Below are 57,671 nucleotides of genomic sequence, written 5' to 3' on the forward strand. Positions count from 1 at the left end.
TACCGCACACAGAATAGAACTTATGGGTGAAAGTCTAAGAAAAAAAAGGTAAAATTGTCAGGCCTTCAGATCATAAGGCCAAAGTCATATTAAAGGGGGTCAGTATCCCCGGTACGGGGTCAGCATCTCCGGAATCTCCAGGTGAAAGCAAGTCAATGCTAGCCATCGTATTAGTTGGAGCCTTATTGACCTATGGCGGGGTCTCTCTTTTCGTCGTTGCTTTTGCCTTGTATCCATTCGCATCCGAACTTTTTAAGAAGACTAATATTCCAAAGCGCCTTATTCCGGGCACTATAGCTTTAGGAGCCTTTACCTTCACTATGGATGCATTGCCGGGTTCTCCACAGATCCAAAATATCATTCCAACAACATTTTTTAATACCAATACATGGGCTGCCCCTTGGCTGGGGCTAATCGGTGGAATTTTTGTTTTATCTGTGGGAATGCTTTATCTGGAATGGCGCAGAAAGAGTGCAAAATTAGCAGGTGAAGGTTATGGAACTGGACACATCAATGAACCGGAAGAAATATCGAGTGATAAGCTACCAAATGCTTTTACTGCAGTCCTTCCATTAATCCTTGTTGGTATTTGCAATAGAATATTCACAGAATTAATAATAAGAAATTACGGTAAAAGTTTTGATTTTTCGGCAATTGGTATCACTGGAGTATCGCCGATAGAAATCCCAAAACTTGCAGCGATCTGGGCGGTAGAAGCTGCCTTATTGATTGGTATAATAACTGTTCTAATACTTGCATACAACAGAATTAAAGTAAATTTTAATGCACGTATTAATCTATCAATTGGAGGAGCCTTGCTTGCAACCCTAAATACAGCCTCCGAATATGGCTTTGGTGGTGTAATCGCCGCCTTGCCAGGGTTTAAGGCTTTGAATGATGGTCTGGCTTCCACCATCAGCGATCCACTTGTTAATGAAGCAGTTACGATAACCACTTTAGCGGGTATTACAGGATCTGCTTCTGGAGGAATGAGTATTGCTTTGGTTTCGATGAGCGAAACCTATATAGCAGCTGCTACTAAATTAGGTATCCCAATGGAAGTTCTTCATCGGGTCGCTTCAATGGCAAGTGGCGGAATGGATACACTCCCGCATAATGGTGCCGTAATCACACTACTAGCTATCACGGGGCTAAGTCACAGGCAGTCATATATGGATATTTTTTCAATGACAATTATCAAAACGCTTGCAGTTTTTTTAATTATTGCGGTGTATTATTTAACCGGAATCGTTTAGCATTTTCCAAGGCATAAATAAAGCTCAATATTGTCATTCATAATTGTCTGTTTAAGGATTTTTCAACACCTTTAGTTATCGGGTTCGGATTAAAAAATTTTGTTTAAAAAAAGATAAAAATGAGTAAAAAACTACGGAGTCAGAATTGGTTTGGCAAAACTGGTAAGGATGGGATAATTTACAGGGCCTGGATGAAAAATCAGGGTATACCCGATTATGAGTTCAAGAGTAAACCGATTATCGGTATATGCAATACCTGGTCGGAACTAACCCCCTGCAATGCCCATTTCAGAGAACTGGCAGAGTCTGTAAAAAGAGGAATCTTTGAAGCCGGAGGTTTTCCTGTAGAATTTCCGGTAATGTCATTAGGTGAGACTCTAATCAAACCTACGGCCATGCTTTACCGGAATTTAGCCAGCATGGATGTTGAGGAATCAATTCGTGCAAATCCGATGGACGGGGTTGTTTTATTGTGCGGATGTGATAAAACTACACCCTCACTGGTTATGGGCGCCTGCAGTGTCGATATTCCTACGATCGTAGTATCCGGCGGACCGATGCTCACCGGTAAATACAATGGCCGGGATATAGGTACAAGTGATGTCTGGAGGTTCACAGATGATGTGAAATCAGGCATCATGTCTGAAGAAGAGCTCAATATCGCTGAAGCGGGTTTATGTCGCAGTCAGGGCCATTGTGCGGTTATGGGTACAGCTTCTACTATGGCCACAATGGTTGAATCTTTAGGACTTACCCTGCCTCAGAATGCAGCTATTCCGGCTGCGGATTCCAGACGGAAAGTACTGGCACAATTATCAGGCAAAAGAATAGTTGAGATGGTGAGGGAAGACCAAAAATTATCAGACATCCTGACCAGAGAAGCCTTTGAAAATGCCATTAAAGTAAATGCCGCAATCGGTGGATCTACCAATTTTGTGATTCATCTTTTAGCAATTGCCGGAAGAATCGGCGTGCCGCTTGAGATCAAAGACTTTGACCGATTATCTGCATCTATTCCACTTCTTGTTAACCTGCAACCTTCCGGAAAGTTCTTCATGGAGGATCTTTACTATGCCGGCGGTGTACCTGCATTGCTTAAAGAACTTGATTCTTTCCTCAATACGGATTGCATCACTGCGAACGGTAAAACTATTCAGGAAAATTATCAGAATGCAAAATGTTATAACAGGGAGGTCATTGCTTCAATTGATAAACCATTCAATAATACGACTGCACTGGCAGTTCTCTATGGAAATATTTGCGAAAACGGTGCGGTAATCAAACCTACTGCGGCAAGTCCGCATCTGTTCCGGCATAGCGGAAAAGCAGTAGTTTTTGAAAATATAGAGGATTATAAATTAAGAATTGACGATCCTGATTTACCCGTGGATGAAAATAGTGTCCTTGTCTTGAAGAATGTTGGTCCAAAAGGCTATCCCGGAATGCCGGAAGTCGGGAATATGACCTTACCATTGAAACTGCTTGAAAAGGGAGTTAAAGATATAGTCAGGATCTCTGACGGCCGCATGAGCGGGACAGGTTTTGGAACAGTTGTTTTGCACATATCGCCTGAGGCAACTTTGGGAGGAAATTTCAGTGTGCTTGAAACCGGCGATCTGATTATACTGGATCTGAATGCCCGTACGCTGAATGTTGACCTTAGTGCGGAAGAGCTTCAGCGCAGAAAAGATAATTGGAAACCCTCCCCTGCACTCACAGACAGAGGATATACCAGCCTGTATATCAACAATGTAGAACAGGCACATTTGGGTGCTGACCTTGGTTTCCTTAAAGGAGGCTCTGGCAGTGAAGTAACGAGAGACTCTCACTAAATAAAGAAATAGGATATGTTTATAAAGTCTTTCGACAAAAAAGTAGCGATCGTTACAGGTGCTGGCCAGGGAATTGGTTTCGAAATTTGCAGACAACTGGCAAAGGAAGGAGCTGCGGTTATATTAAACGACCTTGATTCAGAACTTTCAGAAAGTGCGGCAAAGAAGATAAGGGAGGAAGATGGTAATTGCATTTCCTTTTCGGGTGATTCGAGTGATCTGAACTTCATTCAAAGCATGGTCGATCTTGCCGTAAAACAGTTCGGAAAACTGGATATCGTGATTGCTAATGCGGGTATCACTTTATTTGGTGATTTTTTAACTTACAGTCCGGAAGCTTTTAATAGGGTACTTAATGTGAATATGGGAGGTACATTCTTCCTGACGCAGGCCGCTGCAAAGCAAATGAAGCAACAAGCTGATGGAGGTTCAATCCTGTTCACTTCATCAATTACCGGAAGACAGGCGCATAAAGATCTGGCTGCTTATGCAATGACCAAGGCAGCCCTGGATATGCTCGCAAGGAATCTGGTGATCGAACTTTCTGCTTATAAAATCAATGTAAATACCATTGCCCCGGGAGCCACCATAACAGAAAGAACCACAAATGACCCTGATTATGAAACCGTTTGGTCAAAATTGACCCCAATGGGCCGACCCGGAACAACAACAGATGTTGCCAATGCTGCCTTGTTTCTGGTTTCTGAGAAAGCAAAACAGATTACCGGGCAATGCCTGGTGATCGACGGGGGTTGGTCTTGTATCAGTCCCTCTCCTTTTTGATTTTCAGGAATCCTAATCAAATAATGAAAGCAAAAGCCCTTTATCCTGCTCAATGCCTGCTGGGCGAAGGACCGCTTTGGCAAGCCAAAAGGAATTCATGCTTTTGGGTGGATATTGAATGGGGTATGTTATTCGAATATCATTGGATCAGCAAGAAAACCAAAACCTGGAAATTTGATGGCAGGCTTACTATGGTTTGCCCCGGCACAGCAAATTGTCTCATTCTGGGTATAAATGCCGGAATTGCACGGTTTGATTTGATCACTGAAAAGCTGGAATGGCTCATGGATATTGAGTCAGAGATCAAAGAAAACCGCTGTAATGATGCTAAATGCGACAGTACTGGTAGATTATGGATCGGCACCATGGATATGACATTTAAACCGGGTGCTGCATCATTATATTGCATTGATAAAAATTTAAGTATCCAAAAAAAGTTGGACAATCTCACAATTTCCAATGGTATGGCCTGGACGGCTGATAATAAGCGAATGTATTTTATTGACAGTCCAACACAAACCGTACAATCTTATTCGTTCGACCCACTTAGCGGAGACATCCTTTTTGAGAAGAATGCAGTACATATTCCTGAAGAAATGGGTACACCCGATGGTATGTGTATTGATAAAGAAGGTATGTTATGGGTTGCCCATTGGGGAGGTTTTGGGGTTTACCGATGGAATCCGATAAATGGGGAACTTCTCGAAAAGATTGAAATACCCGCCCCTCATGTAACTTCATGTGCTTTTGCCGGAGAGAAACTAGATTTTCTGATCATTACAACCGCCAGAGGGGATTTGGATGAAGCTGAACTGAAAAAATATCCTGAAAGCGGGAATACTTTCTTTTTAAAGATGAAAGTTAGGGGAACAGAACCCAATACCTGTATTTTTTGACCAGGCCGGGCATTCAAAACGATTTCCAACGATAACTCCACATTCTGTTCATCAAGTGACAGAAAAACTCAGAACAAAAATTCTATCTTTGCGCCACTTTAAGCTGAAAGCTGAAAGCTGAAAGCTGAAACTTATAACCTATAACTTACAACTTACTACTTACTACTCAAAATGGCATTACAGTGCGGTATAGTCGGATTACCAAATGTTGGAAAATCTACACTTTTTAATTGTTTATCGAATGCAAAGGCGCAGGCGGCGAATTTTCCATTCTGCACCATCGAACCAAATATCGGTGTTATTACCGTACCTGATCCGCGTTTAACCAAACTTGCCGAACTGGTAAAACCGGTTAAGGTTCAGCCAAATACGATAGAAATCGTGGATATTGCAGGTCTTGTGAAGGGAGCCAGCAAAGGCGAAGGACTAGGAAACCAGTTTTTGGGAAATATACGTGCTACTAACGCAATCATACATGTTCTGCGTTGTTTTGATGATGATAATGTGATCCATGTGGATGGTGCAGTTGATCCAATCAGGGATAAAGAAATTATTGATACAGAACTGCAGTTAAAAGACCTTGATGCGGTTTCAAAGCGCATCCAAAAGGTTGAGAAAATGGCTAAAACAGGGAATGATAAGGACGCAAAAAAGACCTACGAGGTTTGCAATATCGTCAAAGCACACCTTGAATCAGGCAAATCTGTCCGTACTGCTCCTATCAGTTTAGAAGATAAAGAATTTATCGCCGACCTGTTTTTATTGACTGAAAAGCCGGTAATGTACGTGTGTAATGTGGATGAAAAATCGGTTGTAAGCGGAAATCAATATGTAGATAAAGTTCGAGAGGCTGTAAAAGAAGAAAATGCAGAGGTCCTGGTTATTTCAGCTCAAATTGAGGCCGAAATAGCTTCCCTTGAAAGTTTTGAAGAACGAAAGATGTTCCTTGAAGACCTCGGACTGAGCGAATCAGGAGTAACCCAATTAATACGGGCTGCTTATAAATTATTAAAGCTGGCAACCTATTTCACTGCAGGTGTGCAGGAAGTGAGAGCCTGGACTATTACACAAGGATTTACAGCTCCACAGGCAGCCGGTGTTATTCACACCGATTTTGAAAAGGGTTTTATCCGTGCAGAAGTAATCAAATACGATGATTTTGTAAATCTTGGCTCTGAAGCCGCTTGTAAGGAAGCCGGAAAGCTGGGTGTGGAAGGCAAAACTTATATCGTGCAGGATGGAGATATCATGCATTTCAGATTTAATGTTTAGAGCTTGCCGCTAATAGTGGAATAAGTATATTTGCCACAATAATTTAAAGTGCCCATAGTTCAATGGATAGAATTGCAGATTCCGGTTCTGCTGATGGGGGTTCGAATCCCTCTGGGCACACAAAATTTCCATAGTTCAATGCCCGCCCGGTTGAACTCGTTCGGACGGGCCCGCCCGGTTGAACACCGTTCTGACAAGGATAGAATTGCAGATTCCGGTTCTGCCCGCCCGGCTAAGGCCGTTCGGACGGGCTGATGGGGGTTCGAATCCCTCTGGGCACACAAACCCCGGATTTAATCCGGGGCTTTTTTTGCCTCAATATTTTCAAAATCCTTATGTCATTATTTAAGGGTCAGGAGGTTCTTCAGTATCACAATCCTTAACTTAACCTGAATTCAATATAAGGAAAGGTAAAAAATACGGTCATAATTGGTCAGATAAGGCTCTGGAGCCCTTATTATTGATTTTGAAACCAATACCTGTGTGCTATAGGTTGGTTCAGTCCTTTCCTACGGAGTATTTCCGGCAAGAAATCGCGTTCCCCTCTGGTCGGTGTTCTCCGTACCAAGCACGATCATATCATTGGTCGGTGATAACACCGACCACAGGCGGATAGCCGGAAGATACCTCCTCCGGCAAGGTTTATTTTACCTGGTTCTGTTTTTCATCGGGACCGACAGCCCGGCAAAAGGACTACCTGCCATTTGAAATAAACCCGGGTGGCAGCTGTAGCTTTTTTGCAACACGGAATTTCATGATATAGACAAAAAGCTGCAAAAAACTACAGTACAACACGGGACTTGCGTGACCGAAGAATCACAGAACTTGCTTTCCTAAACAAAAGAAAAATAGTCAATCTAATTAGTCCTGAAAGATTTTATATCAAACTCAGGTTAAATAATGAATTGATTTGAATCCCCTAGTTCAACTCCTTTATTTTAATACTTCTAAAGTATACTTCATCCCCATGATCCTGCAAAAGAATCTTGCCTTTTGGGGCTAAACCAAAGCCCCGGACTGCTTTAAACTTGCTTAGGGCTATGTTTTGCATAAAATCTGCAGAACCCCGCTGATACTGCAGAACCCTGATTCCGTTTAACCAGTGCTCCACCTTATTATCCGGATAAACTCTGATCATGCCCTGGTTCCATTCACCAACCTTTCTTAAAGAATATGGGATCTTTTGTGAAGGCAGGATATCATAGAGTGATGCTTGAGTCCGGTTACCTTTAATCCCAAGCTTTGCATCCGGATGGTTTTCATCGTCCAGTATCTGGTACTCCAATCCCAGAATTGAGCCTCCCAAATTACTGACAAAGTATTTAAGTCCGCTGTTTGCTCCTTTTGTTAGTTTAAAATCAAACTTCAGCTCATAAGCAGAGAACTCCTTTTCAGTCACAATATCCCCACCCTTAGCTTTCTCACCGGGAATATCTTTCTGAACACTTAAAATCCCATCCTGGATTTGCCAGCCTTCAGCAGGAAAAGCAGATCCATTTGCGGCAGTCCAGCCCTTTGTAGATTTTCCATCCCATAACAAGCGGTAGCCCTGCCTTTTCTCAAGTGCAGACAGATCATTACTAACCATATTCACAACAAAAATATCTTCAGAAGGCGAAGGTTTCAGGTTTTCGGTTTGAATACGAATATTTTTCCATCTAATCTGACGGCCCTGAGGTTCAGATGCAGGGATAGAATGTACCTGCATGGCAATAAAACCTTTGGTAGTCATATCATCAATAAGGTGAGATACCGGAATTCCATTTACCCAGGTACGGATGCTATTCCCGATACATTCAATACGGTATTTATTCCAGTCATTAATTTTATAAGCAGTTTTAGCCGCAGGATTCAATTCCAAATTATAAAGCCAGCCTCTTCTTCCTTCATCATAAACGCCGCCGCTCCAAGCCCTGGCAGAAGGATCAATCTCCATCTGATAACCATGTACTCTCCCGTTCTGATACTCAGACTTGCTTAAACTTCTGAACTGAATTCCAGAATTCATCAATGGATGTGCCAGTAACTCTACTTCAAGAATGAAATCGCCATACTCCTTTTCGGTTGCAAGAAAGGAATTGGGTGTATTGGATACTGTTGTTCCAATAATCTCATCCCCTTTGGCTTCATAGATTGCTTTTCCGCCCAGAAGCTTCCATCCGCTTAGATCTTTTCCATTATAAAGGTCCACCCAGCCAGAATTGGATCGCTGTGCGAATACGTTCACTGAAATAAACAGGAACAGCAGTGTAACTAACTTCAAATTCATAGAATTATTTTTATTAAATGTACAAATTCCTGCCAATCAACCTAAGCAAGACAATAATATAACTTGAGTTCGATATTAAACTATCTAAAGACTAAAATTTAACCACATAGATTGAATTTATTATGCTTTAAAGAAAACATAGATTGTAAATCAAATAGCTTGAAGCGAAGCTTGAAGGCCATCTGTGTCTAAAATGCAGGTTAGAAGCTATAAAATGCTATGTTTCTATGCGGTTTTTTAAATATTATGTCGAGTTCACGTTAATATAAGCTGCGTTCGATATACAGTAGGGTAAAAAAATACAGTTATAATTGTTCAGATAAAACTCTTGTACACAATTATTAGTTTTTGGAAAGCAATACCTGTGTATAATAGGTTGGTTCAGCCCTTTCCTCCGGGGTAGTGCCGGCAAGAATTATCCTTATTATTCAAACGCACATTAGCCGGCAGCTACCTCCTCCGGCAAGGTTTATTTTACCCGGGGCTGTATTTCATTGGGACGGAGCCCGGCAAAAGGACCATTGACACTTTGAAATAAACCCGGGTGGCAGCTCTAGATTTTTTGCAATAAGAATTTCATGATAACTATTAAATCTGTTGCAAAAAACTAGGGCAGAACACGGGCCTATCGGGACCGAAGAGAAACGGACCTTGCTTTCTAAAACAAGAGAAAATTAGTCAATCTAATTTTTTCCTAGCAAGATTTTATATCAAGCTCAGGTTAATAGATATCCTAAGTGTCAGCTGCCTGATAATTACCTTTATAAATTCTTCAAAAAATAGCTTACTTTCAGCCCGAAAAAAATAACAATGAAAATACTTCAATTTGCTTTAATTCTATTCCTTTTTTGCTCTTGCGGTGTCTCCCGGGAGAACCTTTCTGTATCCCAAAAGTCAGCAACCCATGAATTAAAAATAATGAGTTATAATATACATATCGGTAATCCACCCTCAAAACCGGGTCTCATTGATATGGAAGCTATTATTAAAGCTATCAAAGCAGAAGATCCTGATCTGATAGCCTTGCAGGAAGTAGATGTTAACACTGCCCGTTCAGGAAAGATTAATCAGGCAGATATCATTGCAAGGAAACTCGGAATGAACTTCTTCTTTGCAAAAGCAATAGACCATGATGGCGGTGATTACGGAGTTACACTACTGTCTAAATTTCCGATCAGCGAAACAAAAGTCCATCGCCTGACCACGGTGGCTGGAAGTGGTGGTGAGCCCAGGGTAATTGCAACAGCAAGAATCCAGTTAAAAAATGGTAAATACATTCGTTTTGGTGCGACACATCTCGATCATTTGAAAAATCCGGTAAACAGAGAAGTTCAGATAGAAGAGATCAACAAAATAGGTCTGGAGGAAAAACTCCCCTTCATTATCGCCGGTGATCTAAATGCAGTAACTGAATCAGCTGAGATACAAAAGCTTGATCAGGTGTTCATGCGGACCTGCAGTAAGTGTGAACCAACATTCCCGGTGGTAACACCAAACAGAACCATTGATTTCATAGCATTTAAGAAAACAGATAAGTTCAGTGTGATTTCGCATCGTGTTGTACAGGAACACTACGCATCAGATCATTTACCGGTTATAGCATTGTTACGTTACTAAGCCGGCATTTTTGACTAAGAATAAACTAGTTTTATCATCAGATTTTACATTCCAGGTTTAACAATAAATAAATACCATATTGTCAGTTAAAAACAATTTAAAAAGCATTCTGATCTTAATTTCAGTAGTATGCTCTCAATCAAATATATTTGCTCAGAATCCGTTCGCCGGACTTGAACCGCTGTTCACAGAACCAAAATCCTATACGCTCTTTAGGACTCCTGCTCCATTAAACATGGACGGAGAACTGAACGAAAAAAGCTGGCAGGATGCTCCATGGACTGAATACTTTATAGATATAGAGGGCGATTTAAAGCCTTCTCCTGCCTATAAAACGAGGGTTAAAATGTTATGGGACTCGAATTACCTCTATGTTGCTGCTGAACTGGAAGAACCCCACTTATGGGCCAATAAACAGCCGGAAAAAGATATCATATTCAGGGATAATGTATTCAAGATCTTTATTGACCCCGATAATAATGTGAATGATGATTTTGAGATTCAGATTAACCCACAGAATAAAATGCTTTTTCTGATCATGAATAAGCCCTATAGAGATGGAGGATCACCCGTAACCGGCTGGAATCCAATTGGATATAAATCGGGAGTAAAGCTTTTAGGAACAATCAATAATTCGGAGGATATTGATAAAGGATGGGTAGCTGAAATAGCAATACCGCTTGCAGCGTTAAAGTTTGATCCGTTGAACATCAAACAAAACACCAACTTGAGAATCAATTTTTTAAGAACTAACTTTGATTTTAATTTAAAAGACGGTGTTTACTCCAAGGCCATTGACAGCGATGGCAAAGCATTTCCACCACATTATTCATGTTTTACTCCGCAGGGAATAGTAAATATGCATTACCCAGAGCGATGGGCTTTTACTGTATTTTCTGACAAAGCCCCGTCTACCCATACCGAAAAATTCAATTTGCCATACTCAGAAAAACAAAGGAAGTATTTATGGCTTACCTATTACAGACAAAAGGAGTTTTTTAAACTTAATAAAAGATATGCCCAAAGCCTGCAAGATTTGAATATTCCTGAATCGGGGATTCTGATCGATGGTAAAAGCAATTTGTTAACCATGGAAGCCACCTCAAGGCAATTTCTGGTTCTGATCAGGGAAGAAGGTAGTGCAAGCAGTATTAGTGTTGATCATGACGGTCTTATCATTTATTAAAATCAAAATCTAAAATATTATGAAACTAAAAATATTCCTGGCCTCCACTATTGTGCTTAGCCAGCTTATAAGTGTATCATTTGCCCAAAAAACAGAACTTCTGATTCTGCCAACTATACATGCCGGGCATAAGAGAAATGTCAGTTATAATTTTGATCATGTTAGGAACATCATCAAAAACTTCAAACCTGATATCATTGCTCTTGAGATTCGGCCTGAGGACCTGGATCAGGACACAAGCTATCTCCATAAATTTTATAATCCTGAAATGGTCATGTTCAGGAATGAATTTCCTGAGGCAAAAAAGGCAGGAATCGATTTTATGGGTGCAGATGTCGCAGGCAAACCATTACCTGATAACTTTCTTAAAGACAGCCTTAATGAGTTTGGGAAATTCAGATTAATGAATCAGAAATTAATGCGCGATAGTGCTATTGTCAAAGCACGGATTGAAAAAGGTCTCCCCGATCTGATTAGTAAAAGAGGTAAAATGATGGCTGGTTTAGGCGCCAACCAATTGATGACTGGTGAGTATGATGCCTTAACCGAAGAATTCACTGTCTCGCAGGCCAAAATATTAAGAGGCACTCCCTACCAATACTATGATGATTTTCAGGTTATGCGGGATCAGAAAATTGCAGATAATATCAAATCTATTGCCCTAAAAAATAAAGGTAAACGCATCATCGTACTTACAGGGGCAAATCACAGGAACAGGGCAGTAAAACTACTCAGGATGGTAAGATCAGTAAAACTGGTAAATCTTGTTCAGGATAACTGATACCATTTCAATCAAATTCTCTTAAATAATCCATTCAGAATTACAATAACAGAGTACAAAAACTGTTTAATGGTTAAAATCCTTAATTTTGATTAAGGCAACCATGAATAAATTTATTGCGTTTTTTTTTATTATTCTATTCTCCTTATCTGCAGATGCACAAAAGGTTGGACTTGTTTTTAGCGGAGGTGGCGCAAAAGGACTGGCACATATTGGAGTCCTGAAGGCACTTGAGGAAAATAATATCCCAATTGACTATATCGTGGGTACATCAATGGGCGGCATTGTCGGCGGAATGTATGCATCTGGCTATAGTCCTGAAGAGATTGAAACCATTGCCCTTAGCCCCGATTTTCAAACCTGGGTAAATGGGCAGTACAAAAACGAATACCGCTATTTCTATAATAAAAAGCCTGAAAACCCTTCCTTTATAACTGCAAAACTACAGGTAGATACCGGATTTCATATCAAACTTCGCTCCAACCTGATCAATGATATCCCTTTGAATTTTGCATTACTAGAGCTTTATGGACAGGCCTCCGCAATCGCAAAAGATGATTTCAATCAACTTTTTGTGCCTTTCAGATGTATAGTTGCCGATGTGTTTTCACAGGAAATGATCCCAGTCTCGGACGGAAATCTGGCAGAAGCTATTCGGGGGACTTTCACAGTACCCCTTGTTTACCGTCCTGTTAAAGTGAATGATAAATATGTATTTGATGGAGGCTTATACAATAATTTTCCCGTGGATGTGCTGAAGAAGGATTTCGAACCTGATTATATTATTGGAACCAATGTTTCTTCCAAGACTTACAGCGATTATCCTAAGGAAAATGATGAAAAATTAATGAGTCGATTTTTTGTTTACATGTTCCTGTCAAAAACAGACCCTACTGCCATAGGCGAAAGCGGAACGTATATTCAGCCTGATTTAGAAAAATTTTCTACAACTAATTTCACACCGGTAGCAGAACTAATAAAGAAAGGTTATGAAGCAGCCCTGGCAAATATACCAGCAATAAAAAAGGCAATTTCAAGAGAAATTACTAAGGATGAATTGAATAATAAAAGATCTGAATTTAAAGGACGTTTAGGCTTTCTGGAGTTCAATAACATCATTGCAAGCGGAGTTAATGCTAAGCAAAAACATTATGTAGAGCGGGTTATTGAAAATACCATCGATGTATTTAGTAGTCTGGATGAAGTTAAAAAAGGATATTACAAATTAGTCGCGGATGATAATTTTGAGACGGTTTACCCAAGAATAAAATACGAATCTGAGAAGAATCTATATAATTTCGAAGTGCAGGTTCAACCTGAAAAAAACTTTAAAATTGATTTCGGTGGTGCAATTTCCACCAGGCCGATCAGTAATGCATATGTAGGTTTACAATATAACTATCTGAGAAAGAAGTCTTATACTTTTTCTGCTAATTTCTATGCAGGAGGTTTTTATGAATCTGCACAAACAACTGCACGGGTAGACTTCCCGAGCAAACTTCCACTATATTTAGAAGCAGAGATGACCTACAACCACTGGAACTATTTTAACAAAAGTCAGATCTTCATTCAGAATATAAAACCCGCATTTATCGAACAATCTGACCGAAAAATTGTTTTAAAACTGGGAATACCATTTAGAACAAATGGAAAACTGGAAGCACAGGCAGGAATGATTCACTTTGATGACCAATACAGTCCGAATCAGCGCTTTACCTTCGGAGATATTATGGACTTCAACAGTTTCAACGGCTTGGCAGGATCTTTGAATTATACCCGAAATTCATTAAATCGAAGACAGTATGCAAGCAGCGGCACATCTATTCAGGCCGGTATTAATTGGTATTCAGGCACCGAATCCTATTCACCCGGAAATATATTTAGAGAAGACCCGGGCTTTGCAAGAATACAAAATACAAAAACCAATCACCAGTGGTTTAAAGCAATGGTTAGTAGAGAATCTTATGTTTATAATTCACACAGCTACTCACTGGGTTTCTTAACAGAAGCAGTATTTAGCAATAAACCACTTTTCACCACATATAAGTCAACCTTATTAAGTGCCCCTACCTTCAATCCATTGCAAGATTCTAAATCATCATACATTGAAAACTTCAGAGCGAACACTTATGGTGCATTTGGTATGAAAAATGTATTTCATGTATACAAAAAACTAGATTTGAGAGCCGAAGGATATATTTTTCAGCCATTCAGGGCTTTTGAGTTAGATAAATTACAAACAGTTAGTTTTGCTGGTATATTTACAAAAACTTATTATGCAGCTACTGCCGGACTTGTTTATAATACGCTTGCAGGACCGGTGAGTTTAAGCCTCAATCATTATTCTGAGGAGCAAAAACGATTTGGACTAATGTTTCATATCGGATTTTTAATTTACAATAAACGATCATTCGAATGAGATTAATCAAACTTGCAATTTCTTCACTTTTTATACTATTGATTTGTGAATCAGCATATTCTCAAATTAATTTAACTACCGGAACAGAGATAACAATCAACAATTTTATTGTTAAGGAAAACCTCTATAAGAATAATCAGTTAGCTATAATTGCTGCCGATAAAGATGAAAAACCGATTGAAAATCTGAGTGGCACATTTAAGTTCAGCATTAACGGATTTGAGCAGGAGTTAAAATTCAATAATGGAGCTGCAGTTGTTGCTCAGCCTATAAGCAAATCAACTTTTATCTATGTAAGGCATGAAAATGAATCAGGTAATCAGGGTAAATTATATTATGTGATTAAGAAATATGATATGATTAACCCAATAAAAATCAGCTGGATGGTACTGGTGCTGGTACCTGCTCTTATTATTTTACTCGCAATGATGTTCAGAAAGTTTATCATAATTGCGGGTATATTGCTCCTGGTGTTGTTTTACTTTAATTCAAGTAACGGGCTTGAAATTTCAACATTTTTTGACACGATCTATGATGGCCTGAAGAACTTATTTAAGTAATAATCAATTAGCGGTTTCAGGTACAAAAGAATACACCGATAACTTAAAGTTTTCGTCTTATATCTAACTACTCAATACTCAATACTCAATACTCTTTCTAAAACGGCATCCCAATTCCAAAATTATATTGCAGAAGGCGATAAACATCTGGACGGTGTGTACTGGAATAATTCTCCTTGAATTCCTTCTTATTGAAAAGATATTTAATGACATATTGATCTGATCCACTAAATTGAGGATCCTTTACTTTAATTCCCGCATCCAGTCTGAAAACAAAATAATTGAGATCAAAACGTAAACCTGCCCCCATACCTACCGCCAGTTGGTTGAAAAATTTGTTAAATTTAAACTCCCCACCCGGGTTTTCGACACTTTCCCTTCTCCTCCAAATATTACCAAAATCAGTAAATGTTGCCCCCTTAACCTTGGCACCCATAAAACTATTGGCAATTTTAAACCTATATTCCAAATTTCCTTCCAGTTTGTATTCACCTAACTGATCCAGATTTCGAAGGTTTGCTCTAAGAGTATCAGCCTTCTCACCTGTTCCCAATACTTCCCTGTTATAGTTTCCGGGACCTAAAGTACGTGCCTGCCAGGCTCTAACCCCACTTGATCCTCCGGCGAAAAAGTTCTTTTCAAAGGTCAGCTGATCACTATTTCCATAAGCAAGGCCAATACCGGGATTCAAACGTGCGACGAATTGCTTATCGCCACCGAAATACCGGTAGTATCGCAAATCCAACTCAGTTTTTACATATTGCTGATAAGGTAAACCGAAAATAGTTCTAAATCCATCGCTATCCCTTTTAAATTTGATCAGTTTGTCAAGAATACCAAGAGAATTACCAGCGAAGTCTACCGAACCTCTGAAAAAGAAAAAATTATTGTAATTGTCAAGTCTGTTGGCATTATAAGTAAAAGCATATTGGCTGCCCAGATTGAAAAATTGGCGGTCATTTGTTTTAACATACAAACCAAACCCACGCTGTAATAAACTATCTCTGAACACAGGGTCAAGCACACCTCTTCTAAATTCAATATTGATTGGGGTATACGAATGAAGCTTGGATTTGGTCTCAACCCAGTCGTAAGTAATAGAATTTATAAATACCCGGCTTCTGAAAGCAGACCGCTGGTCAAATGACTGCATGCTGCTGGATATTGTAGTATGAGGCATTCCATTTCTACCGATATCCGGAATTCTGAAAGGGACGAGCAATTTCGGCAAAATCAAATTAATACCAAGCTGAAGATCCCTGCTAAAAACCCGATCCAGTATTTTCCTATCCGATGTAGCATCAAACAAAATACCATATTTTGCTTTTACCTCAAGAAGCTCGGCTCCACCGAAAAGATTTCTGTTTGTATAGGTATTACCAATGTTAAATCCATTACGACCAGAATTGAAGGTATATTCCCCTTCTATTCTATTGCTCATCCGCTTTAGTGGTGAAATATCATATTGGGGATTAAGCTTGTTCGTACTGTCACTGGCCTTACTATAATCAATTTTAAGGTTTCTGAAAACATTCAGGTCATAAAGCCTGTCATAGGTAAGTTCCTCATTTTCAATATTGTAAATATCATCTTTTTTCAAGAAGATATATTTCTTAATTGGATTGGGTTTGAACTTACCTGAATAATCAATAAAACGAAACTGCGAATCAACCTGAAGGGTATCTGCCTTTAGTCCTTCAAATTTACCTTCACTGGTCCGAATGGTTACCTGACTGTTATTAATAGTGTAAACCTGATGTGCAGATTTACCTTCGGGATTGGTAAGAAACAGCTTCAGATCTGCCTGACTGTCAGATAAATTACTATCCACATCAAATCTAACATACTGACGAACATAGTCAAAATACCCATTTTTCTTCATCATCCGGTAAATCTGTTCGCGTTCTAAAGCAAGTGAATCAGAGTCGAAGCGATTTCCTTGATGAATACGACTGAAACTCTCACGATTATTTTCATAAATCGCTAAAACTGTAGTATCTTCAATTTGATATTCTATTTTCCTGATCTTAAATTCTGGACCTTGATTGGCAGCAAATTTGATAATTGCATGTTTATTTTTTACTTCTATTTCACTTTTAACTTCGGCATTGAAAAATCCTTTGGTTGCGAGAAATTTTTCTATCTGGACCCTTGATATCTCTACCAGAGAACTATCAAGCAAGTGTGGGGCTTCCCCAATAGCCTTAATCTTTTCTGTTTTGTATTTACCATTCTTCGTATTGAAGGTATTATATAAAGCGAGATTCAATCGTGAGTTGGAGCGGATATCACTTTGTACATAAGTTAGCGCCGTTTCTTTAAATTGTTTATCTACCCCTGTTAGCTCAACTTTTTTCACAAGAGATTGATCCTCTGTAAGATATCGCGTTGCATTACACGAGCTTAGGATTAATAAAATCAAAAGCAGTATACTTGTAAGTAAAGTACCAGGGCGGATAAAATATGATCTCAAAGTCTCAAATAAGTTTTATAAAATCTTTACATCAAAAAAAAATTCGAAAAGAACAGGGCCTTTTCATTGTTGAAGGCTTAAAATCAATTCAGGAATTTATTAATTCTGATTATGTTGTTGATTCTGTCTATTACACAGAAAATTTGATGCCAAAGTTGGGCAATTTATCACGAAATATAAAGTCAGTTGAAATTAGTGAGGTAGAATTATCGAAAATAAGTACATTAAGTACTCCTCAGGCCATACTTGCAGTAGTCAGAATACCGCAACAAACTGATTTTAACTCAATAATACATACAAGATCTTTCCTTATTGCTCTTGATGGAATACAGGATCCCGGGAATTTGGGAACGATTATCCGCACTGCAGACTGGTTTGGATTGTATACTGTTCTATGCTCAAAGGATACTGCTGATGCATATAATCCTAAAGTTGTTCAGGCAAGTATGGGATCACTGTCGAGGGTAAATGTTATCTATACCGAACTCGGAGATTTTCTCGATCAGACTAATCTTCCGGTTTATGGTGCTTTACTCGATGGAAATTCTATTTATAAGACCGATTTCGGGCAGGAAGGAATAATATTACTGGGTAATGAAGGTAATGGAATTAGTGATGAACTTCAAAGTAAGATCAACTATCCGGTTACCATCCCGAGGTATGGGAAAGCTGAATCTCTGAATGTTGCCATTTCTGCAGCTATATTTTGCTCAGAATTAAGAAGAAAATCATAAAATTTGTTGGGTAGCAATAATTAATTGCTACTTTTGCATTCCTTAATACATAAGGTCGGGTGGCCGAGTGGCTAGGCAGAGGTCTGCAAAACCTTTTACAGCGGTTCGAACCCGCTCCTGACCTCAATTAAAATATTAAATTTAAAACCATGGGTGTTACACGTTTAAAGAGAAAAGACAGAAAAAATAAAACTACTTCACGTTTAGAAGTTCAGTTTTTAAAATTAGGCCGGAATATTGAAACCGGAAGCCGTTCAGCAGAATCTGCAACCGGACAAATAGCTAAAAACAATGCGGTTCTAGCTGCTATCGAAGCTGCTGCTAAGAAATAATTAGCTTTATTTGAAATATTCAATCCTGATCTTTTCAGATCAGGATTTTTTTTGTCCGGTAATTTCTAAAATCATACCGTTCGCTAATTTTTCAACGCATTATCAAGTTTTGGTATTATTTCAGGTTAAATTTAATTTAACGCTGACAGGGTTTTAAACCCTGTCAGCGTTTTGGGATTTTTGGGGATGTCTCTGTTTTGGAATTTATTTGAAATAATTAACCCTTGTCTTTTCAGATCAGGGTTTTCTTTTTCCGGTAATTTTCAAAATCATACCGTTAACTAATTTTTTCAACAATAAACAAGATTCAGTTTTTTTCCTGGTTAAATTCAAATAAACGCTGACAGGGTTTAAAACCCTGTCAGCGTTTTGGAACTAAAAACTTGGATAATCATGAAAAAAAACATTGCACCTTTAGTACCTGACACCTTTTACCACATATTTAACCGTGGTATAAATAAGGAGACACTCTTTAAAGAAAAAAGAAACTATAACTACTTCCTGAATAAATACTTAAAGTTCATAAGTCCCATCGCTCGTACTTATGCTTTTTGTCTTTTAAAAAATCATTTCCACTTCCTCATCTGTACCCGATCCGAAGAGACTTTGAAGAAATTAATACCAATAGAGAAAGAGTATGCAACTGAACAAATAATCAGTTTACAATTTAGTCACCTTTTTAATAGCTATGCTCAGGCTATCAATAAAAGATTTTCACGAACTGGTGGATTATTCGAAACCCCATTCAGGAGAATTGAAGTAAATGAAGAGGACTACCTGATTCAACTAATCGCTTATATACATCTTAATCCGGTTAAACATGGATTTACTAAAGATTATATTAACTATCTCTATTCTTCATATCATTTATTACTTGCAGGTAAAAGTAAAATTCTGGAAACAGATACTGTCATGAATTGGTTTGGTGGACAGCAACTATTCAGCAGTTTTCATAACACCTGGTCTGAAACGCTGGATTTTCAGTCTAGAATGACTTTTGATTTTGATTTGTGAAACGCTGACAGATATTTTTAGGAAACGCTGACAGGGTTATGAACCCTGTCAGCGTTATTAAAAAAATGATTTTGGTTCGATTATAAATTGACTTGATTTGTGAAACGCTGACAGGGTTTTGAACCCTGTCAGCGTTATTAAAATTTGGGAACGCAGACTGTTTAGAATCCTGTCAGCGTTAACAAGCTCTTTAATATCCTTTTAATCAGACCAGGACCTTCATAAATAAATCCAGTGTAGACTTGAATCAAAGATGCTCCTGCCCTGATTTTCTCCAATGCATCCTCAGGACTATGAATCCCACCTACTCCAATTATTACAAAGCTATTACCAGATTGCTCAGACAAGTATCTGATCACCTCTGTAGACCGTTTAGTCAAGGGTTTACCACTCAGCCCACCGCTTTCCTGCTGTAGTAATGCTGGTGCCGATAATCCTTCCCTGGATATGGTAGTATTGGTAGCAATTACACCCGCTATTTTAGTTTCCTTAACAATTTCAATAATATCATCCAGCTGAGAATTTGTAAGGTCTGGTGCAATTTTTAATAGAATCGGACGAGATATATCGTTTTTCCTGTTACGCTGCTGCAAGGTGTTCAAGATGTTTTTAAGTGGTTCCTTCTCTTGTAATTCGCGTAAACCAGGGGTATTGGGGGAACTTACATTGACAACAAAATAATCGACTACATCAAATAATCGGTCAAAACACTTAATATAATCATTTACCGCATCTTGATTTGGTGTGTTTTTATTCTTTCCAATATTCCCGCCGATAATCATTCCCTTCTTATCAATCCGCTTTAAACGGTCTGCTGCGACATCAACCCCTTGATTATTAAATCCCATTCGATTAATAAGGGCATCATCTGATGGTAACCTGAACATTCTTGGCTTTTCATTCCCGGGCTGTGGCAAAGGAGTTACCGTACCAATTTCTATAAAACCAAAACCAAATTCTGCTAAATCCTCTACCATAGAGGCATTTTTATCAAATCCGGCTGCCAAGCCAAGTGGATTTTTAAACTTCAAACCCATTACTTCTCTTTCCAGACGCTTATCTTCAAGCTGGAAAGAAAATTTCAATAATGACCTAACTCCCCATATACGATTAACTCTGCGCAATCCTCTGGTCACCAAATGATGAATATTTTCGGGGTCAAGTTGAAATAATAAGGGTTTAATGAGCTTGTACATGCAGCGAAGTTACTGGTTTGATTTATATTTTCATTTCCGGCTTCCGAATAAATAACCTCTTTGAGGAAAAATCCCAAACTGAAAATTCTTTAAAACTAAAAATCTTCGTAACAATTAAATTACTTAACAAAAAATTAAAGCATTCTTGCAATTTCATAATATATAATTTACATTAGGATTACATAAAATAATTATAAGACTATAAATGGCTTTAACTGAACAAATGCAAGGCCAGGGAACATGGCTATTCAAATACCGAGGAGTATTGCCTCTAATCATTTTTGTAATTGGAGCGGGTCTGTTTTTAAAAAATGAAGCGAGTCCGGAGAATTGGATTCTTAAAAATGATCTCCAACATTATTTATTTGAATTAAGCTGTCTGATTATATCTCTCATCGGTTTCCTGATAAGGGTATATACTGTAGGTTACAGCCGCCCGAACACTTCAGGAAGGAACACAAAGCAACAGGTTGCAGATGAACTCAACACAACAGGCATTTATTCCATAGTAAGAAATCCGCTTTATGTAGGCAATTTTTTCATGTGGCTCGGGATTGCCATGTTAACTGGAAACTTCTGGTTCATAATCGCCTTTATCCTATTTTACTTTCTCTATTATGAACGAATAATTTTCACTGAAGAGGAATTCCTGAAGCATAAATTCGGAGATGCCTATTTGAATTGGGCACAAAAAACGCCAATAATCGTTCCCAGATTCAGCTTATTCGTAAAATCAGAATATAGTTTTAACTGGAAAAAGGTCTTACGTCAGGAAAAAAATGGATTTGCGGCATTAATGATCATTTTTTGCCTGTTTGATATTGCCGGTGAGTTGATCAAAAACCAGCCGAATTTCAACGAAGCTCTTCAATCGTTTGGTATATTTTCTGTTATGACCTACCTCATCCTGAAATTTATAAAATACAGAACAAAACTGCTTCATGATCCTGCATAAAGCTGCGGAATATCATTCTCCAGCCTTGTCAGATTTTTTTCCCAGGCGGATTTTCACTTTGCCGTCCTCACCATCCTCTGCACGGAGATTAATAACAATTCCCCTAAGCGAGCGCTCCCTTTTCTCATCAATATCTGTTATTAATTCATCCCTCCGTGGATTTCGAAGTGGAATTCTCATGGCAATATCTGTACCTTTACCAAAACTATAAACCCCGGAAAGATAAATATTCAAAACACTGGATCTGATCTCCATTGGAGGAATAGACACTTTATCCTTCGAAATACTTAAGGTGTTTTTCAAATTCATGAATGTGATATTAGAAAAATCACGATTTGGAAATGCAAAATTTCCGATTTTGTACATCGGCTCGAAATTAAGCAAAGAACCGTTTCGGATATCAAAACTAACTTTACCATTTAAAGAACGTGGAACAATCTTTCCACTGGGGAGCATTGAACCGGATACTGAAGCATTGCCGAAAAATGTTCCTCTCAGATTCTTATCGGTGATAGCATCCTGTCCGAAATTATCGAATGCATAAAATAAATTCTGCACGTTGACATTATTAATCCGGGAATTTACATTGAATCGATTTACTGATCCGCTTTGATCTATTGATCCTTTAATATCCATACTTCCTCCACCCTGCTTAATACTCATCCTGTTAATCAAAATACCCGACTGTTTAAGTGTAATATTTGACCTCAGATCCCTACCCTGGAAATTTTTATAAGTCAATCGGTCAACTTCAAGTTCCATGACCATACTAGCCTCTGCAAGCATCTTGTCCAGATTACCTGTAAATCGCTTTCCGACCGGATTTGAACCTTGCTTGCGCTTACCCAGAAAAGACATAAATTCATTTAAATTAACATTCGGACTCTTAACCTTCCAGTCGATCAGTATCTTTTGCGGATCAGTGTAATAAAAGTTGGAGAAATTCTTTAGTACAGCCTCCATTGCCAGGGTGGTTGTTCCGCTTTTAACCCTCAGGTTCTCTAAAAACAGATCTTCCCCTTTGAAATTCATTAACATTTTAATATCCTTAAATTTTAAATTTCGCGGATTATATGCTGCCGCTCCACCTTTCACATTGATATTACCGTAAATATACCGCCTGCCCGAATCTAATTGATTAAAAGGGGCCTTATAAACTAAATCCAAATCTGCCGTACCTTCACTGAATTGAAAAGTATTACCCCCAAATATTTTATTGAGTTTTACAAGTTGAAACCCTGATTTGAATTTTCCGGTAAAAACAGGATTTCTAAGATCAGTTATTTGTATAGAATCAGCCTTAAATGGGATATCATAGAACTTCCCAACCATATTGTAAAATGATATGACTGAATTTGGATCTTTTCGTCCCTCTCCCTTTACCAATTCATTGGTGTAGACCCCGGTAAAACTACATTCGGTAATACTCTCTCCAAGCGAACTAAGGGTATTATCATTTGCTTTAAAATCTACCTTTATCAAAGGATCACCTTTTTGCTTAAAATTTCCGGCCAAAACAGCCCGAACATCTAATGGCTTTGCAACATCATAAGGCTTTAATTTTGAAATGATATGCGATGATAATAAACTCTTCGCATCCTTAAAAAGGATAAAAGGTGCATGTATTTCGATTCGATAATCTGATTTTTCTGATGAGAAATTGAGATTCCCGCCAATTAGAAGTTGATCTTTATTAATCCTGATTTCCTGCATTGGAATAGTCAACTGCCCGGTTTCATCGCTGTAGGTCATTTTGAAATTAAGGTCAAGCAATTTGCCTTTCAGAAAGCTTCCCCTTTTTATATTGAAAGCAAAAAAATCAACCTGGGTAAGTGCTTTAACATGTCCTTTCCAGCCCCCCATTTCATGATCAATTTCACCTTTGAGATTTATGATACTAAACTTAAATAACTTATGCTTTTGCTGATCATCAATGGTAAATTTGACATCTTTCAAATGAACCCGGTTTATCTTCTCACTCAATCCTTCCTTATTCTCCGAGGGCTTCTTCTTTTTAAAGATTTCGGTGTTACGTAATCCCGAGCTATCGGTCAATAAATAAATTTCTGCATCTTTTAGTTCAATATCTCTGATTTTTATTGATCCCGAAAGGATGGAGAATGCATTGATTGCCACATACACATTTTTTGCCTTCAGCAAGTCATGTTTATGAATTGACCATAAACTATCTCTTAGAAGAACATCTTCCAGGGCAACTGAAATTCCGGGAAAACCCCGAATCAGAGATGGCTCCATTCGGTTTATTGTAAGTTTGCCACTCAGATCTTCATTCAGCTGAGAAGTTACTGCTGTAAGAATTTCTTTCTTGTGGGTAAATACATAGGCTGCGAGGAGAATCCATGCAATCAGAAAGAGACCAATAATCAGTCCCCCCACTTTTAGAGATATTTTTAACCCTCGGGACATCAATCAGAATTTAAATTCATATAAACAATTATTTAGATATAGTCTTATCAAAAGATAAGCCAGTAATTTATTAGGCTTCAAATTCAGATTTTTGTTTAGGTATGGCCTGAGCAATAATAAATATAATCTATAAATCCGTACTTTTGCGCCAAATGATTGCAATAAACAACTTAACATTCGAGATCGGTGCAAGGGCATTATACGACGAAGCAAACTGGCACATTAAACCAGGAGAAAAAATTGGCCTGATTGGTGCAAATGGGACCGGAAAAACCACGCTGTTAAAAATAATTGTTGGCGACTACGCGCCAACCCGTGGTACAATTTCAATGGCTAAGGATATTAAAATCGGGTACCTTAATCAGGATCTGCTTTCCTATCAATCTGACAAAAGCATTTTGCACGTTGCAATGGAAGCATTTGAGCGCCAGAATCAATTGCATACTGAAATTGAAGCTATTTTAAAGAAATTAGAAACAGAATATACCGACGATCTGATCAACAAATTAAGCGATAAGCAACATGAGTTTGAGGCCCTTGACGGATATAATATTGAATATCGTGCGCATGAAATTATGGCCGGTCTGGGTTTCAGCGAAACGGATACCCAACGTACCCTCTCAGAATTTTCAGGAGGTTGGCGTATGCGTGTTATGCTTGCTCGGATACTCCTTCAAAACCCTGATATTCTTCTTCTTGATGAGCCTACCAACCACCTGGATCTCCCATCTATCAAATGGCTGGAAACCTACCTTCAGGCCTTTGAAGGAGCGATCGTAATTGTTTCTCACGACAGGTATTTTCTGGATCGCGTAGTCAAGAAAATTGTTGAATCCAGAAAAGGTAAATTAATCCCTTATGCCGGAAATTATAGTTTTTATGTAGAGGAAAAAGGACTAAGGGAAGAAATTCAGAGTGGTCAGTTCAAGAATCAGCAAGCCAAAATCAAACAGGAAGAGCGCTTAATTGAACGATTCAGAGCCAAGGCAAGTAAAGCCAAGATGGCCCAATCCCGTATTAAAGCGCTCGAGAAAATGGAACGCGTGGATGATGTTGATGACGATAACCCTTCTGTTAACTTCAGTTTCAAATTCAGCAAGCAGTCGGGCAGGCATGTAATCAGGATCGAAGATCTGACTAAATCTTATCCGGGTGTGCCCATCGTCCATAATGCAACCGCAACGATTGAAAAAGGTGATAAAATTGCATTAATCGGTGCCAATGGACGTGGTAAATCAACTGTATTGAGAATCATTGCCGGAGCTGACAAGAACTTTACCGGTATGTGCGAAACCGGGCATAATGTAACTCAAACCTTTTTTGCTCAGCATCAGTTAGAAGCATTACATCTTGAAAATTCTCTGATTCAGGAACTTCAGGCCTTTGCACCAAAACATACGGAAACGGAACTGCGTTCTATTTTGGGATGTTTTCTGTTCACCGGAGATGATGTTTTCAAAAAGATTAAAGTCTTATCAGGAGGAGAAAAATCGCGTGTAGCACTGGCTAAAGCCTTAACCGCTGATGCTAATTTCCTCATTCTGGATGAGCCTACTAACCACCTGGATATCGCATCTGTGAACATTCTTATCCAGGCATTAAAACAGTATGAAGGTACTTTCATTGTGGTTTCCCACGATCGTTATTTATTGGATAATGTTGCCAATAAAATTTGGTTCATCGAGGATCAGGAGATTAAAGAGTATCCTGGCACCTATGCTGAATACGAGGAATGGAACTCTAAAAGAGTTTATGTCCCTAAAGTGCTGACCCCGGCCCCTAAAAAAGAGGAAAAAAAGGAAGAGAAGCCAAAAATTCCAATCGAAAACAAGGGAAATGAACTAAAAAAACTGAATCAAACTCTTCAAAAGCTGGAAGAAGATATTGCTGAGCTAGAAAAATCAGTAAAAGATGCTGAAGCAGAACTATCCAAGGAAGAAATTTATAGCGATCCTGAAAAACTATCTGAAGCAAACAGGCGTTATCAGCAATTGAGTCCGCGTTTATTAAAGGCTCAGGCTGAATGGGAACGCATGGCTGAAGAAATTATGGAACTCGAGGGGAAATAAAAAACCCCTCTTCCATTTCGAGTCAGGAACATTATCAATAATCTTATGAAGAAATTATCGTTTCTGCTCTCTCTTTTACTGGTAACAACAGGCATTCAGGCACAAAAAAAGGTGCGTGTACGTCCCGCTGAAGCACCTCAGAATACAATCAGGTATGAAAATTTTACCTACGTACCTGAGATAAAATCGGTAGAGTTTTATAACCGCAATAAGGAACAATCCATCCCCGTTTATATTCTGGGAAGCCAGGATAATCTGATACTGGGTTTTGACGACCTGCGTGCAGGAAGCCGTAATATCAGCTATTCTATTGAGCATTGTGATTCCGATTGGAATAGCAGCCGCCTTTCTCCTATAGATTACGTAGATGGATTCAGTGAAGACCGGATCAATGATTACCGTAATTCATTCAATACCTTACAGAAGTTTACCCATTATGAGTTGAGTCTGCCTAACCTGACCATTAAACCCAAGATTTCGGGTAATTATTTGCTTAAAGTTTATGAGGATAATGATCCGCGTAAAATACTGATTACCAAAAGATTCTTCGTTGTTACACCCATCGTAGGTATTGCCGCAGAGCTGAACAGATCCAATACCGTGGCTAATCGTGATCAGATGCAGAAACTAAATGTTTTGGTAAACCACGGACAGGTACAGATCAATAATCCATATCTGGATGCAAAGATCAAAGTTTTACAGAACGGCAGGTTTGATACCGAACAAACTCTTAAGCGCCCTACCTTCATCAGGCCAAGCCAGTTGGTATACAATGAGCTCCGAACGCTGGATTTTAAGGGTGGCAATGAGTTCAGAAGATTCGATATCCGCAGTCTGCGTTTCCGAACCGAAGAGGTTGCCCGCATCGTTCAAGATACGGCTAATACAGTGATTCTTCAGCAGGATATTGTAGAAAACAGACTAGGTTATACCTTTAACTACGATGAAAACGGCGCCTTTTTCATTCGAAATACCGATGGCAGGGATAACCGTACCGATGGAGATTATGCCTCGGTCTATTTAAGCTTGAGTGCTCCAAAACCTCCTGGTGGGGGGAATGCCTATATAGTCGGACAGTTCAACGATTACCGCCTTAGCGACAAGCTGGATTACGACGAAGCCCGCAAGCGTTTTACGGGGATGATCTTTGTAAAGCAGGGATTGTTTGATTACCATTATATCTGGGTAAGTGAAGATGGGAAAACGAGGGATGATGTCATCTTCGATGGCTCGTATTATGAGACTGAAAACGATTATCAAATCTTTTTTTACTACCGAAAACCAGGTGGAAGATGGGAAGAACTGATCGGTTTTAGTCAGATTAACACTGTAAAACGCTAAAAACTTTGTTTTTACACTTCCTTTGATTCATAATTATCTCTCGCAAAGACGCTAAGACGCAAATTTTACGGATTAATTGTGAATTTTAGATCATACGTTTTGCGTCTCTGCGTCTTAGCGAGACCCTTCAAAACATCATCTCATACACCTGATTTTGTCCCTGATTCGCAATGTTCATCCGAATTCGATCAATTGTCATTCCGGACTCGATCCGGAAAACACTACCTTTGCCTCATGAGCACAATTACCAAAAGTCCTAAAGAGTCGTTCACCATCATGAATGAACTGGTACTTCCAAACGATACAAATCCATTGAATAATCTGATGGGAGGCCGATTATTGCATTGGATGGACATCGCAGCAGCCATCTCAGCACAGAAACATTGCAATAATATTGTGGTTACCGCATCGGTTGATAATGTATCTTTCAGGCACGCGATAAAACTGGGCGATGTAATCACCATCGAAGCGAAGGTAACCCGTGCATTCAGCACCTCAATGGAAGTACGTCTTGATGTTTGGGCAGAGAACATCCCATCAGGAACCAGAGTACGTTCAAATGATGCCTTTTATACCTTTGTTGCCTTGAACCAGGAGGGAAAACCAATTGCTGTTCCTGAAATTGAACCAGAAACTGAGATCGAGAAAAAACTATTTGAAGGTGCCTTACGCCGTCGTCAGCTCAGACTTATACTTGCAGGTAAGATGAAAGCGTATGATGCTACGGAGCTGAAAGCCTTGTTTTTGAACCAAACGGATTTGTAAGCGTAAAGCAGAAAGCTAAAAGCTGAAAGCAGGGATTTTCGTTTTCGAGTAAAATATGTTATATCGAGTACGCATTTTTCACTGTCAACTGTCAAAGTCAACTCCCCAACTCTACAATCCTGTCAAACTCCTCAACCTTCATCCCCATCACAGATAATCTCCCCTGCTTTACCAGACCGATATTTTGAAGGCGTGGATCAGCTTTAATTGTTTCAAGTGTGACCGGGTTCTTGAGACTTTCTACGGGCTCCAGATCTACTACTACCCAGTTCTTATCCTCAGTTGTTGGATCCTGATAAGATTCTTTAATTACTCTGGCGATTCCAACCACCGCTTTTCCTTCATTACTATGATAAAATAAGACCAGATCCCCTACGCGCATCTCTCTCAAATTATTCCTTGCCTGATAATTACGCACACCATCCCAGAAGGTACGGCCATCTTTGTTGAATTTATCCCAGCTGTATTTAAAAGGTTCGGATTTTACTAACCAATAATTCATATTTTTCTCTGTTTTTGTATAATTAAGAGCTGATTTCAATAATTCACCCTCAACAGGCAATAAAGATAAAGAAAACAGAAATAGGTGAAGAAAGCTTGTGAATAAATTGATAATTTGAATAGACGTTTTTAGTTCATCCTGGTATTTTCAGTTTGGTTTAGGATATTTTAACGGTATTCAGCATTTTTAATAAAGGATGATAAGACTTTCATAATTCAGCTAATTTGGGCAGATTGAAAATGTTTTATAGCTTGTATAAATAAATTAGCGGTCAGGCTGAGATAGTTATGCAAACAGACCTTTAAATTATGCCAGAAAAAAATATCTTCTAAAATGTGGACAACAGAATCACTTTGGTTTGAAATAGCTATTGTCAGTATAGTATATGCTTTAGGTAATATACTGATGGGACACTTCGAGGAAAGAACACCAAAAATTCGAAGAGTTGGTAAATATTTCCTGACGCTTTTAATGGTTTGTGGTTTTTCTGCTTTATTTGGCAGAATAGTGTCTATGATATTTCTTGCATCTTTCATTTTCCCTGCATTATATATTCACGCATATTATTTACCAAAGAAAAAGGGAATAAATGGATGGACTGGAGAGCCCAAAAGGAAATATTATGAATTTCGTAAGTGGGACAAGGACATCTTTTCTAAGGAATCAGATTAATTCAAGAGAAAGCCCAAACCGGTAAAGGCTCATTTTCAAACCTTTAGGCCTCAATTAAAGAACACCTGTAAACATATGAATTAAGTGACTGAGAACAAAAAAAATGCATTTCATTTACAACATCTTTCCCCGTTTGTTTGGGATTATCGCAAGTCTCTTAATTTAGAATATGAATAGTTTTATTAAATAAGCTATGAACAACAACACACATCATGAGCGTATGGCAAAAATGATCTTTGCCTCCGTCTATCCTTTGTATCTCACGAAAGTGGAGAAGAAAGGCAGAACTAAAGAAGAATTGCTGCAAGTTATTGAGTGGTTAACAGGCTTTGATCAGGCAAAGCTGCAGGAAATGATTGAAAAGCGGGTTACATTCGAAACTTTCTTTCAAAATGCGGCATTAAACCCAAATGCCCATCTCATCACCGGAATGATATGTGGTTATCGCATTGAAGAAATCGAAAATCCTCTAACACAAAAAGTCAGATACCTCGACAAATTGGTGGATGAATTAGCGAATGGCAGGAAAATGGAAAAGATTTTGCGAAGCGCATAGGGGTGAATTGTTTTTTGTTTGTCTCATCCCGAAACAAACAAAAAATGAACATGAAATTTCTACACATTCTATTTACTGCAGTATTGCTGCAAAGTATTAACCTCAAAGCACAAAATAAGGAAACGAACTTTGTTAACAATCAGGCGGTTAGCCAGACAATTAAAGGAACTGTCATTGATAAGAGCACCAAACTTCCCTTATCAGGTGTCACAATCAAACTTAATGTTGGGGAAAGTTCGAGGGAGTTGAGCACAGATCAATGGGGTGCTTTCCGAATTAATGGAGTTAGTATCGGCCGTTATGTACTCGAAGCAAGCCTTGTCGGCTACAAAAAGGTCACATTGTCTGAATTGCTGATTACCAGTGGAAAAGAGTCTGTGCTTGCCCTTGAAATGGAGTATCAAAGCAATGATCTGGACGAAGTGGTGGTAATTGGAGGTGCCGACAGAAAACCTCTGAATCAGATGGCGATGACAAGTGGACGTTCATTCTCTCCGGAGGAAACAAACCGATATGCCGGTGCTGCCTTTGATCCCGCAAGAATGGCTCAAAGTTTTGCAGGGGTTGTTGCTGCAGGTGATAATAATGAGATTATTGTCAGGGGCAATTCCCCTAAGAGTCTGCAATGGCGACTCGAAGGGATTGAGATCGTGAATCCTAACCATTTTGGGAATGAAGGCTCCTCGGGCGGTGGCATCAGTATGCTGAATACAACTGTATTAAGTACTTCAGATTTTTACACAGGCGGATTACCTGCTGAATATGGCAATGCATTATCAGGTGCATTTGACCTCAAATTCAGGAAAGGGAATACTGAAAAAAAGGAGTTTGCTTTAACCGCAGGCATACTTGGAGTTGGTGCTACACTCGAAGGCCCGTTCAGCAAGGGTCTTAATGCATCCTACCTGATCAGTTACCGATATTCTTCATTGAGCCTGCTCGAAAAAGCCGGATTATCTGTTGCGTCAGATGGGGTTCCAAAATATCAGGATCTGTCTTTCAACTTTGTAATACCTACCGCCAGAGCGGGTACTTTTTCACTTTTCGGGATAGGCGGACTTAGTAATATCAATGATAATGCAGAACGGGATCATACCACATGGAAAGAAAGATTCGACGGACGGGATGCGAAATTTGGCTATGATGCCGGAAGCCTAGGATTAAAGCATTTGTTCATCGCAAGTAAAAAAGTGTATTTTAATAATGTAATTTCCTATTCAGCGAGTCGCAGTTCTTTTACGGTGGACAGTTTAACAACAAGTTACAAAGCCATTTTGCGCGATAAAAGTCTGAATGATAATAATACAATTCGCTATGCAGGATCAATGAATTACAGTATTAATCCGGCAAATACAATTCGTGCAGGAATAAATGCCAGTTTCCTTGGCTTTAATGTTTTCACAGAAAATTTCGACCCTCTAAGTAATAGTTTGAGAGAACTGGTCAATCACGAAGGGAATACCAGCAGCTATGATGCCTTTATTCAGCATAGGGCACAGATCAGCAGCAAGCTTACTTTAAATACAGGCGTTCATGCGAACTATTTCAGGCTAAGTGAAAGCTTGAGCATTGAACCACGATTTGGAATTAACTGGCAGATTGCAGCAGATCAGCAATTGTCATTTGGTACCGGAGTTTACAGCCGCCTTGAGCCCCTATCCTATTATTATGCTAAAGACAGGCTTTTCCCATCGCAAAACAGTGCCCGGCTTAAACCTACAAAGTCTGCACAGGCCACTGTTGGTTATGAAAAGCAATTTAGAAACAACCTGAAGTTTAAAACGGAAGCCTATTATCAGCATTTATACGCTGTGCCTGTTTCTGTTGATCCGAATATTAATCTTTCATTACTGGATGTATCTGATCATTCTGCAATCTACTCTTCTTCTTACAGGCAATTGATTAACAAAGGAACCGGTAAGAATTATGGCATCGAATTTTCTCTCGAAAAGCCTCTGAGCAGCGGTTATTATTTTATGCTTAGCTCCTCTTTGTTCGATTCAAAATTTAAAGCACTTAGTAAACAGGAATTTAATACCGGATTTAATACGAATTATGTGGCTAATCTGATTAGCGGGAAAGAATGGAAAACCGGAAAAAATCAGAATAACCTGTTCGGGATGAATGCGAAACTGATTTATGCAGGCGGAAGAAAATACTCACCGGTTAATCTTGCTGAATCGATACGTCTTGATCAGGAAGTAATCGATGAAAGCAGAGTTAACACCCTTACTACTGATCCATACGTTCGTGTAGATTTTTCTGCAAGCTATCGCATCAATTCAAAAAAAGTTGGCCATTTTATAATTATGGATATTCAGAATGTAATTAACAGGGAAAATGTAATGGGCATGCACTATAATCCAAGTAAACGAATCATGGAAGAAAGAACATGGACTGGCATTATACCTACTTTGAATTATAGAATAGAGTTCTAGTCTGGCTTTGGCTGAATTAAGGATTTATCTTAACGTCGATAATATAATATGGTTAGAATGCTTCAGATAGGGCTATGGGCGATGATAATTTGATTTTGGAAAGCAATAGCTGTGTGTTATAGGCTGCCACAGCCCTTTCCTTCGGAGTATTTCCGGCAAGAAATCACGTTCTGTTTCAAATTACGAATAGCCGGAAGATACCTCCTGCGGCAAGGTGTATTTTACCCGGGTCTGTTTTTCATCGGAACGGACAACCCGAAAATCTGTTTAGGACAAAACACGGGACCAGCAGTACAATCGAGTAACAGACCCTGCTTTCTAAAACAAGAGAAAATTGTCCAATCTTAAATAGTCCAGCAAGATTTTACATTGAACTCACCTTATCTAAATCAATAATTATTTAGCTAGCTGGTTAAATAATTACTGAATTAATTATTATTTTAGAAAATTATACTCTTAAAAACCAGTCAATAAATAGAATGAAAAAGGTTCAACTATCCGAACTCAGTCAGGATGAGCTTAAGAATAAGGCAAAAACCTTAAAAGCAGCTAATACCATACTGGGCACCATGCTAATCATACTAGCACTGGCTTCGGGTTATTTAACATTACAGCAGGGTTTTACAGTATTTTCGGCCCTGCCGGTGGCTTTTCTGCCTATGTTTGTAATCAATATTACAAATCTGAAGAAAATACGGAATGAGATTGCTTCCAGAAATACCTGAATATCTTTTTCCGATCTGTTTTCCTGAGTCTTCCTTCAATCAAAAGCATTATATTTAGCCTTACATACTATGCTGATGATTCGCATCACTTTCATTCTTTTTGTCTTTCTGATATCGGGATGCTCAATACAGCCTGTAAATAATTCCCTCAGTGAAAGTGAACGGTGGAACAGACATGCTTCCAATACTGAGATCATCAGAGATGATTTCGGAGTACCGCATATTTATGGCAAAACAGATGCTGATGCTGTTTTCGGCTTATTATATGCCCAATGTGAAGATGATTTTAATCGGGTTGAGCAGAATTATATCTGGGCTACCGGCAGATTAGCAGAGTTGGAGGGCGAAAATGCTATTTACAGTGATCTCCGTGCAAAGTTATTCATGACGCAGAAAGAAGCCGAGATCAAGTATCAGAATAGTCCCCAATGGCTTAAAGATCTATGCCTTGCCTTTGCAGATGGCATCAATTTCTATCTGGCAAAGCATCCTGAAGTAAAACCTAAATTACTAACACGTTTTGAACCCTGGATGCCTATGTATTTCAGTGAAGGATCAATTGGCGGAGATATAGAAAAGGTTTCAACCAGAAAACTTGGAGAGTTTTACGGCAGATCGAATGCAAATATGATCCCCAAAATCATGACGGGCTCAATACTACTGAAAGACAATGAGCCGCGTGGTTCAAATGGATTTGCTGTTTCAGGTAAACTAACGGAATCCGGCAATGCCATGCTGCTGATCAATCCGCATACGTCCTTCTTCTTTCGTGGCGAAGTTCATGTACAAAGTGAACAGGGACTCAATGCTTATGGTGCGGTAACCTGGGGCCAGTTTTTTGTTTATCAGGGATTTAATGAAAAAACTGGATGGATGCATACTACATCTGATGTAGATATTATTGATGAATTTGAAGAAACTATCGTAAGGAACAAAAAGGGTATTAACTATAAATACGGCAATGAGTTAAGGCCTTTAGACTCGGTCGAAGTCGTTTTGAAATATAAAAATGCAAACAATAGCGGGTCAAAAAAAATTATGGCTTACCGCACACACCATGGCCCTGTAACACATGCTACAGGAAATAAATGGGTAAGCACTGCTATGATGTGGGATCCTGCCAAAGCACTTCAGCAATCATTTCTGCGTACTAAAAACTCCAATCAGAAGGAATTCGATAAGATGATGGACATCCGTACTAATTCATCGAACAATACTGTTTATGCTGATGCTGATGGGAATATTGCTTATTACCACGGAAATTTCATTCCTAAAAGAGACCCGGTTTTTGATTACAAAAAACCTATGGATGGCAGCAATCCTGATACTGATTGGAAGGGTCTTCACGATCTTAAAGACAATATATTTCTCTTAAATCCGGCAAGCGGCTGGATTCAGAACTGTAACTCCACTCCTTTTACCAGTGCCGGAACTTCCAGTCCGAAACCGGAGAACTATCCCGCCTATATGTCCTACTCCCCTGAAAATTACCGGGGAGTACATGCCATTTCATTGTTATCTAAGGCAAAGAATCTAACTATCGACAAGATGATTGACCTTGCATATGACCCTTACCTTCCGGGAGCAGAAGAATTGATCAGGGGACTGATACAGGCCTATGATAGCCATCCGGTCAATAATGAGGAGATGAAAACTTCGATAAATCTGCTAAAAAACTGGGATTTTAAAGTTTCCAGCAATTCAAAAGCCATGACCATCAGCCAGTTTTATTTAAACTCCTATAATAAATCAGGAAAAATTCCTGCAAGTATGCACTTCATGGAGAAGATAAATTACATGAGTTCCAAATCGCCTGCTAAAGAACGCCTGGAAATATTTGCTAATAGTCTTGCCGATTTGAAAAGGGATTTCGGCTCAGTAGAAACGGCCTGGGGAGAATTTAACCGCTATCAGCGAATTAACGGGGATATCAACCAGAATTTCAATGATGCATTACCCAGCATCCCAATTGGCATGGCCTCAGGTGAATGGGGTGCACTGGCATCTTTCGGAACAAGGAAAGGTTCTGATACTAAACGTCAATATGGCGTTGCGGGCAATAGTTTTGTTGCAGTAGTTGAATTCGGGGAAAAGGTCCAGGCCAAAAGCATGCTCGCAGGTGGACAGAGTGCCGATCCAAAATCAGTTCATTTCGATGATCAAATGCAGAGGTATGCCGACCGCAAGTTTAAAACCGTAGCCTTTTATCGCGAGGATGTACTTAAAAGGGCTGAATCAAGGTATCATCCCGGAGACAAAAAATAAACCTACTTATGAAAACAATTTTTAAGACCATTCTTTGTTCCATTATCCTGTTTAACATCAATACTGTGAATGCACAAAAGATTATCCCACTTTATAATGCAGAAATCCCAAACAGTAAAGCTGCTCCCAATAAAGAAAAATCAGAAGTTGGAAAAGATGGAATTCTTCGCATCAGCAATGTTTCTATTCCGACGCTGAGCATTTACAGCCCGGATAAATCAAGCGATAAAGGAACTGCAGTGATCATTTGTCCGGGTGGCGGTTATAAAATACTGGCTGCATCACATGAAGGTGAAGATGTAGCCAAAGAGCTGAATAAATGGGGTATTACTGCCTTTGTATTAAAATATCGTATCCCAAATGACACCATCATGCCGGATAAGTCGACCGGGCCATTGCAGGATGCCCAGCGGGCTATACAATTGGTTCGTGAACGTGCTGAGGAATGGAATATAGATCCTCAAAAAATTGGAATAATGGGCTTCTCTGCCGGTGGCCATCTTGCTGCAAGTGCTTCCACCAGATTCAATGAAATTTTGATAGAAAATCCGAAAAACACTTCTTTAAGGCCTGATTTCTCCATACTGATCTACCCTGTAATCAGCTTTATGGATGGAATCACCCATAGAGGAAGCAGGGAGAATTTAATGGGGAAAAATCCGGATCCCAGGGTCCTGAAAAAATATTCCAATGAACTGACAGCCGGCCCACAAACACCACCGGCATTTTTAGTACATGCAGGGGATGATGCATCCGTTCCCGTAAAAAACAGCATTGTTTATTATGAAGCATTACTCAAACATAAGATTTATAGTCATATGATTATTTATCCCAATGGAGGACATGGTTTTGGTATGAAAAATAAAACCAGTACTGTTCAATGGATGAACCAACTAAAAGATTGGATCAATGATAGCAGGGTTTTGTAAATCTGAACCATTGAAGCTATCCATAAAATATCAATGAGTTTTTAACCGGAATTGCCGCTTAGCCGGATAAATAAAACCTGAACAGACAAATTATCGTAGATATTACAAACCTAAAAAACAAATAATGTCAATCAATGAAGTAGAAAGACTAAAGGCAGTTAAGCGGTATCTTGACTTTAATCTGGAAAGACAAAAAGATCTTCAGGAGATTGTTATGCTTGCATCTGTAATCTGCAATAGCCCTATTGCCTTAATTACCCTAATGGATTATGATGTACAGTTGATTAAAGCAAAGGTGAGCGTTGACGTTGATGAGATGCCACGAAACACCTCCTTTTGTACTCATGCGATTCAAATTGACAAGATTATGGTTGTAAAGGATGCAACTAAAGATGTAAGGTTTGCAAATGCACCGGTAGTCGTCAATAATCCACATATCCGCTTTTACGCCAGTGCAAATCTGAAGTCCTATGACGGGTTTAATGTGGGCACTTTATGTGTTTACGATACCAAACCAAAAGATCTGACAGCACAGCAACTGGAATGTCTTGGAGCCCTTGCTAATCAGGTAAGCCACATCATGGAACTAGACCGAAGTTTAAACCAATTAAAGAAACAACACGAATCGCTGCGGGAAATTGCCCGGATTCAGTCGCATGAAATCAGACAGCCTGTTGCTTCTATTTTGGGTTTAATAGCCCTGATGAAAGAGCCTTTAGATTCCAGTGATTCTGAATGCATAGATCTTCTTGAAGCCTCAGCGAATCAGTTAGATGAACGCATCAGGACCATGGTCAACAATATAAACAATCAGGAATCTGATTATACACCGGCCTAAGATAGTACCAATAAACCAACATACCCCAAATCTGGCTGCACTGTCTGATATCTGAATATTTTTTATAATTTCAGCCCGATGAAATTTTTTCCGCTGGTCTTCTTATTTTTTCTTTCCTTATTCTTTGTATCCTGTGGTCATATCAGTAAGATGAACGAAGAGCCGGCACCTACATTCACAGCTATAAAAGGAATCAAATACACTGAAGTAAAACGCCGCTTCAACAACGGACTTTCATTCACTGATCAGGGATTTCAACTGGAACCCGAATGGAAGATCTATTTTAATGCGGATGACTCTGTTAGAATCTACAGTCCGGAGAAGAAACAATACATGACCTACCGGATATTCCACAGCCATAAAGCCCTTTTTCAGTTTGCCCGTGAATGGTTCAGGGTAAAACATGTAAGTAAAGACAGTTTGATTTTTCAGGTTATGGAACTGCAATCACGAGCCGTAATGGAAGATCTTTCAACTATTACCATGACACTCTATTCAGATGACTATATCAAAAATGTGCTCAGAACTACAGCTGAGAAACTGAAAGCACCTTCAAAGGAAGATAGTTTATTCATTAAATACCGTGCAATACAGGCAAATTCTGATCCGGACAGTGCATTTGCGGCTCGTAATCCTGTTAAACTGACAAGCAAAAGCCAAATTACCCGTGTCGAAAAAATCATGCCCAGCCTCGACCCATATTTAGGCCATGTCAACCGGTCTGAAGAATATCTGTATCCCGAATATAGAATCAATATCAATAAAGCTTATCAGGACTTTCAGTATTCATTTTCGGTCATTGTTGATCACAATGGCAGGATGCATTTCAAGCAGTTTCTGGTCGCGGTTGAACCCGAATTCATTGAAACAAAAACAAAAGTGGCAAATGGAATCATTGATGTCTATCTGCGCAACACATTGGAAATCATTCCCGGAAACACCCTGGGTTATCCGCATTCAAGTGTGATCAATCTGCATGTGATTGGGAGGAAATCATAAGAACTGATTTAAGCAATTAACAGAAAAAGACCCGTCTATTTACCGCTAATTCGATATTAAGAAGGGGAAATTATAAGGTTAAATTGCTGAGATTAGGCTCTGCTAGACAATAATTTAATTTTTGAAAGCAATACCTGTGTGTTATTGGTTAGTTCAGCCCTTCCCTCCGGAGTAGTTCCGGCAAAAGATCGCGTTCCCCTCTGGTCGGTGTTCTCACCGTACCAAGCACGATCATATCATTGGTCGGTGATAACACCAACCACAGGGAAAATAAAGAATCACACGGGACACGCGTGCGCTCAATGTCATTATTTAAGGATAAATTACGCGTTAATTACAAAGGAGGTTCTCGCTTTCGCGAGATCCGATAGCTATCGGATGACAACTCCTTGTGTGTCGAGAGTAGATTACGGCTCAAGGCCGGAAATGGAGTCTTATCAATAGCTGATTTATACTTTGAAAAGGCCTTTTTAGGTACTCACTCCGATCCTGACGAATTCAGGATCTCCCCTAATATTAAATATTGAACTGTCATCGTGGCGGAGGCCACGCCCCCCTTTTCTTCTTAAATAATGACATTGCGCGTGCGCTAGCAAGTGCAGAACACGGAACTATTGCGACCGAAGAAAACAGACCTTGCTTTCTAAAACAAGAGAAAATTATTCGATAATCGCATTCACGTTAATTTAGTGAATGATTTTAAACATTAGCTCTTTCATCAGGTCGCCCTGTTCTGTATTTCCGCTTGCATCAACACCTTTGGTTTTTAGATCACACTCCCTTAAATAGCTAATCACCCGAAACACCTTCTCTTTACTGTAATTTCTTGCAGCATGCTCATACTCTTTCACAAAGAAAGGAGCTATTCCCAATGCACTTGCCAAACCCTGAGGCGATTTATCACCGGCATAATGATACTTTAATACCTTGGTAAAATATGAGTTAAGGGCTCCAAGCAGAAGCTGGATTGGGTTATTTTTAGGGTTATCTGCAAAATAATTAATAATCTGATTCACTTTAAATGCATCCTTCCTGGCAATCGCATTCTGAAGTTCAAAAACATTATAATCCTTGCTGATCCCGATATTATTCTGAATATCAATGGTACTAATTTCATGGCCTGCTTTCACATTCAGCATCAATTTTTCAAGTTCATTGGCCACTTTAGAAAGGTCATTGCCCAGGTATTCTGCCATAAGCGCAGAAGCCTGAATTTGTATGGAATAGCCCTTTTCACGTACAAATGCCTCAATCCAGCCAGGCACTTTATTTTCATGAATTGACGCAGATTCAATAACAAGGCCTTTCTTTTCTATGGCTTTGTATGTTTTCTTGCGTTTATCAAACTTGCCGTTACGGTAACAAAACACCAGTATAGTACTAGAAAGCGGATTTTCAAAATAGCTTAACAAAGGATCCGCCGATTTCTTATCATCATCCCCATCTTTACCCCATTTCATATCCTGTGCTTCCTTTACCAAAACTACCTGATAATCACTCATCATAGGATACCGCTTGGCTGCATTCAGAATACTCATAGGATCAGAATCCTTACCGTAAAAAACAGTTTGATTAAAGCCCTTTTCTGCATCAGAAAGCACATTTTCTTCAATATAATCGCTGATTTGATCAATATAAAAGGATTCTTCGCCATGCAGCAGGTATACCGACTTAAACTTCCGGTTTTTCAGGTCTTTAATAAGTTCGTTGCTATTCATTTTGCACTTCGAAATTACGAAATAATGCAATCACTGTTGCCTGGTTAAAATAAATTTTCGGATAAAACAGCCATTTATATCCTACTATAGTATGTATTTATTGTCATTTAAAAAGCTAGTCCCACTTCAGGATTATATCAATTTTTATACTTCTTTCACTGCCTTAAAACCTGCAGTATTTTTACCTATACTCACAGAACTGTTAATAAGCTTTGGCCCAAGCACAAAATCTCCGTTAACGTTTTTTTCCGCCTCAGCTGGTGCGGTAGGCACTGACCAAGCCAAAGCATTAAATTAATAGCATTCCCGAACCTTCGGGACAGCGGCGGCATTTATTCGTTTTTTTCTATTGTTTTTAAGGTACTCATGGTCTCGTAGTTCCTCCTCGGCATGTTTCTTTTCTGCTGCAGGAAAAGAAAAAGAGAATAATTATGAGTTAAGAATAAGATTATTACTCCTATAATTTCAATTTTCCCGACAATACTAATAATGCTATTCTTTAAAAATATATTTCCGGTTTGCTCAGATATTTCAAATTAAAATCCAGGAGATAGTGGAGATTAAAATCATTTTATGAAATTTACTCCAATGTTCAAACCAGGCCCATTAAATCTCCCATCCTATTCACTTAAGATCAAAGAGGACAACGGAATTAACTATATTTTTGATGAAATCCGAAAAAAGTACCTGGTTCTCACTCCTGAAGAATGGGTCAGGCAGCATTTGATCCAGTTTCTGATCAGGGATAAGAAATACCCCCGTTCACTGATCAGGCTTGAAGGGGGCTTGAAACTAAACAGCCTTCAGAAACGATCAGACATACTGCTCTTCAACAGGCATGGGGAAAAGATTTTGCTGGTTGAATGTAAAGCGCCTTCAGTAAAGATCAGCCAGGATACCTTTGACCAGATTGCACGCTATAATTATGTACACAAGGTACAATGGCTGCTGGTGAGTAATGGATTACAACATTTCTGCTGTGAGATTGATTTTGAAAAGCAATCTTACAGGTTTGTTGAAGAACTGCCTGAATATTCAGGATGATTATCTAGAAATACAATCTTGGGATTAAGCTTAAATAATTAATTATTAAAGGATTATTCAATCTTTTAAAATAATCAGGCATAAATTTTGCTATTATTAGATATATTAGTTTAATGGATCAAAATGTGCGATCCTATTCTAATCTGATTAACCCTCACTCGTTCTAAATTCACCTCATAACAGGTGGCCATTACTTGTGTTTTACACCTCTAGTATTTATGGCTATTCTGATCTTTTTTATTGCCCATTGGTTTCTTTCTTTGTTTTTTCAGACTTTTTTCCAGCACCGTTATGCCTCTCACCGGATGTTTACAATGTCGAAAGGCTGGGAACGTATCTTTTATTTTATGGCATTTATTTTTGAAGGGGCTTCTTTTTTAAACCCCCGTGCTTATGCCATGATGCACAGGGAACACCATGCCTATAGTGATACCGAGAAAGATCCCCATTCCCCGCATTTTTTTACGGATGTGTTTCAGCTGATGAAAGCAACGATCATCACTTTCCGGGATCATCTAAAGCGTACTAAAGATCCTGAGGCTCGTTTTCAGGGTTATTATCCTGAATGGCCCTTAATTGACCGGATTGGATCCTCCATCGCTTCCAGACTGCTGTTCGGGGCAGCCTATACCTGGTTTTATATCGAATTTGTCCCTAAAGGATCAGAATGGATGTATTTACTACTTCCAATCCATTATTTGATGGGTCCTTTGCATGGTGCAATTGTAAATTGGTGCGGACATAAATATGGTTATTCAAATTTTGATAATAAAGACAAATCTAAGAACACCACCCCTTTCGATTTTCTGATGCTTGGGGAATTATTCCAGAATAATCACCATCGCTACCCCAACAGCGCCAATTTTGCTAAGAGATGGTTTGAAGTGGATCCGGTATATCCAGTTATGAAACTGATGGATACCATGGGCATTATCCGCCTAAAAAAGGCAATCTAATCTTTGATTCAGTAAATTTTTAAGCCTGATTCTCCCTTTAGAAGCCGAATCAAATTGTAAAGACCTTTTACAATTTATACAATAACCCGGTCAATCTCCGCGTGAAATAAATTTAACCCTGTAATGTTTTTATATGTCTTATCTTTGATTTATCCTGATCTAAACACGTATTATCATTTCCATTTGATTGTTAAGAATGAGATTCCTTAAGTACATTTATATACTACTGTTCTTGCTGTCTTATTTTAAATCGTATGGATCTCATAACCCCAATGATGGTATACCAGATGCCAAAAATGGCATCCTTGATCTGCGTAAAACTCCCATAACTGAGATTATTTCACTGGATGGTGAATGGAAGTTTTACTGGAATCAGTTAATTGATTCAGGTAGCAATCAAGTGCAAAATCAGAAGTATGAAATTGTAAACTTTCCATTCCGATGGGAAAATTATGTCTTAGATGGCAAAAAACTGCCTTCATTTGGCTATGCAAGTTATACCCTTACCGTACTACTGCCTAAAACTATTGAGCCCATCCATATCATTGTTCCGGAAATGTATTCCGCCTACAGTTTGTTTATTAACGGTAAGAAAGTGGCTAAAAATGGGCAAATTAGCTACAATGCTGAAAATTTTGTACCCTATTGGCAATACCAGACCGTTGATCTGCCTGAGAATCCGGACACCCTGAATCTGATCATTCAGGTTGCGAATTTTGCCCATAGTAAGGGTGGTGTATCCAAATCAATCGTCCTGGGTACCAAATCCAATATTGAAACACATAGGATTCATGCTGTTGCCATCGATTTGCTTTTAACTGGATGTCTGTTCATGGGTGGTCTTTTCTTTTTGGGTCTTTATCTATTGGGCAGTCGCGACAAAGCTATTCTTTTGTTCTCTCTCTACTCCATAGTTTACAGTTATCGGATAATGGGTATAGGCAATTATGTGATGCACACTATTATGCCGGGAATTGACTGGTATATTACCATACGTATAGAATACATCAGCTTGTTTCTGGGAATTGGTTTGTTCACACTATATACCAATTACCTATACCCCAGGGATGTCAATAAACTAATCGTCAAAACGATCAGTATTTTATGCTTTACCTTTGCGCTAATTTCATTGATCTTCCCTCCTATTATATTTACTCAACTGGTCAATCCATTCATAGTTGTAATGCTCAGTTGTATCATTTACGTACCATATGTTTACTATAAGGCATTTAAGAAAAAAAGGCCTGGATCAGTATATGCATTGCTCAGTTCGCTTATGCTGATGATTATCTTTATCATTCTTATCCTTAACTACTGGCATCTTTCCCCATTATTACAGCTGCCCAGTTTCATCTGCTACATAGGATTCTTTTTCTTTCAATCCCTGATTTTGTCACATCGGGTTTCATTCACGCTTAAAAAAGCCAGGGAACAGGCTGAACAGGGTTTAAAAGCTAAAAGTGAGTTTTTGAGTACGATGAGCCATGAGATCAGAACTCCTTTGAATTCCGTTATCGGAATGAGTCATTTATTACTAAAAGAGAATCCAAGAAAAGATCAGGTAGAAAGCCTTAATGTGATGCTGTTCTCTGCAAATAACTTATTGGCAATTGTGAATGATATCCTTGATTATAATAAGATTGAAGCTGGAAAGATCACTTTTGAACATATTGAAATGGATATTTCGTCCATTTCCAAAAATATTGTCCTTGGTCTACAGGTTCCTGCCACTGATAAAGGTATCCAACTAAAACTGCAGTTGGATAATTCTTTACATACCAGGGTTTGGGGAGATCCTACCCGATTATCGCAGGTACTGAGTAACTTGCTTCATAATGCAATCAAATTCACCGAACAAGGGCTGGTACAGCTCAATATTACGCTAATTAAAGAAGCAGAAAATGAAATAACCCTGCAGTTTAGTGTAAAAGATACCGGAATAGGTATTTCAAAGGAAAAGCAAAAACTTATCTTTGAGCGGTTTACTCAAGCTGATTCTTCTACTTCACGTGGTTTTGGGGGAACGGGCTTAGGACTTGCGATAAGTAAAAAAATCCTGGAATTGCAAAATTCAAGTTTGCAGCTTGAAAGCGAAGAAGGTAAAGGATCGAATTTTTACTTCAGTCAAACCTTTGAAAAAAGCTTACATAAACCCGAACAACAAGAAACTAATATGAACCTTCAAACAGAAGACAATAAACTACTGAGCGGAATTACTGTTTTATTAGTGGAAGACAATCCAATTAATGTTTTGGTTGCCCAAAAATTTCTGGAGCGATGGGGTGCAAAGATTGTAACTGCGGGCAACGGACTTGAGGCATTAAACATGGTTGATCCTGAAAAGCATGACCTTGTTCTTATTGACCTTCATATGCCTGTTATGGATGGATATGAAGCAAGCAGAAAAATGAGAGAAAAAGGAATAAATCTCCCAATTATCGCTCTTACAGCTAATTTACAAAGTGAAATAGAAGATGAGATAAAACTTAGCGGAATAAATGATGTAGTTGTGAAACCATTCCTGCCTGATGAACTATACAGAAAAGTGCTTCACTACGTGTCCAAAAGAAGTAATTAGGGGATGAATTGGCCTTTCTCTATGTACATAAATTTGTAGTACCAAAGTCAAATAAGGCCCAACTCCGGATTTTATAAAATTTTAATCGTAATATTGCAATTAATCATGGGGCTAACCAAATCAGAAATATTCTCAGCTGAGCAAAACCATCTGGCTCAATTACTAAAGGCATTGGCTCATCCGGCACGTATTGCAATCCTGCAGGAGATCATGAAAGCAAACACCTGCATTTGTGGCGATTTGGTTACTGAGCTTGGTTTGGCACAAGCCACTATCTCACAGCATCTCAAAGAATTAAAAAATGCAGGTTTAATAAAGGGTACAGTTGAAGGGGCCAGTGTTTGTTATTGCATTAATCCTAAAACCTGGAAAATACTTGAAACAGAAATTGGAAACTTTCTTTCAGCGGTGAAGACTACCGACAGCTGCTGTTAAAAATTTTTTAAACTTAAATATCGTAATATTACAATAATATAAATAATAGATCATGAAAACTGAAGCAGAGATTAAAGAATTAGTCAGGCAAAAATACAGTGAGATTGCATTGCAGGACAAAACTACAAACGAAAGTTCATGCTGTGGTGCGGGTGGATGCAGTACCGAAGTGTACAATATCATGACTGATGATTATTCTGACCTGAAAGGTTATAATCCGGAGGCAGATCTGGGACTGGGTTGTGGTCTTCCAACCCAGTTCGCAGTAATTAAAAAGGGGGATGTTGTAATCGACCTTGGATCTGGTGCAGGTAATGATTGTTTTGTTGCGAGATCTGAAGCAGGTGAAAGTGGAAAAATCATCGGAATAGATTTTACCGAAGCCATGATCAATAAGGCAAGACAGAATGCAGAAAACCTGGGCTTTAATAATGTCGAATTTCGTCAGGGGGATATTGAGCATATGCCGGTAACATCAAACATAGCTGATGTAGTAGTTAGCAATTGTGTCCTCAATCTCGTTCCAAATAAGAACAATGTTTTTAAGGAAATATTCAGGGTTTTGAAACCGGGTGGCCATTTCAGCATCTCTGACGTGGTACTCAGCGGCAAACTTCCCGAGCAGCTTAAAAATGCAGCTGAGATGTATGCAGGCTGCGTTTCTGGAGCTATTCAGAAAGAAACCTATCTCGAACTGATCAAAATTAATGGCTTTACAGATATGAGGATACAAAAGGAAAAGCCGATCATTATTCCGGATGATATTCTGCAGAACTACCTTTCACCCGAAGAACTCAGTGCGTTTAAATCTGGAAATACAGGCATATTTAGCATCAGTGTTTACGCACAGAAACCATTGCTGTCAGAATGCTGTACACCCGGTGGAGGATGTTGTTAATAACAGGGTGATCTACAGGCATTTTGGATATAACCTTTACGGCTAAACATACGTAATAAGGGTTACCAAAACATACAGACCTATGACATACCAGCATCACATCTGTCATTACCGGCCGTTAAACAATAAAATTCCATATGCCAAGTTTGCTTTGGTATTTTTATCCATATTGATATTTAACACCATTACGGTCACTTTTTATCCACTTACATTCCTTTCACTGAGTTTATTTCTCAGTATTATTTTCCTCGTATTATGGTTAAGGCAGTACCGCAAAAGACAGAAAGTCTCGTTTATAGAAATAAGGGACAAAACCCTGAACTATTTTGATACAGAGAGCGAAGAGATCATAAAAGTTGCTGCTCAGGATATTACACATATCAGTACAAAACTTTGTGAACTCAGGGTTCATACGAAGGAAAGGGTACACCTGGTTAACCTGAAAGTCATAAGAAACGAGAAAAAGCGTTGGGAAATAAAAGAAAAGATCAGAACATTAAGTAACGCTGACAGGGTTTTGAACCCTGTCAGCGTTTAAAAGGCTGAAAGGGTTTTCAACCCCGCTTCCAGAATTTTCAATTTCGACAAAGCATCTTCCTTCTTTTGACGCTCAATGTCAACAACTTCCGGCTTTGCATTCTGTACAAAACGCTCATTAGATAGTTTTGCTTCCACAACACGTAAAAATCCATTGAGGTACTCAATTTCCTTTTCTATCCGAAGCTTCTCCACAGCCGGATCAATATTATTCTCAAGTGGCACAAAGAATTCATCCTTGCCGGCGATGAATGTACCTGCTCCGGCAACCGGCTCTTTCACAAATTCAGGTTCGGTAATATTGGCAAGTCTGGAAACAATAGTAAAATAATCCTGATAGCTGATTTCAGAATTGACCTTAATTTTTAGGGATAAAGCCTCTTTTGGAGAAATTTGTTTTGTATTTCTGATATTTCTGATCTCAGAGATCACCTGTTTTATGATATTAATATCATGTACAAGCGCTGCATCTATCTTGCCTGCTACCGGATAAGCTGCAACTATACAACATTCCATTTCTCCCCGCTGGGCAAACAGATCATCATGCCAAAGTTCTTCGCTCAGGAATGGCATTAAAGGGTGCAGTAATTTTAAGATGCGCTCAAAATAGTCAACAGTAATCTTGTAGGTCTCCTGATCTATAGGCTGCTGATAAGCAGGCTTGATCATTTCCAGATACCAGGCACAGAAATCATCCCAAACCAGTTTGTATATTCCCATCAGAGCCTCAGAAAGACGATACTGCTTATAATTGTCCTCAATTTCTATCAATGACTGATTAAAAGCAGATTCAAACCAATTGATTGCCTGCTGATTGCTATTGCTCAGCGCAGGATCAACTTCCCAACCCTTAACCAACCTGAAGGCATTCCATACTTTATTCGCAAAATTTCTGCCCTGCTCACAATAGCTTTCATCAAACATCAGGTCATTTCCGGCAGGTGAACACAAAAGCATACCCACCCTTACTCCGTCAGCTCCGTATTTTTCAATCAATCCGATAGGATCAGGAGAATTTCCTAATGATTTAGACATTTTCCTGCCCTGCTTATCACGTACAATCCCGGTCAAATAAACATTCCTGAATGGCACTTCGCCCCTGAACTCATGACCGGCCATAATCATCCTTGCGACCCAGAAGAACAGAATCTCGGGAGCTGTAACCAGATCATTGGTTGGATAATAATAATTGATATCGGCATTATCAGGATCCTTAAATCCGTCAAAAACAGAAATCGGCCAAAGCCAGGATGAAAACCAGGTATCAACCACATCGTCATCCTGCCTGATTTGGGTAAAATCAGAATCAGGGAACTGCTTTTTAAACTCTTCATAAGCTTCAGACTCAGTTTTCGCGACAACCCACTCCCCTTTTGCATTATACCATGCCGGAATGCGCTGTCCCCACCACAATTGCCTGCTGATACACCAGTCCTTAACGTTTTCCATCCAGTGTTTATAGGTATTTATAAACTTGTCTGGTATTAATTTTATCTCACCATTTAAAACATAGTCGAGCGCAGGTCCCGACATTTCAGACATTTTACAGAACCATTGCATAGATAGTTTGGGTTCTATTGCTGCATCGGTACGCTCAGAAAAACCAATTTGGGATTTATAGTCTTCAAGTTTTTCCAGATTACCGGCCTCTTCAAGCATCAAATGAATCTTCTTCCTGGCTGCAAAGCGATCCTCGCCTACCAGTATCTGAGCTTTTTCATTTAAAGTACCATCATCATTCAGAATATCGATAACCGAAAGCTTATGCCTTAAGCCCAGTTCATAATCATTCAGATCATGCGCAGGGGTCACTTTAAGGCAGCCCGTACCAAACTCCATATCCACATAATCATCCTGAATTACAGGTATTTTCCTGTTAATCAATGGAATATTTACCTGCTTACCCTTTAGAAATTCGAACCGGGTATCATTTGGATTGATACAGATCGCGGTATCGGCCATAATAGTTTCAGGCCTTGTTGTTGCCACGATCACATGATCAGGATAGCCTTGTGCAGGATCCACAATGTAGTACCGGATATAATATAATTTCTGATTTACTTCCTTACGGACCACCTCTTCATCCGAAACAGCAGTTTGCCCTTTTGGATCCCAGTTCACCATTCGGATTCCTCTGTAAATCCAGCCTTTTTTATAAAGATGAATGAAGGTATCTATTACCGCTTCCGAAAGATCATCTTCCATGGTAAAGCGGGTTCTGTCCCAATCACATGAAGCACCCAGCTTTTCTAGTTGCTTCAGTATAATACCACCATACTTATCCTTCCATTCGTAAGCATAGTTCAGAAATTCCTCTCTGCTCACATCCTTCTTTTCAATTCCCTGTTCCTTAAGCAATGCGACTACTTTTGCCTCTGTTGCAATCGAGGCATGGTCAGTTCCGGGTACCCAGCAGGCATTCTTGCCCTGCATTCTGGCCCTGCGAATTAAAACATCCTGGATCGTATTATTGAGCATATGACCCATGTGCAATACACCGGTGACATTAGGTGGTGGGATTACGATAGTATAAGGTTCTCTTTCATCTGGTACCGAACGAAAGAACTTCTTATCAAGCCAATATTTATACCATTTATCCTCAGTTTCTCTGGGATTATACGTCTTTGGAATGCTCATTTAATCAAGGGGAAAAATAACATGCGAAAATACGCTTTTGGGAGATATTATTGGAACATGCAGGCTCTGAAATTTTATAAATACCAATTCTAAGCTGAGAAATTAACCCTTAAATAGCTTTTTATTCACCGTTATGACCAGTAAATACAATATTATTATCATTTCGGTGTTATTTATACATCAGAATTTTTCAACTATGAAAATCATCTCATGGTCAAATATTATCAGATTTTTTCTCAATCACCTGAAATTAGGCCGGTTGCTTTCCTGGTTTAATAAGTAGATATAGTATTATTTTTCTAATCATCCATTAATCTGCTATTTTTACAGCCTGTTTTTACTAACCAAAAAATCATGAATAAGAATTACATTAAACTCATGCTCTTCGGGGCCATCTTTACCCTGTCTTTGCAGGTTTCCGCACAACATGATTCAAAACCAGTTAAAAAGCTTTCATTCATCGACAAGGAAAGTATGGATTTGAGCAAAAAACCTGGTGATGATTTCTATAATTATGCCAGCGGTACCTGGATAAAAAACAATCCTGTACCTGCCAAAGAAACCAGATGGGGAAGTTTTAATTTGCTTCGCGACTTTAACATTAGTGCAGTGAAGACGATCCTCGCTGAATCTGCTGATAATAAAAGTGCGGCTCCCGGCTCCATAGAAAAACGTGTCGGTGATTTTTATGCGGCGGGTATGGATAGTGTGACCATTGAAAAACTGGGATATAGTCCAATCCTTACTGACCTCGAAAAAGTGGCTCAGCTATCAGATCTTAATGGCCTTATCAATCATGCCGCTGAAATGAGGACATCCGGAGCCGGCTCTCCATTTTTTGGGTTTTTTGTCGGACAGGATAGAAAATACGTTAAAAATATCGTCCCGCAGCTTTTTCAGGGAGGAACTACCCTACCCGATCGCGACTATTATTTGAAGGACGATCCAAGAAGTCTGCAAATTCAGGAATCCTATAAAAAGTATGTTTCCAAACTTTTTACCCTTACAGGTTCAAGCCATGCTGAGGCTGAAAAAAATGCAGATATCATTTTTTCTATGGAGAAGACGTTGGCAGCCGCCCAAATGAGCCGTTTGGAGATGCGCGATCCATATAAAACATATAATAAGTTTGCCATTGCAGAACTCAGCAAAACAACACCTAACCTTAACTGGGAGACTTTACTCCCATTAATGAAGGTTACCGGACAGGATACTGTGTTAGTGAACTCTCCAAAATTCTTTACTGAACTGAATTCATTGCTAGGTTCAACACCACTTGATGATCTCAAAACCTACATGAAATGGAATGTTCTTAAAAGTTCAGCACCATACCTAAGTTCTGATTTTGTTGATGCCAGCTTTGCATTTACACAAACTCTGACAGGTCAGAAAGTACAAACTCCACGCTGGCAACGCATGTCCTCTTTATCAGATGGCTCTGTTGGCGACCTACTCGGACAGATCTATGTAAAAAAACACTTCAAGCCTGAAGCAAAAGCCAGAATGCAGGAACTGGTAAACAATTTGGTAAAAGCATATGAGATCAGGATAAAAAATCTGGATTGGATGACTGATGTGACCAAACAAAAGGCCCTTGATAAACTTTATGCGTTTACTCCAAAGATTGCTTACCCCGACAAATGGAAAAATTACGAGGGATTGGAAATTAACAGAGAAACATTTTTTGACAATGTCAGAAATGCAGGTTCCTGGAGCTATTCTGAAATGCTGAAACAATTGGACAAACCTGTTGATAAAACACGCTGGGCTATGACTGCACCTACAGTAAATGCCTATTACAACCCGGTAAATAACGAAATTGTATTCCCTGCCGGCATCCTCCAATTCCCTTTCTTTGATGCAAATGCCGATGATGCGGTAAACTATGGTGGCATTGGAGCAGTTATTGGCCATGAGATTTCCCATGGCTTTGATGATTCAGGAAGCCAGTACGATAAAGACGGTACTTTGCGCAATTGGTGGACTGACGAAGACAGAAGCAGGTTCAAAGTTAAAGCAACTGCCCTTCAGGAACAATTTGATGCTTATACAGTACTTGATACCATTCACGTGAATGGGAAGCTAACACTTGGTGAGAATATTGGTGACCTGGGTGGTCTGAATGCAGCCTATGAAGCCTTCAAAATGACCAAACAAGGACAAAGTAATGTTAAAATTGATGGTTTCACCCCCGATCAGCGTTTCTTCCTTTCATGGGCGCAGGTATGGAAAGGTAATATTTTAAACGAAACCGCTGCACAGTTAATCGTTACAGATACTCATTCTCCCGGCCCATACCGTACTATTGGTGCACCGGTAAATATGGATGCATGGTATAAAGCTTTTGATGTAAAACCTGGTGATAAACTATACAAAAAACCAGAGGATCGAATCAGAATATGGTAGTACCATATTAATAATATTGTTAATTAGATTTATAGCCCTTTGTTTGTATTTTCGAACAAAGGGCTTTTTCTGTCGCATAAATGAATTATATCGACCTGATATTAATTAGCATCATCCTACTGGCAGTTTGGCGAGGCTGGGCCAAAGGCTTTCTTGTATCTGCAACAGAAATTTTTATCTGGCTGGGTAGCCTCATTGTTGCCCTGCTATTTTCAGAATTCCTTGCTACGGCTCTTGAAGAACTGTTTGACATTTCGATACACTTATTGAGACCTCTGAGCTTTGTCCTGATCCTGACCATATCCAGCAGGATGATATTTGCTACCTGCGACAGAATCATAGGAAATATACCGGAATCAAAAAATGAAAATAGGTTTAATAAGCTAGGAGGAATAATCCCGGGATTGTTCTCTGGTGTATTGTATGCCCTATTACTTTCCATTTTCTTTCTGCTCTACCCTGTGGGGGATGCCACAAAAGAAGCCCAAAAAAGTATTATTGCGAACACATTATCACAAAAACCAAGCTGGGCTGGAGAACGGGTAAATAATACCCTAAATGATCTCAAAAATAAATTTGGCAGAAGTCTTACTATTTTTCCAAATGGGAAAGAAATTATCCCATTACCATTTAAAGTGCTGGAGCCCCGGTTAAGAAGAGAGTTGGAGCTTAGAATGCTTGATATGATTAATAAGGAAAGAGAAAAACTGGGGCTACCAGTCTTGTATTTTGATGAAGAACTGGCCGCAGTAGCCAGAAAACATTCAAAAGATATGTTCCGAAGAGGATATTTTTCTCATTATAATCCTGAAGGGAATAGCCCTTTCGACAGAATCAGGCGAGAGGGAATTCAGTTCAGAATTGCAGGAGAAAACCTGGCTTTGGCTCAAAATCTGAGCCTTGCACATTATGGATTAATGGAATCCACTACCCATCGTGCTAACATAGAGCATAAGGCATTCGGTAGAGTTGGTATAGGAATTCTGGATGGAGGATATAATGGTCTAATGATCACTCAGTTATTCAGAAACTAACACTTAAAAGCAAAATCAGAGTCAAATCCCAGACTCTTTTTTTTAAATTTGAAGCATATCAAATCCAAGTACGGAAATTGATTTTATTATAAATTCACATAACAAATTGGCCATATTATTGTTATAGTTTCAGGATCATCCATAAACCAATTAAACACTGTCTATGCATAGGTATTTTTTCGCTTTTTTTTGTTTATTAAGCAGCCAGTTAGTCGCGCAGATAAAAAACCCGGAATACAAACAAGTACTGGATAGTCTCTACCAGAATACTGTGCCACTCATCACTATTGATGAATTCAGTACCATTGATAAATATAATCTATACATCCTTGACACCCGGGAAGAAGATGAATTTAAGGTCAGTCACATTAAAAATGCACGGCATGTCGGAAATTTCTGGTTCGATATGCGCAAGGTATATGATATCCCGGTAAATTCAACAATTGTAGTTTATTGCTCAGTTGGAATACGAAGTGAGAAAATCGGGGAAAAATTGATCGATGCAGGTTATAAAAACGTCCTGAATCTCTATGGAGGCATTTTTGAATGGGTTAACCAGGGCAATCCTGTCTATAACCAAAATGGAGTTCAAACCGCCGAAATTCACACCTATAACAATAACTGGGATCGCTGGGCAGAACGCGGCACCAAAGTCAATTAATCTGTAATTCCTACAAAACCCGGCATGGATCATTTAAGTTTTGCGCTCACTTCCGACGGCTCTAAAACCATTTTTAATGAAAAAGTTGGAGAACATTATCACTCCCGTCACGGTGCCTTACAGGAAAGTAAACATGTTTTCCTCAATACCGGGATGCGATATTTTCTTGAAAAAAGCGGACTAAAAAAAGTGAAAATTCTGGAAGTTGGTTTTGGCACAGGGCTCAATTTTTTGATAACTGCTGATTTTTGCCTGGAAAACAATATTCAGCTTGATTATACCGGCATTGAAGCCCATCCCCTCAAACCGGAAATGATTGCGGATACCGGATACGAGGAATATATCGCTCATGACCTATGGGATTCATTCACAGCGCAATACGAGGAAGCCCAGAAATCTTCAGTAGATATCGGCAAATTATGTACACTAAAGATAGCATCTGAAAAAATGCTTGATTTTAACTCTAAAGAGCCTTTTGATGTTGTTTACTTTGATGCATTTGCCGCTGTCCATCAGCTAGAGATGTGGAATCAAGAATCCCTGAAACATATTTCCAAATTCCTAAATACAGGCGGTGTATTTGTGACTTATGCGATAACCGGGGATCTGAAAAGAACTATGAAAAGTTTAGGTTTTACAATAGAAAAAGCGCCGGGTGCAGCGGGAAAGCGTGAGATGCTACGGGCGGTAAAAATTTAAATAGTTCCATAAAACGAGTTTTAATTCATGCTAAACCTGAGTATTTAATACCTTCTTTATTTTGTATGAATTCAATTCCCAAGTAAGCATTCAAAAATAAAATCTCAATAGTTATGAATGGCGTTTGATTATACGATCAAAGACCAACAGGGAAAATATTTCATTCCTTCGCAAAGCGCAGAATATTTTTACTGCCCGGAAGGGTTTCTGGAATTAGATTCTGAATAGTATTGCCTTACTGGACTTATTAGGATCAGAGAGACTCTATTACCTAAGGTTCGGCATGCCCCGCGGAACAGGTCGAACAGCTCGCTAGAAAATTATCCCTTTAATCAAATTTGCACCGCATATCTCAAAGAACTAATAACAATTTAAGAATAAAATCTGCAACTTGATTGACTCAATGGCAAGCCTTCCAGGTACTATTTATAAATCCATTACAGAAGTTCTCTTTGTTCGGATAACAGTTTGCTTAAAACCAAAAATAAATCTTCAAACAGGCTGTCAGCACTGCAGCACATTTCGAATAACAAATGGTCTTGCGAGATAATCGTTTTAAATGAGTGCGTAAACTGAGGTTAGTACGCTCTTTCCTGTTGATATTATAAGCCTTTACCGTATGAAGCTGTTGCGGTATCAAGCTTTTATACGTAGTTAGCCCATCGGTATAAATTCTGCTGGCTGCTGAAATCAACAGCGTATTTATTAACACTTCTATATTTTTCTTTGTCCGTCTACCGACCCTGAAATCCACTACTTTTTTACTGTGCCGATCTATCGCATAAATTACCCATTGTTCATTATCCTTACGTTTTACATAAGTTTTCAACTCATCTGCTTCATAAATCCTTCCAATTGCAATGGACGGTTTTTTAATGGTTTCTGCTATTCTAAGTATTCGCTTTATGACGGTGACTGGAGAAATATGTAATAGACGCGATATACTACGAATACCACAGCTTTCTTTTATCAAACCAACGATCTGCTGATCAACATTCGGCTTACAGGCATTATAATAGTAGGCAAGGCATTGAGTTACACCACATTTCCTGCAACGGTATCGCTGTTTTCCATTTATACTACCCCATTTGGAACACAGACCAGAACATTTTAAGCATTGCATAAATTTTTTAGCAAACCTAAAGCGGTAGAGTGCAATTATATTGCACCACCAACAAATCTGTAACAGGTTAGCGCTGATCAGGCAGTTACGAAACGTATAAAGGCTTAAAACGGAACCGGTAGTATAGAATTACCACCGATTATTAAACAATTTTAATTTATGAGATTGAATTTGTAATTGAAAATCAGCTAGTTAGATTAATACCAACAAATCTGTAACACTACCCAAAAACGTACATCTTGCTGACCGTTCAAAAAGAGATGGTCAGATTGTGTACCAACCCTAAATGTCTCACCTTCATTTCACCTTAAAGAGCTTTCAAGGCATAAATTCTCCTGCTTTGTCAGTCCGATTTATTCCATGTTCTCTTGACAGGTTCATGCACTTCGATGGTGGCGGCTTAACAAAGGAATGGGATGGTATATAAGTTTAATAAATCTGTGAGAGATTCTCTTTAAATTACTCCTCTGCATTCTTCAACGTAGCTGCGGGTTTTCCTTCCATACCCAGGTTAACCAGCTCTGCAATAAAGCTTGCGAACGGAGCTATATTCATTTCGGCACTGGCTTTTTCTAAGGCACTCATGTAATCTGTTCTTTTTTCTGCCGGGATAACTGTCCAGGGATATCCTCCAGAGGCGAGCATCACGTTCATTAAGAACCGCCCCATCCTTCCATTACCATCCATATATGGATGAATAAATACAAATACAAAATGTCCTAGCACTGCCCTGACTGAAGCTTCTGGTTCTTCTTCCAATAATTCAAATAAGACAGGCATCGTATCCCTCATGGCCTCTACACTTAGAGGGGTATGCTTTGAACCTCCGATAAATACCTGACTATTTCTATAACCTGCAAGATCTGATGCTTTAAGAATACCAGCTGAAACACTAGGGTCAAATAACTCCCTGTACCATTTCGGGTGATCCTGATCTGCCAGCTTGCCTGGTTGACCGTTATCTAAAATTGCGCTTATGGTTTCCTTTACCCTTTGGAATGCCTGCCAGTAGCCTCTCGCAGCCATAGCGTCCCTTTGTCTTTTATCCTCCTCATTGGTGCTCTTATCCCATTTTCCGCTACTCACCCGCTCTATAAGTTCTGGTGTTACTCGGTATCGTTCAATTGATAGTGAATGATAGGCATCTGTGATAAACAGGTCGTCTACGTTTTTGAGGTATTCTGCTTTCTTTAGAGGTATACCGGGAGCATTGGGAAATTTTTTAATAATTACCGTTCTCATGTCGTGCCAGAGAAGCTTGATCCTGTTAACATGAGCTGAACGTTCGCGTGATGATAGGTTGATACCCAGTTTATATTCAAAAGGGTCAGTTTCCCTGATATCATAACCCGCAGCTTTCATTGCATCTATAATTCCAGCTGCTATTTTATCTCTACCAAGATTACGAAATGCCCCGGCGAGACGGCCTGCTATTCGCGTATGGTTGTTATCAAGCAGAATGGGTAGAAGCTCAGATGAATCCCTGATCATGGAAAGGGCGGTTCTGGCATCAATAGGATTTGACAGAAAGATACTGGGAGTACTGTAAATAAGAGCCCCCTGAAGACTATACATTCGGATCTCCTTTTCAATAGTCACTATTTCTTTTGCAGGTAACTCCGCCTTTAAATTAAATAAGGATGTATTGTGAGGTAATGGCGTTATCGTATTGTTTGCTTTTGGCGCACGGACTACCAATTGCGCAGGGACAGCCCAGTTACCTGCATGGATCAGAAGCGAAGTTTCAGGAGCAATAGAGTACTCATTTCTGTATTTCTTCTTCAGAAACCTTGCGCAAAAGTCCCAGTACGAACTGAACCACGAAGTGCTGTCACCTTTCTGTTCCTCCGGATCGGACGGTATATACCATCCTTTGGAAACCTCGATCAGAAAACCATTTTTCACTAAAATTGATCGATGACTAGCCGATAGGTCGCTGGTATATATGGCCACAATTCCCTTGTCCTGGATTTCTTTGAGCGTTTTAAGAGCTGCAACAAATTTTTCTCTCGGGCTAGCCATTTCTATTGTTTTAAAGATTGCAAAAGCGATATTGTGCAATTACAATTATATACGCTCGTGCAATTACAATTATACGCATACGTGCAATTACAATTACATACAATCAAAAATATAAATAAAATATTAATAATGAATATCTTATCATATTTAATTTCGATGAGAGATAAGGAGAGGCGAGTATGAACAATCTTGGAAATGAAGTTAATGTTCATTATTTTTTTGTGTTCACGTTACGTGAACGATGCAATAAAATAAACACGAAAGCATATCAAATCGAACACGAGGGCCTCAACCGTTTTACCAAGCATGCGGGTATTAAAATAACTTCTCCTCTAAAAGATCCTTCCAAAGAATAAAGCCTTTTTGGTCATCAGAATAATCATGAACAATTCTGCTAAAGTTATCAGCATTGGTATCCAAATAAGCCTGGCGTCCATTTATTCTGATTTCGCCAAGTAATCGATCTATCTCCTTTACTTTTAAAGTTAACTCATGCATTGCCTTTTCAATATGCCAGATATAGGTAGCTTCCTCTGTATCCAGTGTTTCCCAAACGAGATGATATTGTTGAACGCCAGAAACTAAGAAAACAAAGGAAAATGGTTCAAGAACAAAGCGGAGCTTAAGTATTGCGCTTTCATGTATCTTAGAAAGATACCGGAGATGCCGATGATGTTTGTAGTGTTTCAATGACAGGATATTTTCCAGCAAATCCTCCTCACTACCATAAAGTCCTTGAGCTTCACCTCCTTGCAATTGCTCTGCGTCCAGCAAATTTGTTTTACCGGATGGTACTCCCTTTATTATTCCCTTATTTAAAAA

General features: G+C 39.0%; 45 protein-coding genes and 2 tRNA genes (1 of these 47 running past the window's edge). 37 read left to right on the forward strand and 10 right to left on the reverse strand.

Translation table 11 applies throughout. From position 1 onward, the window contains the following. Positions 1-155 precede the first annotated feature (155 nt). From Q8S11_RS17120 to Q8S11_RS17145, 6 genes are all read left to right on the forward strand, one after another. Positions 156-1,256, forward strand: coding sequence for a GntP family permease (locus Q8S11_RS17120; protein ID WP_305663339.1), 1,101 nt, complete (start codon positions 156-158; stop codon positions 1,254-1,256). Positions 1,257-1,375: 119 nt separating this feature from the next. Beyond that, a complete protein-coding gene (locus tag Q8S11_RS17125) occupies positions 1,376-3,088 on the forward strand; it encodes an IlvD/Edd family dehydratase (RefSeq protein WP_305663340.1) in 1,713 nt (570 codons plus the stop codon). A gap of 15 nt (positions 3,089-3,103) precedes the next feature. Then, positions 3,104-3,871: an SDR family NAD(P)-dependent oxidoreductase gene (locus Q8S11_RS17130; protein ID WP_305663341.1), complete on the forward strand. Its 768-nt coding sequence runs from the start codon at positions 3,104-3,106 to the stop codon at positions 3,869-3,871. A 23-nt stretch (positions 3,872-3,894) separates the two neighbouring features. Next, entirely contained in the window at positions 3,895-4,767 is an 873-nt protein-coding gene (locus Q8S11_RS17135) for an SMP-30/gluconolactonase/LRE family protein (RefSeq protein ID WP_305663342.1), read from the forward strand. A gap of 171 nt (positions 4,768-4,938) precedes the next feature. Continuing rightward, positions 4,939-6,039 carry a redox-regulated ATPase YchF gene (ychF, locus tag Q8S11_RS17140; protein WP_305663343.1) on the forward strand — a complete coding sequence of 367 codons (1,101 nt, stop codon included), beginning with the start codon at positions 4,939-4,941 and terminating at the stop codon, positions 6,037-6,039. 48 nt (positions 6,040-6,087) lie between these two features. Further along, positions 6,088-6,159, forward strand: a tRNA-Arg gene (locus tag Q8S11_RS17145). 799 nt (positions 6,160-6,958) lie between these two features. Here the strand turns inward: Q8S11_RS17145 and Q8S11_RS17150 are convergent. Next, positions 6,959-8,308 (reverse strand): DUF1080 domain-containing protein, encoded by a 1,350-nt coding sequence (locus tag Q8S11_RS17150; protein ID WP_305663344.1) that lies wholly within the window; start codon positions 8,306-8,308, stop codon positions 6,959-6,961. A gap of 918 nt (positions 8,309-9,226) precedes the next feature. On the opposite strand from Q8S11_RS17150, the gene Q8S11_RS17155 reads away from it, so the two are divergent. From Q8S11_RS17155 to Q8S11_RS17175, 5 genes are all read left to right on the forward strand, one after another. Then, entirely contained in the window at positions 9,227-9,925 is a 699-nt protein-coding gene (locus Q8S11_RS17155; RefSeq protein ID WP_305663345.1) for an endonuclease/exonuclease/phosphatase family protein, read from the forward strand. A gap of 79 nt (positions 9,926-10,004) precedes the next feature. Next, the gene (locus tag Q8S11_RS17160; protein WP_305663346.1) at positions 10,005-11,111 is read left to right on the forward strand and encodes a carbohydrate-binding family 9-like protein; all 1,107 of its coding nucleotides are present in this window, start codon (positions 10,005-10,007) and stop codon (positions 11,109-11,111) included. 19 nt (positions 11,112-11,130) lie between these two features. Continuing rightward, complete coding sequence (locus Q8S11_RS17165; protein WP_305663347.1) at positions 11,131-11,892, forward strand: hypothetical protein; 762 nt, start codon at positions 11,131-11,133, stop codon at positions 11,890-11,892. A gap of 103 nt (positions 11,893-11,995) precedes the next feature. Next, positions 11,996-14,311, forward strand: a complete 2,316-nt coding sequence (locus Q8S11_RS17170) for a patatin-like phospholipase family protein (RefSeq protein ID WP_305663348.1) — start codon at positions 11,996-11,998, stop codon at positions 14,309-14,311. Beyond that, a complete protein-coding gene (locus tag Q8S11_RS17175) occupies positions 14,308-14,871 on the forward strand; it encodes a hypothetical protein (protein ID WP_305663349.1) in 564 nt (187 codons plus the stop codon). Before Q8S11_RS17170 ends, Q8S11_RS17175 begins: the two co-directional genes overlap by 4 nt. A 97-nt stretch (positions 14,872-14,968) precedes the next feature. Here the strand turns inward: Q8S11_RS17175 and Q8S11_RS17180 are convergent, their stop codons facing one another. Then, the gene (locus Q8S11_RS17180; protein WP_305663350.1) at positions 14,969-17,230 is read right to left on the reverse strand and encodes a BamA/TamA family outer membrane protein; all 2,262 of its coding nucleotides are present in this window, start codon (positions 17,228-17,230) and stop codon (positions 14,969-14,971) included. Between the two features lie 104 nt (positions 17,231-17,334). Here Q8S11_RS17180 and Q8S11_RS17185 point away from each other — a divergent pair, with 104 nt between their 5' ends. The 4 genes from Q8S11_RS17185 to Q8S11_RS17200 all read left to right on the forward strand — a co-directional run bounded on the left by Q8S11_RS17185 (position 17,335) and on the right by Q8S11_RS17200 (position 19,424). Then, positions 17,335-18,078, forward strand: coding sequence for an RNA methyltransferase (locus Q8S11_RS17185; protein ID WP_305663351.1), 744 nt, complete (start codon positions 17,335-17,337; stop codon positions 18,076-18,078). A gap of 53 nt (positions 18,079-18,131) precedes the next feature. Beyond that, positions 18,132-18,202 (forward strand) — tRNA-Cys (locus tag Q8S11_RS17190). A gap of 25 nt (positions 18,203-18,227) precedes the next feature. After that, positions 18,228-18,410: a spore protein gene (locus Q8S11_RS17195; protein WP_305363718.1), complete on the forward strand. Its 183-nt coding sequence runs from the start codon at positions 18,228-18,230 to the stop codon at positions 18,408-18,410. Between the two features lie 393 nt (positions 18,411-18,803). Continuing rightward, positions 18,804-19,424 carry a hypothetical protein gene (locus Q8S11_RS17200; protein WP_305663352.1) on the forward strand — a complete coding sequence of 207 codons (621 nt, stop codon included), beginning with the start codon at positions 18,804-18,806 and terminating at the stop codon, positions 19,422-19,424. A 161-nt stretch (positions 19,425-19,585) separates the two neighbouring features. On the opposite strand, the gene Q8S11_RS17205 is transcribed toward Q8S11_RS17200, so the two are convergent. Beyond that, positions 19,586-20,620, reverse strand: coding sequence for a quinone-dependent dihydroorotate dehydrogenase (locus Q8S11_RS17205; protein WP_305663353.1), 1,035 nt, complete (start codon positions 20,618-20,620; stop codon positions 19,586-19,588). 205 nt (positions 20,621-20,825) lie between these two features. On the opposite strand from Q8S11_RS17205, the gene Q8S11_RS17210 reads away from it, so the two are divergent. Next, positions 20,826-21,575 carry an isoprenylcysteine carboxylmethyltransferase family protein gene (locus Q8S11_RS17210; protein WP_305663354.1) on the forward strand — a complete coding sequence of 250 codons (750 nt, stop codon included), beginning with the start codon at positions 20,826-20,828 and terminating at the stop codon, positions 21,573-21,575. Between the two features lie 12 nt (positions 21,576-21,587). On the opposite strand, the gene Q8S11_RS17215 is transcribed toward Q8S11_RS17210, so the two are convergent. After that, complete coding sequence (locus Q8S11_RS17215; RefSeq protein ID WP_305663355.1) at positions 21,588-23,972, reverse strand: AsmA-like C-terminal region-containing protein; 2,385 nt, start codon at positions 23,970-23,972, stop codon at positions 21,588-21,590. Positions 23,973-24,154: 182 nt separating this feature from the next. Between Q8S11_RS17215 and Q8S11_RS17220 the strand changes: the two genes are divergently transcribed. The 3 genes from Q8S11_RS17220 to Q8S11_RS17230 all read left to right on the forward strand — a co-directional run bounded on the left by Q8S11_RS17220 (position 24,155) and on the right by Q8S11_RS17230 (position 28,177). Next, positions 24,155-26,071 carry an ABC-F family ATP-binding cassette domain-containing protein gene (locus tag Q8S11_RS17220; RefSeq protein ID WP_305663356.1) on the forward strand — a complete coding sequence of 639 codons (1,917 nt, stop codon included), beginning with the start codon at positions 24,155-24,157 and terminating at the stop codon, positions 26,069-26,071. Positions 26,072-26,116: 45 nt separating this feature from the next. Next, a complete protein-coding gene (locus tag Q8S11_RS17225; protein WP_305663357.1) occupies positions 26,117-27,412 on the forward strand; it encodes a DUF5103 domain-containing protein in 1,296 nt (431 codons plus the stop codon). A 234-nt stretch (positions 27,413-27,646) separates the two neighbouring features. Then, positions 27,647-28,177: an acyl-CoA thioesterase gene (locus Q8S11_RS17230; protein ID WP_305663358.1), complete on the forward strand. Its 531-nt coding sequence runs from the start codon at positions 27,647-27,649 to the stop codon at positions 28,175-28,177. 97 nt (positions 28,178-28,274) lie between these two features. On the opposite strand, the gene Q8S11_RS17235 is transcribed toward Q8S11_RS17230, so the two are convergent. After that, positions 28,275-28,679 carry an EVE domain-containing protein gene (locus Q8S11_RS17235; RefSeq protein ID WP_305663359.1) on the reverse strand — a complete coding sequence of 135 codons (405 nt, stop codon included), beginning with the start codon at positions 28,677-28,679 and terminating at the stop codon, positions 28,275-28,277. A gap of 333 nt (positions 28,680-29,012) precedes the next feature. On the opposite strand from Q8S11_RS17235, the gene Q8S11_RS17240 reads away from it, so the two are divergent. From Q8S11_RS17240 to Q8S11_RS17275, 8 genes are all read left to right on the forward strand, one after another. Next, positions 29,013-29,351 (forward strand): hypothetical protein, encoded by a 339-nt coding sequence (locus tag Q8S11_RS17240; protein WP_305663360.1) that lies wholly within the window; start codon positions 29,013-29,015, stop codon positions 29,349-29,351. Positions 29,352-29,544: 193 nt separating this feature from the next. After that, positions 29,545-29,907: a DUF2200 domain-containing protein gene (locus Q8S11_RS17245; protein ID WP_305663361.1), complete on the forward strand. Its 363-nt coding sequence runs from the start codon at positions 29,545-29,547 to the stop codon at positions 29,905-29,907. 50 nt (positions 29,908-29,957) lie between these two features. After that, on the forward strand, positions 29,958-32,345 hold the full coding sequence (locus tag Q8S11_RS17250; protein WP_305663362.1) for a TonB-dependent receptor: 2,388 nt from the start codon (positions 29,958-29,960) through the stop codon (positions 32,343-32,345). A gap of 479 nt (positions 32,346-32,824) precedes the next feature. Then, positions 32,825-33,070 (forward strand): hypothetical protein, encoded by a 246-nt coding sequence (locus Q8S11_RS17255; protein WP_305663363.1) that lies wholly within the window; start codon positions 32,825-32,827, stop codon positions 33,068-33,070. Positions 33,071-33,145: 75 nt separating this feature from the next. Then, entirely contained in the window at positions 33,146-35,335 is a 2,190-nt protein-coding gene (locus Q8S11_RS17260; protein ID WP_305663364.1) for a penicillin acylase family protein, read from the forward strand. A gap of 8 nt (positions 35,336-35,343) precedes the next feature. After that, complete coding sequence (locus tag Q8S11_RS17265) at positions 35,344-36,264, forward strand: alpha/beta hydrolase (protein WP_305663365.1); 921 nt, start codon at positions 35,344-35,346, stop codon at positions 36,262-36,264. Positions 36,265-36,388: 124 nt separating this feature from the next. After that, positions 36,389-37,102, forward strand: coding sequence for a GAF domain-containing protein (locus tag Q8S11_RS17270; protein WP_305663366.1), 714 nt, complete (start codon positions 36,389-36,391; stop codon positions 37,100-37,102). A 78-nt stretch (positions 37,103-37,180) separates the two neighbouring features. Further along, the gene (locus Q8S11_RS17275) at positions 37,181-38,101 is read left to right on the forward strand and encodes a hypothetical protein (protein ID WP_305663367.1); all 921 of its coding nucleotides are present in this window, start codon (positions 37,181-37,183) and stop codon (positions 38,099-38,101) included. A 686-nt stretch (positions 38,102-38,787) separates the two neighbouring features. On the opposite strand, the gene holA is transcribed toward Q8S11_RS17275, so the two are convergent. Continuing rightward, on the reverse strand, positions 38,788-39,819 hold the full coding sequence (gene holA / locus Q8S11_RS17280) for a DNA polymerase III subunit delta (protein WP_305663368.1): 1,032 nt from the start codon (positions 39,817-39,819) through the stop codon (positions 38,788-38,790). A gap of 588 nt (positions 39,820-40,407) precedes the next feature. Here holA and Q8S11_RS17285 point away from each other — a divergent pair. From Q8S11_RS17285 to Q8S11_RS17310, 6 genes are all read left to right on the forward strand, one after another. Beyond that, positions 40,408-40,863, forward strand: coding sequence for a type I restriction enzyme HsdR N-terminal domain-containing protein (locus Q8S11_RS17285; protein ID WP_305663453.1), 456 nt, complete (start codon positions 40,408-40,410; stop codon positions 40,861-40,863). A 218-nt stretch (positions 40,864-41,081) separates the two neighbouring features. Further along, positions 41,082-41,819, forward strand: a complete 738-nt coding sequence (locus Q8S11_RS17290; RefSeq protein ID WP_305663369.1) for an acyl-CoA desaturase — start codon at positions 41,082-41,084, stop codon at positions 41,817-41,819. Between the two features lie 196 nt (positions 41,820-42,015). Further along, positions 42,016-44,397 carry an ATP-binding protein gene (locus Q8S11_RS17295; RefSeq protein WP_305663370.1) on the forward strand — a complete coding sequence of 794 codons (2,382 nt, stop codon included), beginning with the start codon at positions 42,016-42,018 and terminating at the stop codon, positions 44,395-44,397. 105 nt (positions 44,398-44,502) lie between these two features. Beyond that, the gene (locus tag Q8S11_RS17300; protein WP_305663371.1) at positions 44,503-44,832 is read left to right on the forward strand and encodes a helix-turn-helix transcriptional regulator; all 330 of its coding nucleotides are present in this window, start codon (positions 44,503-44,505) and stop codon (positions 44,830-44,832) included. 52 nt (positions 44,833-44,884) lie between these two features. Then, positions 44,885-45,730: an arsenite methyltransferase gene (locus Q8S11_RS17305; protein ID WP_305663372.1), complete on the forward strand. Its 846-nt coding sequence runs from the start codon at positions 44,885-44,887 to the stop codon at positions 45,728-45,730. A gap of 82 nt (positions 45,731-45,812) precedes the next feature. Further along, positions 45,813-46,268 carry a hypothetical protein gene (locus Q8S11_RS17310; RefSeq protein WP_305663373.1) on the forward strand — a complete coding sequence of 152 codons (456 nt, stop codon included), beginning with the start codon at positions 45,813-45,815 and terminating at the stop codon, positions 46,266-46,268. On the opposite strand, the gene Q8S11_RS17315 is transcribed toward Q8S11_RS17310, so the two are convergent. Further along, positions 46,265-48,904: a valine--tRNA ligase gene (locus tag Q8S11_RS17315; protein ID WP_305663374.1), complete on the reverse strand. Its 2,640-nt coding sequence runs from the start codon at positions 48,902-48,904 to the stop codon at positions 46,265-46,267. The genes Q8S11_RS17310 and Q8S11_RS17315 overlap by 4 nt on opposite strands. A 354-nt stretch (positions 48,905-49,258) precedes the next feature. On the opposite strand from Q8S11_RS17315, the gene Q8S11_RS17320 reads away from it, so the two are divergent. The 4 genes from Q8S11_RS17320 to mnmD all read left to right on the forward strand — a co-directional run bounded on the left by Q8S11_RS17320 (position 49,259) and on the right by mnmD (position 53,704). After that, on the forward strand, positions 49,259-51,310 hold the full coding sequence (locus Q8S11_RS17320) for a M13 family metallopeptidase (protein ID WP_305663375.1): 2,052 nt from the start codon (positions 49,259-49,261) through the stop codon (positions 51,308-51,310). 80 nt (positions 51,311-51,390) lie between these two features. Next, on the forward strand, positions 51,391-52,344 hold the full coding sequence (locus Q8S11_RS17325; RefSeq protein WP_305663376.1) for a CvpA family protein: 954 nt from the start codon (positions 51,391-51,393) through the stop codon (positions 52,342-52,344). Positions 52,345-52,507: 163 nt separating this feature from the next. Beyond that, positions 52,508-53,005, forward strand: coding sequence for a rhodanese-like domain-containing protein (locus Q8S11_RS17330; RefSeq protein WP_305663377.1), 498 nt, complete (start codon positions 52,508-52,510; stop codon positions 53,003-53,005). 24 nt (positions 53,006-53,029) lie between these two features. Next, positions 53,030-53,704: a tRNA (5-methylaminomethyl-2-thiouridine)(34)-methyltransferase MnmD gene (gene mnmD / locus Q8S11_RS17335; protein WP_305663378.1), complete on the forward strand. Its 675-nt coding sequence runs from the start codon at positions 53,030-53,032 to the stop codon at positions 53,702-53,704. 472 nt (positions 53,705-54,176) lie between these two features. On the opposite strand, the gene Q8S11_RS17340 is transcribed toward mnmD, so the two are convergent. The 3 genes from Q8S11_RS17340 to Q8S11_RS17350 all read right to left on the reverse strand — a co-directional run. Next, positions 54,177-54,827, reverse strand: a complete 651-nt coding sequence (locus Q8S11_RS17340; RefSeq protein ID WP_305663379.1) for an IS1 family transposase — start codon at positions 54,825-54,827, stop codon at positions 54,177-54,179. 459 nt (positions 54,828-55,286) lie between these two features. Beyond that, positions 55,287-56,849, reverse strand: coding sequence for a Fic family protein (locus tag Q8S11_RS17345; protein ID WP_305663380.1), 1,563 nt, complete (start codon positions 56,847-56,849; stop codon positions 55,287-55,289). Between the two features lie 315 nt (positions 56,850-57,164). Next, a protein-coding gene (locus Q8S11_RS17350; RefSeq protein ID WP_305663381.1) for a DEAD/DEAH box helicase crosses the window boundary here: on the reverse strand, positions 57,165-57,671 show its 3' portion. Its footprint extends 2,490 nt past the window's final position; the window shows 507 of its 2,997 coding nt (coding positions 2,491-2,997); its start codon lies off the right edge, out of view; its stop codon occupies positions 57,165-57,167.

It is taken from the genome of Daejeonella sp., from assembly GCF_030695525.1.
Taxonomy (GTDB): domain Bacteria; phylum Bacteroidota; class Bacteroidia; order Sphingobacteriales; family Sphingobacteriaceae; genus Daejeonella.

Bases quoted from the DNA above. Each gene is read 5' to 3' on its own strand.
- Q8S11_RS17120 (WP_305663339.1), top strand. From the start codon at position 156: ATGCTAGCCATCGTATTAGTTGGAGCCTTATTGACCTATGGCGGGGTC.
- Q8S11_RS17125 (WP_305663340.1), top strand. From the start codon at position 1,376: ATGAGTAAAAAACTACGGAGTCAGAATTGGTTTGGCAAAACTGGTAAG.
- Q8S11_RS17130 (WP_305663341.1), top strand. From the start codon at position 3,104: ATGTTTATAAAGTCTTTCGACAAAAAAGTAGCGATCGTTACAGGTGCT.
- Q8S11_RS17135 (WP_305663342.1), top strand. From the start codon at position 3,895: ATGAAAGCAAAAGCCCTTTATCCTGCTCAATGCCTGCTGGGCGAAGGA.
- ychF (WP_305663343.1), top strand. From the start codon at position 4,939: ATGGCATTACAGTGCGGTATAGTCGGATTACCAAATGTTGGAAAATCT.
- Q8S11_RS17150 (WP_305663344.1), bottom strand. From the start codon at position 8,308: ATGAATTTGAAGTTAGTTACACTGCTGTTCCTGTTTATTTCAGTGAAC.
- Q8S11_RS17155 (WP_305663345.1), top strand. From the start codon at position 9,227: ATGAGTTATAATATACATATCGGTAATCCACCCTCAAAACCGGGTCTC.
- Q8S11_RS17165 (WP_305663347.1), top strand. From the start codon at position 11,131: ATGAAACTAAAAATATTCCTGGCCTCCACTATTGTGCTTAGCCAGCTT.
- Q8S11_RS17170 (WP_305663348.1), top strand. From the start codon at position 11,996: ATGAATAAATTTATTGCGTTTTTTTTTATTATTCTATTCTCCTTATCT.
- Q8S11_RS17175 (WP_305663349.1), top strand. From the start codon at position 14,308: ATGAGATTAATCAAACTTGCAATTTCTTCACTTTTTATACTATTGATT.
- Q8S11_RS17185 (WP_305663351.1), top strand. From the start codon at position 17,335: ATGATCTCAAAGTCTCAAATAAGTTTTATAAAATCTTTACATCAAAAA.
- Q8S11_RS17195 (WP_305363718.1), top strand. From the start codon at position 18,228: ATGGGTGTTACACGTTTAAAGAGAAAAGACAGAAAAAATAAAACTACT.
- Q8S11_RS17200 (WP_305663352.1), top strand. From the start codon at position 18,804: ATGAAAAAAAACATTGCACCTTTAGTACCTGACACCTTTTACCACATA.
- Q8S11_RS17205 (WP_305663353.1), bottom strand. From the start codon at position 20,620: ATGTACAAGCTCATTAAACCCTTATTATTTCAACTTGACCCCGAAAAT.
- Q8S11_RS17210 (WP_305663354.1), top strand. From the start codon at position 20,826: ATGGCTTTAACTGAACAAATGCAAGGCCAGGGAACATGGCTATTCAAA.
- Q8S11_RS17220 (WP_305663356.1), top strand. From the start codon at position 24,155: ATGATTGCAATAAACAACTTAACATTCGAGATCGGTGCAAGGGCATTA.
- Q8S11_RS17225 (WP_305663357.1), top strand. From the start codon at position 26,117: ATGAAGAAATTATCGTTTCTGCTCTCTCTTTTACTGGTAACAACAGGC.
- Q8S11_RS17230 (WP_305663358.1), top strand. From the start codon at position 27,647: ATGAGCACAATTACCAAAAGTCCTAAAGAGTCGTTCACCATCATGAAT.
- Q8S11_RS17235 (WP_305663359.1), bottom strand. From the start codon at position 28,679: ATGAATTATTGGTTAGTAAAATCCGAACCTTTTAAATACAGCTGGGAT.
- Q8S11_RS17240 (WP_305663360.1), top strand. From the start codon at position 29,013: ATGTGGACAACAGAATCACTTTGGTTTGAAATAGCTATTGTCAGTATA.
- Q8S11_RS17245 (WP_305663361.1), top strand. From the start codon at position 29,545: ATGAACAACAACACACATCATGAGCGTATGGCAAAAATGATCTTTGCC.
- Q8S11_RS17250 (WP_305663362.1), top strand. From the start codon at position 29,958: ATGAAATTTCTACACATTCTATTTACTGCAGTATTGCTGCAAAGTATT.
- Q8S11_RS17255 (WP_305663363.1), top strand. From the start codon at position 32,825: ATGAAAAAGGTTCAACTATCCGAACTCAGTCAGGATGAGCTTAAGAAT.
- Q8S11_RS17260 (WP_305663364.1), top strand. From the start codon at position 33,146: ATGATTCGCATCACTTTCATTCTTTTTGTCTTTCTGATATCGGGATGC.
- Q8S11_RS17265 (WP_305663365.1), top strand. From the start codon at position 35,344: ATGAAAACAATTTTTAAGACCATTCTTTGTTCCATTATCCTGTTTAAC.
- Q8S11_RS17270 (WP_305663366.1), top strand. From the start codon at position 36,389: ATGTCAATCAATGAAGTAGAAAGACTAAAGGCAGTTAAGCGGTATCTT.
- Q8S11_RS17275 (WP_305663367.1), top strand. From the start codon at position 37,181: ATGAAATTTTTTCCGCTGGTCTTCTTATTTTTTCTTTCCTTATTCTTT.
- holA (WP_305663368.1), bottom strand. From the start codon at position 39,819: ATGAATAGCAACGAACTTATTAAAGACCTGAAAAACCGGAAGTTTAAG.
- Q8S11_RS17285 (WP_305663453.1), top strand. From the start codon at position 40,408: ATGTTCAAACCAGGCCCATTAAATCTCCCATCCTATTCACTTAAGATC.
- Q8S11_RS17290 (WP_305663369.1), top strand. From the start codon at position 41,082: ATGGCTATTCTGATCTTTTTTATTGCCCATTGGTTTCTTTCTTTGTTT.
- Q8S11_RS17295 (WP_305663370.1), top strand. From the start codon at position 42,016: ATGAGATTCCTTAAGTACATTTATATACTACTGTTCTTGCTGTCTTAT.
- Q8S11_RS17300 (WP_305663371.1), top strand. From the start codon at position 44,503: ATGGGGCTAACCAAATCAGAAATATTCTCAGCTGAGCAAAACCATCTG.
- Q8S11_RS17305 (WP_305663372.1), top strand. From the start codon at position 44,885: ATGAAAACTGAAGCAGAGATTAAAGAATTAGTCAGGCAAAAATACAGT.
- Q8S11_RS17310 (WP_305663373.1), top strand. From the start codon at position 45,813: ATGACATACCAGCATCACATCTGTCATTACCGGCCGTTAAACAATAAA.
- Q8S11_RS17315 (WP_305663374.1), bottom strand. From the start codon at position 48,904: ATGAGCATTCCAAAGACGTATAATCCCAGAGAAACTGAGGATAAATGG.
- Q8S11_RS17320 (WP_305663375.1), top strand. From the start codon at position 49,259: ATGAATAAGAATTACATTAAACTCATGCTCTTCGGGGCCATCTTTACC.
- Q8S11_RS17325 (WP_305663376.1), top strand. From the start codon at position 51,391: ATGAATTATATCGACCTGATATTAATTAGCATCATCCTACTGGCAGTT.
- Q8S11_RS17330 (WP_305663377.1), top strand. From the start codon at position 52,508: ATGCATAGGTATTTTTTCGCTTTTTTTTGTTTATTAAGCAGCCAGTTA.
- mnmD (WP_305663378.1), top strand. From the start codon at position 53,030: ATGGATCATTTAAGTTTTGCGCTCACTTCCGACGGCTCTAAAACCATT.
- Q8S11_RS17340 (WP_305663379.1), bottom strand. From the start codon at position 54,827: ATGCAATGCTTAAAATGTTCTGGTCTGTGTTCCAAATGGGGTAGTATA.
- Q8S11_RS17345 (WP_305663380.1), bottom strand. From the start codon at position 56,849: ATGGCTAGCCCGAGAGAAAAATTTGTTGCAGCTCTTAAAACGCTCAAA.